This window comes from Luteococcus sp. (assembly GCF_043424415.1).
GTDB lineage: Bacteria > Actinomycetota > Actinomycetes > Propionibacteriales > Propionibacteriaceae > Luteococcus.
Genome location: NZ_JBHWOO010000055.1, coordinates 1 through 57,671, shown reverse-complemented (window position 1 = coordinate 57,671; position 57,671 = coordinate 1). Strand labels below are relative to the sequence as shown.

Genomic DNA, 57,671 nt, shown 5'->3' with positions numbered 1-57,671 from the left:
CACCACTTACACAAACCATCTGACACGCCCTGTCTCAGAGCGCCCCTCCCCGCACGGCTGAGAGCAATGATCAGAACCTGTGGATGGTCCTCGGCCCGGTGACGTGAAAGGACGCACCTTCCCGAGGAAGATCTGGAATCCATAGCTCACTGATCAGGACCGGCGTTAGCGCGTCGGTTCGGGAAGGCGCGTCCATGTTCAAGGGGCTCTTCACAATCCAGGGTGTAGATCCGGTCTGAATCCGCCTGCTTCGAGCAGTGATCTGGCGATGTAGTGGGTGAGGTTGCGGAAGCCCAGGGCGGTGCCGCGGAGGTGTTCGAGGCGGCCGTTGATGGCTTCCGTGGGGCCGTTGCTGGAGCCTGGGTGGTCGAAGAACGCCAGGATGTCATCACGGCGCTTGGCCAGTGTCCTGCCGAGCTTGGCTACCTCGATCAGGCTGCTGGGGACTGCGGAGCCGAGAGCGTCGATGAGCCGTGCCATCGCCGTCTTGCCTTGGGCGCGGCTGGTGGTTCGGTAGGCGGCGATCATGGCTTGGTAGACACCCCAGGTGGCTTCGACTTCGATGTGCTGGTCATCGGCGAACAGGGCGTCGAGTCGGGTCTGCTGCTTGTCAGTGAGCAGGTTGGCGCCAGTGTGGAGCGTTCTCCTGGCCTGGTAGAGCGGGTGGTGTTTGCGGCCTCGGCTGCCGTGCAGTGAGATCTGGACGCGACGTCGGCAGGTGTCGAGGGCGTCGCCCGCCAGCCGAATCACGTGGAACGGATCCATTACCGTCACCGCCGTGGGGACCTCTTCCGTGGCGGCGGTCTTGAAGCCGGTGAAACCGTCCATCGCCACGATCTTCACTCCGTCTCGCCAGGTCTGGGGTTGTTCCGCGAGCCAGGTCTTGAAGGCCTGCTTGGATCGGCCCTCGACCATCGCCAACAGTCTCGACGGCCCGGTCCCGGTGCTGACCGGGGTCAGGTCGATGACCACGGTGACGTACTTGTCCCCGCGTCGGGTATGACGCCAGTTGGGTCGGCCTGGGGCGCGGTGTCGGGATTGCTCCCGGTCCGTTTCCCCAGGCCGCCCGCCGAACCGGACGTGCGATTCTCACCGCATCCGGCTCTCCATGAGAGAGGGCTGGTTCAGCTGGTGGTGACAGCTGGCCGGTCCCAGGGGGTAGGAATGTGGTAGCCGCGGTAGCGGTACCTGGTCACCGGGACGCTGGCGGCGCCGGTGAACCTCTTCCCGTTGTGAGCGAGGCGCCAGGTTCCGGGCAGGCAGTACCTGCGGCGGAGTTCCGGCCATCCGAGTCGGCGGTGCTTCTTGCGTAGCCATGCCGTGATCCGCTCCCACGTGTAGGAGTCGATCGCGGCGAAGGTCGCTTTGGCCACCGCATACCGGAAGTAGTTCGCCCATCCCCGCAGCACCCGCCCGAGATAGTCCATGAGGTATCCCGGGTCCTGGTGCAGGGTGTTCCTGTAGGTCATGGTCTTCACCCGCTGTCTGATCGAGGCGATCGCCTTCTTCGCGGGCAGGGTGTAGACGTACCACTTGTTGCTGCCTCGTCTCCGCATCCGTCGGATGTGGAAACCGAGGAAGTCGAACCCGTGGTCGATGTGGACCACGCGGGTCTTCTCCGGAGACAGACGCAACCCCATCGGGGCCAGCACGTCTGCCACCTCGTGACGCAACTGCTCGGCGTGTTCCTGCTGACCCTTCACGACGATGACGAAGTCATCGGCGTAACGGATCAGCCGATAAGACGCTTTGCCGTGGTCACGGCGCCAGGCCCGCTTTCCGGCCGTGCCCATCTCATGGTCCCAGCGGCGAGCGAACTCGTCATCGAGGACTGATAGGGCAATGTTGGCCAGCAGCGGGGACAAGATCCCGCCCTGTGGGGTGCCGGTGATCGTCCCCTCGGTCGTGCCCACCGTGGTGAGCACTCCCGCTTTCAGGAACGCCTTGACCAGCGCGAGCACCCGCTTGTCACCGATCCTGCACCGGAGCCGGTCCATCAAGGCGGTGTGGTCGATCATGTCGAAACACGCCTCAATGTCGGCCTCCAGCACCCACTCATACGATTTGCTCGCGAAGTGGTGGATCTCGGCGACCGCGTCCTGCGCGCGCCGGTTAGGTCTGAACCCATAAGAGCACGACTTGAAGTCGGCCTCGAAAATGGGTTCCAGCACCAGCTTCAAAGCAGCCTGCACCACCCGGTCGGTCACGGTCGGGATGCCCAACTTGCGCAGCTTTCCGCTGGCCTTGGGGATCATCACCTGCCGCACCGGCACCGGCCTGAACTCTCCAGCCCTCAACTGGGCCCGAAGGTCACGCAGGAACTCCTCCACCCCGACCCCGGAACTGATCCGTGCCACGGTGACACGGTCCACCCCGGGAGTCTTGGATCCCTTGTTCCCGGCGACGCGTTCCCACGCCATCGTCAAGAACGCCGGATCACACACAAGGTTCCACAGGTCATCGAACCGGCGACCACGATCGGTGACCGCCCAACCATGCAGCTTGGTCTGCATCCTCCGTACCGCCAGATAGGACCGAGCATCGCTGGGCCACCCGGCGGCGCCGACATTCACCGGCGCGTCTTCGGACATTACATTCACCTTCCTCTGCTTTCTCTCACTGCCGCCCTTCCCCATGTGACCGGCTTTCCCGGCCTCGGAGTACTACGACGGCTCCGCCCCACCCGCACCCTTCGGCTGGCAACGCACCTATCCCCAGACATGGGGAGCGCGATGCGGATGGTTCCCACGTTCGCTGTTGTTCGGTCGACAGGCGAGGTGTCCGGCTTTACCCCTGCGGCATCGTCGTGGCTACGCCGTAGACCTTCACCACGACCTGCCGGACCCGACACATACCACCGTTCCGACAGTTCCCCACCCGCCACGACCGTCAACGACGGCCCCGACAAGCGGTTACGCACCGCTAACCAGCCCAGATCCACCGGGTTAGAGCTGGGCGACGATCAAGAGGCTTTACGACACCGGTTCCTCTCGTACACCTTCCCGTCTTGCTCACCAGACACGGCCCATCCGGTAGTACTGGACCGTCCTGACTTTGTCACGGCTGCTCCCACCCACCCCAGGCGTTCCCCCAGGACAGGCTGCCGTCAGCTTCACTTGGCCGCTACGACGGCCAACCAATGCAGGTCTCCCACCTCCATCCGATACAACAGCGCCTCGTGGCGCACCACGTGCTCATCAACACCGACGACCGTCACCTTGTCGAGTCGGCCGGGCTTGTCGATGAGGAGTCGTTGGCCTTCAGCCAGGACAGCATCATTGGCGGTGTTCCACGCGACTCCCAGTGCGGCCGCGATGCGGGTCATGGACAGGTGGTTGACCACCAGCGCTTCCAGCGCCCACCGCAACGCGCCGTTCGACAAGCAGGAGCGCGGCTGCGCCGCGCCGGTGATGTTCTGGCGCCACACGTGGCCGCATTCGGTGCAGTGGTAGCGGCGCAGGCGAACGTGGAGGGTGGTGGGGCGCCACCCGAACGGGACATGCGCAAGTTCACGGACGACGCTGTCACGTGGTGTTCCGTGGCAGCCGCAACGATGACACCAGTCATCCGGCTGGACCGGCCGGCAGGCTAGCACCGCCTTGGCAGGGGTGACGTGTTGCCCGGTCACGGCCAGGCCGAGGTCGTCGATGCGGCAGAACGTGGTCACGTCAGGCGCGGTGAAGGTAGCGTGGTCCATGTCGAGGTCTTCTGGATGGCGAGCGTGAGAAATTCCATCATCAGGGGACCTCGATCCCTGTCACCAGCCCCTCGGCGACCACCGGCCTACACCCTCATCTGTGAAGAGCCCCTTTTGGGCCCGGGCCACCACGTCGATGGACTGGTAGGTGGAGAAGACCACCGTCATCTGCTTGCCACGCCGTCCGCCGACGGCCATCTGCTCGGCCAGTCGGGCAGAGTCGGTGGTGGGCACCGGGATGTCATGGACGGAGATGTCTTCGGCCTGCTTCGAGGCCTTCGTGTCGGAGCACACCACGAACGGGCGGATGTCTGTTTGGGACTGGGCCATCCACTCCCGCAGGGTCTGCGACACCAGCGAGATCGACGGTGCCAGGAAGAGCACCTTGAGGTGGCCGCCGTTGTCCGCGGCTCGCTGTTCGGCCAGTTTCAGGCTGGTGAAGGTCTTGCCCGTGCCGCAGGCGCTGATCCACTTGCCCCGGTCGTGGGTCTGGAAGCCTTCCTGGATCTTGCCTATCGCTTCCTTCTGGTGCGGCCGCAGCCCATAGCGGACTGCCTTGCGCGGCTCGAACTCCAGTGAGCCGCGGCCGTGCTGCATCCAGTCGATGGGCGACTCGGCAATGTCAGTTAGGCCGATGCGCTGCACCGGTACGGACTGGTTGATCAGCGCGGTCTCGGCGTGGTGGGACCACCGGTCGGTGGTGGAGATGATGATGCGGTTGTCGAAGCTGATGCCGTCCCACGACTTGCCCGACGCGGTGAAGAAGGAGTCGATGTCGCTCTTCTGTAGTGAGTGCTTTGGGTCGTAGAACTTGCACTGGATCGCGGTCCAGGTGCCGGTCTCGCGGTTGCGGGCGACCAGATCGATGCCCGAGTCATGGGTGGACTCGTTGTGTGACCACTGCGGCCAGGTGCACACCTCGTCGTACTGCGCAGCCAGCACGGGGTCAGTGCGAAAGTAGGCCAACATCAGGTTCTCGAACTTCGTGCCCCGTTCAACTGTGGTGGGAGCCTGCCGGAACAGCTTGACGACGTCGTGGATGGTTTCCCGGGTAGCCATGCCGGGCAGTCTTGCCTATGCGCCCGGTGGTTGCACGTCGTCACGGGTGTGTCGCACAGGGCTGACGCCCCTCATTCAGCATTCTCGGCACCTGCGAGCTAAAGCCCCAGCGCGGTGACGGCGTTGTCGTCCCACACGCTCGATAGACGGGTGTAGGTCCGCACGGAGGCCAGCGATTGGTGGCGGGTCTGGTGCGCGATCTGGGATGCGGTGGCGCCGCGGCTGTGGGCGTAGGTGACGAACCCGGCGCGCAGGGAGTGCGCGGAGTACGGCACCCGCCGCGCGAGGGCGGTGGCACCGGCGTTGTCCAGGTCGACGGGCTGGCCGGTGGGGGAGAGCCCTGCGCGGCGCACGGCATCGACAACGACTCGGTTGACGCCGCTGTCCGAGAGGTACGTGCCGGGGGTATTGCCCTTGGTGACCCGCCGCAGCAGGGGCCCGGTGGTGATGCCGGCGAGCTGGCACCAGGTCTCGACTGCGCGCACGGGGCAGCGCTCGGGGTTGGCCAGGCGGGGCAGTGCCACCAGGTCGTCGCGGGTGCCGGTCTGGTTGGTCTTGGAGAAGGGCAGCTCGATCACCAGGCCGCGAGCGTCGTCGTGGAGCCACTCGACCTGCAGGGCGGCCAGCTCGGAGCGGCGCAGCGCGCCGAAGAAGCCGACCAGGAGCAGGCAGCGGTCGCGGGCGCCAACCAGGGAGGTTTCGTTGTCGCGGGTGGTCCAGGTGGTGAGGGTTGGGCAGGCGTCGAGGACGTCCCACAGCATGGGCGGCATAAGCGGTGGGGCCTGGTCGACCTGGGCCTGGCGGCCGCCGGTTCGGGCGATGTCACGTTGGATCCCTTCCCACACCATCGCGACCCGGGCGGAGCTGGTGGGGTCGTCCAGGCCGACGAGGCGGTGGACGTAGCGCAGCGCGGACAGTTTGCGGCCGATGGTGCCGCGCTTCGCCCCGGCCTCGGCCAGCGACGAGATGAACCGGGCGACGTGGCCGGGGGGAGCAGGCTGGTATTCGACGATCTGCGACAGGAAGTCCCAGGCGTGGCGATAGGCACGCGCATCCGAGCGGAAGGCCAATACCTTGTCACGGTCAGCCTTGAGCTTGGCGTTGTCCAGGGCCACCTTCCACTTGTTGACGACCTTGGCCAGCTCAGGCTGGAGCGACTCACCATCGCTGGCCGAGAGGTAGGTCTCGGCGATGTCATGCATCTGCTGCTCGGTGTAGAAGCCAGCCAGGTCGAGCCGGTCGGCCAACGTGTACAGGGCGTTCGGGTCGGTCTCCTGGGCGATGTATGCATCGGTGTAGTAGTCGGCGAACGCCTTCTGGATCACGGCTGGGTCGTTCACGAAGTCCAGCACGATGGGCAGCGGCTTGTCTGGTGCCGTGCGGTTCAACCGTGACAGGGTCTGCACAGCCGCAATGCCAGACAACTTCTTGTCGACGTACATGGCGCACACCAGCGGCTCGTCGTAGCCGGTCTGATACTTGTCCGCGACGATCAGCACGCGGGCCTCGTCGTCCTCATGGAAGTGCTGAGGCAGACCGGTGGCTGCCTACTGGTGGATGCTGCCCCGAGGGGCCCACCACGTGCCGCATCTGGGCCCGGCGTTCTTCTCCAAGTGGCTGTACTTCTGTGACTACCCCACCATTCCCGACCCCCCCGGTGGCAGGCCGGCCGTGGGCGTTGATCCTCGACCAACGCGTCCAACGCGCCCTGCGACTGCCGGGGCTGGGGTCACACCGCCACTACGCCACCTATCTCGACCTCGCCCATCAAGCCGCCGCACAGCTCAACACCACCCCGCACGCCATCGAACACGCCCTGTTCACTCTCGGAGGCGTCCCCCTCAGCGCACAACAGGGGCGGCCGTGACCGATTCGGCGGCTGTTGCGCCGTTGGACTGGCGCGCCCTGGACCCGCGCGAGGTGCTCGACGTCACCCAGGAAGAGTTGCCGCTGTCGGAGTCGGAAGCCCGCTATGCGGCCGCGTCGCGGGCGCCGTCGACGTTGCGCGGGTACCGCACCGACTGGTCCGAGTGGTGCGCCTGGTGCGAGCAGCACCAGGTCGCGCCTCTACCTGCTGCGCCACGTCCTCAACCACGCCACCCAAACCGCCCAGATCGGGCACGTCACCCCACACCAGCTGCGTCACACCTACGCCACCGCCCTGGTCAACGCCGGCGTCTCGCTCCAAGCACTCATGGTCATCCTCGGGCACTCCTCGGCCGAGATGAGCCTGCGCTACGGGCGCCTGTTCGACTCCACTGTCCGTGACGAATACGAACGGGCCCTCGACCTGGCCAAACAACACATCGGCGCCATGCCCCCAACCGCTAGCGACGACCTCGACGACGGCGTCGACTGGCGCACCACCCCCACCATCAAGACCGCCCTGGCCGGCGGCTACTGCCTACGCGCACCAGCCCAAGGAGCCTGCAGCTACGCCAACATCTGCGAGCACTGCACCAGCTTCCACACCACCCGCACCTACCTACCCGTCCTCCAAGCCCAACGAGACGACGCCAGAGCCCTCGCCGACGACACCCAACAACGCGGATGGGACCCCGAAACCGAACGCCACCTCCGCCTGATCAACCGCCTCAACACCCTCATCGACCACATCGCCTGAACACAGCGCTGAAACAGGCCCCGACCAGCCCTGATTAGCCGGATAATGCCGGTGACAACGCGGCGATGGAGTCGTTCTTCGCGCTGTTGCAGAAGAACGTCCTGAACCGGGGGGAGTGCCCAGCCCGGCTCGCTCTCGACGCTCAGGGCCAGGGTTCTTGGCGATCCGGTCCCACGATGGCCCACCTCAGAGCCTTGAACACCCCGGCCCGGGACCACAGGAATTGCCAAGACGCTATGGGATTTCCCTTCGTGACATCATACACTCGCGTTGCGGGTGGCAGTTGGTGCGTCGCGTTGGTGCACGAGCACACCCCATCCAAACCCAGTCGGGAGGAGGCCGTTCAATGTCTCTTGCTGTCGTGTCCGAATCGTTGCCGCATCTCCGTTGCGGGGGGCCCGTCACATGTGCGCGGTAGAAGCGAATGACCCTGGTACGTTGCCTCTCGCTCCGCCAGCTCGGGACGCCAACGACCTGCTGGCGAAGAACGAACTCCTGTCGGCACTGACCGGCGCCGTGGCTGAGATCATCGGGACCCCAGCTGAACAGATCGCGGTCGATATCTCCCTCATGCAGCTGGGGATGACCTCGCAGCAGATGTTGCGCGTGCGCTCAAGGGTCGAGGAGATCACGGGAAGACAGCTGCCGGCCACGATCTGCTGGCAGTACCCGACCCTCGAGGCACTGACGGGCTACCTGCTTTCTGCGCAGGAGCCAAACGAGTCTCACCACCTGAGTCTGACCGAGCCGATTCCGGTGCCAGAAGACGTCGCGGTCGATGACCTCCTGACCATGTCGGACTCCGAGTTCGAGGCCTTCCTCAACTCGCTCTCGCAGGGGGGCACACACGGTGACTGACGTTCATGTGGATCGTCTCCAACGAACCCTCGAGGCGGTCATGCAGAGCCACACCGAGCTGAAGGCTCGTCTGCAGAACCTCCAAAGCGGTCCAGTCGCAGTCGTCGGGATGGCATGCCGCTTCCCTGGCGGAGTGCGGACCCCTCAAGACCTCTGGGATCTGATGGTGGCCGGCCAGACGGTCATCGACGAAGTGCCTGAAGACCGCTGGGACCTGGAGCAGTTCTACTCGTCGACACCCCAGCTCCCCGGCAAGACCGCGAGTCGATTCGGCGGTTTCCTCGATGACGTCGACATCTTCGACCACGAGTTCTTCGGGATCTCTCGCCGAGAGGCCGAAGCCATGGATCCCCAGCACCGGCTCTTCCTTGAGACGTCCTGGGAGGCGCTGGAACTGGCTGGCTGCACGATGCAGTCCCTGGCGGGGTCCCAAACCGGCGTCTGCGCAACGCTGTCAGGTGCTGATCATGCAGGCCTGGCGGTGGGCGACATCATGTCGATCAATGCCTACACCGGCATCGGATCCGCGCACAGCATCGGCGCTGGACGCCTGTCCTACCTTCTTGACCTGCACGGACCCTGCATGGTTCTCGATGCAGCCTGCGCTTCTTCGCTGGTCAGCGTGCACGAAGCCTGCGGTTGGCTTCGAAGGCGAGAGGCTGACATGGTCATCTGTGGCGCAGCCAGCACCATGCTCACTCCCGTGGGCGATATTACCCTCTCGCAGTTGAGCCAGTCCTTCGCCTCCGACGGAGAGACCAAGAGTTTCGCCGCGGACGCGGACGGATTCGTGCGCAGCGAGGGCGTCGGTGTCCTTGTCCTGAAGCGGCTCGAAGACGCGGAGCAGGCCGGAGACAACATCCTGGCCGTCGTGCGGGGTTCCGGCGTCAACCACGACGGCCGCAGCGCCGGTCTCACCGCACCCAATGGGGCGATGCAGGCAGCCGTGATGCACGAGGCACTCCGCTGCAGCGGTGTCGATCCGAACGACGTCGCGCTGATTGAGACACATGGCACCGGCACCGTGGTGGGTGACCCGATCGAGGTCGAGGCGCTGCGACAGGTGTATGGCCGGACCTCGGGCCTGCCCCTGTACCTCGGTGCAGTCAAGACGAATTTGGGGCACGCGGAGGCTGCCGCTGGTATGGCCGGCCTCATCAAGGCGGTGCTCTGTCTTCAGCGCGGCGCGATCCCGCCCAACCGTGGCCAGCGCAAGGCGAGTCCGCTGCTGCCGCTCGAGGGTACCTCCATGCAGATCCCGAACGAGCTCATCCCGTGGCCCGCAGCAGCCAGCCGTCGGATCGCCGCAGTCAGCTCATTCGGGCTGAACGGAACGAACGCTCACCTGATCCTGGAAGCACCTGCTCCTCGAGCGAGCGCTGGCCAGGAGGACCTGGCGCGTCCACGCCTGTTTGCTGTAACCGCCCGGACGCCGAAGGCGCTCCGCAAACTCGCGCGCCGCTTCCAGGACCAGCTGAGAGAGGGATCGGCTTCCTACACCGATTTTGCATTCACTGCTTCATCGCGCACGCCCTGGGAACAGCGTACCGTGGTACTTGCCAGGACTAACGACGAGGCGGCCCAGCTCCTCGACGACGTGATTCGCGGCAGGGCCAGTTCGCCCGCAGTGTGGCAGGCGACTTCGGTGGCGCGTCCCCGAGCCGTGGCCTTCCTCTTTCCTGGAACCGGCGCTCACTACGCAGGCATGGGAAGTGCACTGGCCGCTGCGAGCCCGGTCTTCGCCGAGCACATGAATACCTTCGATGCGATGATGCGCGATCTGGCCGGGGTCTCGCTCACGCAGATCATGTGGCCCCAGAACGATCACTCCCGTCTGGGCGAGCCTCAGTTCGCGTCCCCCGCCCTCTATGCGCTCCAGATGTCACTCGCAGCGACCTGGCAGTCGTGGGGGATCATCCCCGACGCGGTTCTGGGGCACAGTGTGGGCGAGTACGCCGCGATGGCAACCGCTGGCGTCATTTCTCCAGATTCTGGCTTCGAGCTGGTCGTGCGCCGAGCAGCCCTGATGGCCGAGCTGCCACCAGGTGGAGCGATGATCGGTGTGAACGCTGCCCTGGAGACACTGCAAGAGATCATCGCCGACCTGCCGACTGGAGAGATCTCGGTGGCTGGTGTCAACGGTCCAGCCAACATCACGCTGTCCGGCACCGCACAAGCCGTTGAGGAAGCCCGTCAGCGTTGCGAGGCCCAGGGGATGCATGTGATGCAGATCGATTCCGACCGCGCTGGACACAGCCCGCTGGTGGAGCCAGTTCTACCCGCGCTCGCCGCCCTCCAGGCGTCACACGATCTGCAGCCCACGCGGCTGCCACTCGTCCTGGGCGCGACCGGCAGCATCCTCGCGTCGGGGACTGCCCTTCCTTCTGGCTACCTGGCGACCCAGACTCGCGAGGCAGTGCGCTTCGCGGACGGGGTGAAGACCCTGGCAACCATCGGTTGCGGCACCTTCGTCGAGATCGGGCCCGGGGCCGACGCCCTCGGCATGGCGCTCGACTCGCTGGATGCCGAGGCTAAGCCACTCATGGTCCCGTCGTTGCGACGGCGTCGCCCCGAAGACGAGGCCATACTCGCCGCCGTCGCTCGCCTGTTCGTGCACGGCCACGATCCTCGCTGGGAAGGAGTCTTCGACGGCAGCGGTGCCCGCAAGGTGCCAGCCCCGACATATCCTTTCGACCGCATCGAACTGGGCCGTCGCCGGCTGACTGCGCAGCCAGATCAGCCGCGTTCCTCGCCGGAACCGGCGGTCGCAGATCGGTCCGCCGCAGACCCCCTCATGCAGGGGCCGCTCCAGGGCACGGCTGGACAGCAGATCATCATGCGGCAGGAACTACTCGACAGCCCCGAGGACCTCAGGAGGGACAAGCTGCTGGACAGCTTAAAGATGCGTCTGCGGCATTCCTTGGGCTTCTCCTCTGCGATACCCGTCGATGTCCCGCTGACCTTCCTGGGCCTCGACTCGCTCATGGCGATCGAGCTGCGCAATGAGATCTCCTCCAACCTCGGTGTGGAGATCGACATGACCGAGTTCCTCCGCGGGACGACGCTAGAGGACATCGCAAGCTCGCTGGTTGTGCAGGTTGACACGGAGCGCGCAGCGGGACCCGTCCCTGACGAGCCAGAGATCAGCCCGCTGACGTCCGTCGACGAGGACCTGCTGACTGAACTGCTCGCTCAGGTGGAGAACGAGGGACAGTCTCCGACACCGGAAGCCAACGCATGACCGATCTGAACGAGCGGCTCGCGAGGCTGAGCCCTGAGCAACGGCGCCGTCTCGAGCAGCTGCTCCAGGAGCAAACTCCTGCCACCAAGCGGCTGCCTCTGGCGGTCTCGCAAGAAGGCATGTGGTTCATGGAGCAACTACATCCCCGCAGCCGTGCCTACTGGGGGGTGACCGCGATCGTCCTCGACGCGGTCGTCGACGAGCGCCTTATACAGGAGGCGCTGGATCGCGTGACTGCAGACGAAGAAGTGCTCCGCACAACCTTCGGGCAAGATCCGGCGCGCCCAGTCCAGATCATCCACCGTGACGCCAAGACGACCCTGCAGATTCTCGAGCTCGACGGTGAGGCGACGACAGCCAAGGTTGCTCGGCTCGCGGACAGCCTGCTCGGCCAACCCCCGCCTGACATCGATTCGGCCGTCCCCTTTCGCGTCGGTCTGGCCCGCTCGGAACGCCGCACCGTCCTGGTGTTCGCCGGGCACCACCTCCTCGTCGACCGCATCTCGGCCAGGCTTCTGGTCTCGCGGTTATCGGACACTTACCTCGCGTTGCGGGACGGCCTCGACGTGCAGAGCCATTCCAGCGTGCACTACGGCGACTTCGCTGTGTGGCAGCAGAAGCAGCGAGAGGGTGAAGCCTGGCAGGACCAGCTGGACTGGTGGCGTGAGGCCCTGAAGGGGGTCGACCCCGTCCTTGAACTGCCGACCGATCGAGTCCGTCCTCAGGTCGCCAGGCTTCGCGGCGCTCAACACCCCATCACTATCCCCGCGGACGTCATGGACGCCCTTTCTGCTGCGGGCCGAGCACACGGCGGGACCACCTACATGACTCTGCTGGCTGCCTACGCCTTGGTCATGGGACGGCTTTCGCGGCAGCGTGACTTCGCCATCGCCGCCCCGAGCTCAGTCCGCAGCCGGCCAGAGCTTCAGGACGTGCTCGGCTACTTTATCAACGTCGTTCCTATCCCTGTTCATCTATATCCCGAGGCCACGTTTGCCGAGCTCGTCGGCCAGGTTCGGGATGCCTGCGTGGGTGCGCACGCCCACGCTGACGTGCCCTTCGACCTGGTCGTGGGCATGCTCGGACTGGAGCGCGATCTGAGCCGCCAGGCGCTGTGTCAGGTCAGTCTGACCTACGGTCCTGAGCCCGTGATGCCCGAGCTGTTCGGAGCCCCTGCCCATCGGATCGAGCTCGTCAACGAAGGCGCTCGCTTCGACGTGGAGCTGCAGGCCTTCCACGACGGCGGCGCGCTGACCGGATACCTGGAGTATGACTGCGGCGCGTACTCCCCTGAGGCCATCGCGCGTCTCGCCAGTGCCCTGTCCCAGACCATCGCGAGCGTCGCGGCCGACGACCAGCAGGCCGTGGGAGCGGTGCCGCTACTGAGCGAGTCGGAGCGCAACAGGATCCTGACCGGTTTCAATAACACCAAAGAAACCTGGCCGGTAAGTCATGGTTGGGTCCACGAGCAGTTCCACGCACAGGCCCGGGCCACCCCGGACGCACCGGCGCTCACCTTCGGGGCTACCACCCTCACTTATGCCGAGCTCGACAGGGCCACCGAGGTGCTGGCGCAACGACTGGTCGGCCGCGGCGTGGGTCCCGGCTCCCTGGTGGGCGTCGCGCTACCGCGCTCGGTGGAGCTGCTGGTCGCCGTTCTGGCGGTTGTCCGAGCTGGCGGAGCCTACGTCCCGATCGATCCGGACTATCCACGGACGCGCGTCTCCGAGATACTCGAGGACGCTGGGATGGACCTCGTCATCACCCACGATGCCCTCCTCGAGTCCTTTTGTGGCCACCCGGTGGAGTTTTGGACGGTGGACGCTGGCCAGCTCCTGGCGCAGCTGCCTGGACCCACCCGGGTCCGCACTCCCGTCTCGGGTGAGGACCCGGTCTACGTGATCTACACCTCTGGCTCGACGGGCCGTCCCAAGGGTGTTGTCAATGTTCATGCCGGACTTCGAAATCGCCTGGAGTGGATGCAGCAGCAGTTCCGCATCGGTGCTGGCGAGGTCGTGCTGCACAAGACTCCCATCACATTCGACGTGTCGGTCTGGGAACTGTTCTGGCCTTTCATGACCGGGGCGCATCTGGTCGTCGCCGAGCCGGATGCCCATCGCGATCCCGCAGCCTTGGCCGCTACCATCCAGCGATGGGGGGTCACTACAATCCACTTCGTTCCCTCGATGCTGCGCGCCATGATGAGTCAGCGGGTGGAGGAGCTCAGCTCTCTGAAGCATGTGGTATGCAGCGGAGAGGCCCTCCCCGCAGACCTACGGCAGGAGTGGTGCCGACGATCCTCTGCCGATCTACACAACCTCTATGGACCGACGGAAGCATCCATCGACGTCACGCACTGGAGGTGCAGCGCCGAAGACGTGGGGCCTACACCCATCGGCCGGCCAATCTCGAACACGTCGATCTACGTCCTTGACGACCAGCTCCAGCCCGTCCCAGTTGGCGTCACCGGCGAGCTGTGGATTGGTGGCCGCAACGTGGCCCAGGGCTATCTCGGCCGCCCCGCGCTCACTGCAGAACGCTTCGTGCCCGATCCCTTCAGTGAGGACCCTGCCGCTCGGATGTACCGTACCGGCGATCTCGCGCGATTCGACGACGACGGGGTGCTCTACTTCCTCGGCAGAATCGACCAGCAGATCAAGCTGCGCGGCCAGCGGTTGGAACTCGGTGAGATCGAGCACCACCTATGCCAGCAGGCCGAAATCGCTGAGGCAGTCGTCATTCCATGGAGGAGGGCCGCCAATGACGTGCGGCTGGTTGCCTACGTGGTACCCCATCGAGATGCTCAGATCGACGCCGCGCTCGTGATCGCGGCGCTGAAGAGTGCCCTGCCCGAGTACATGGTTCCGCGCTATGTCGAGATCTTGGACGCCTTGCCGCTAACCGCGAACGGCAAGGTGGACCGCCGACGTCTGCCAGCGCCCTCGGAGACCGAGATCACCGCAACGGCCTATGTCGCCCCTGCCTCCGAGTTCGAGGTGACAATCGCCACGATCTGGGCTGACGTCCTCGGGGTGGACAGCGTGGGCCGGGACGACAACTTTTTCGATCGGGGCGGTCACTCCCTCCTGCTGGCAGAGGTCCAGCGCAGGCTCGCGGATCAAGGTCACGCGGTCTCGCTGGTGGACCTGTTCCAGCGCCCCACCGTCTCCTCCCTTGCCCAGTACCTCGCCGGCGGGGCCGCCGCCACCACTTCCGTCGCGACGCAGACTCACGATCGAGCTGAGAAGCGTCGCGAGCTTGCCCATCGTCGTCGTGGTGCATCCCAGCGCCGCCAGTCCACTCCTGAGAGGGACCACCGTGAACACTGACCCGTCCCACCACATCGCCATCATTGGCATGGCAGCGCACCTGCCTGGAGCTGCTTCCGTCGACGAGTACTGGACGAATCTGCGGGACGGGCGCTCAGGGCTCACCCGGTTCACCACGGACGAGCTGCTTGCCGACGGAGGGAACCCCGAGGACCTCGCCGCCGAGGGCTTTGTGCCGGTGAAGGGCTACCTCGCAGGTGCCGACGCCTTCGACGCGCACTTCTTCGGGTATTCTCCGCGTGAGGCCGATGTCATCGACCCTCAGCAGCGAGTCTTTCTTGAGTGCGCGTGGGAGGCGCTTGAGGACGCGGGGATTGTTCCGAGCCGCTTCGAGGGTCGCATCGGCGTCTTCGGAGCCGCAGGCACCAACACCTACCTCTTGAACAACCTGCTCACTAACCACGACCTCTTGGACTCCTTTGGTCGGTATCAGGTACTCCAGGCCAGCGACAAGGACTTTCTCGCCACCCGCACCGCCTACAAGCTGGGCCTGACCGGTCCCGCCGTCACCGTGCAAACCGCCTGCTCCAGCGCGCTCACCGCAGTGCACTTTGCGTGCCAGAGCCTGCTCGACGGCGAGTGCGACGTCGCCCTTGCCGGTGCGGCGGCGGTCACCGCCCCACTTCGAGACGGATACCCCTACCAGGAGGGGTCGATCACTTCCCCCGACGGGCACTGCCGCGCGTTCGACAAAGATGCGGCGGGTACGGTGCCCGGCAACGGCGTGGGTCTCGTCGTGCTGCGGCGCATGGAAGAGGTCGACGCGCAGACCCACGTGCGGGCCGTGATCCGCGGGAGCGCCCTCAACAACGACGGCGACGACAAGGTCGGGTACACCGCCCCCAGCGTGTCCGGGCAGCAGGCGGTGATCATGGAGGCGCTCGATATCGCCGAGGTAGACGCGCGCAGCATCGGCTACGTGGAAGCGCACGGCACGGGTACCCGTCTGGGCGACCCCATCGAGGTCGCTGCCCTTACCCAGGCGTTCAGAGCGGGCACCGACGACGAGGGCTTCTGCGGACTCGGCTCTGCGAAGTCGAGCGTGGGGCACCTCGACGCTGCCGCGGGCATTCCGGGCCTCATCAAGACCGTCCTGATGCTCGAGCACGGGGAAATGGTTCCCACACTGGACTTCTCCGAGCCGAATCCCGAGCTGTCCCTGGTCGGCAGTCCGTTCACGATCATCGACTCCACTCGCCCGTGGGACACCTCGGGCGGCCCGCGTCGGGCTGGCGTCTCGTCCTTCGGCATCGGAGGAACAAATGTTCATCTGGTGCTCGAGGAGGCCCCTCAGCGGCCAGCCGACAAGGCCACCGCCGACGATGATGCGCCGTTCTGTCTGGCACTGTCGGGGCGCACTCCTGTGGCGGTTTTGGAGGCGGCGAACAGCCTGGCCGATCACTTAGAGGCCCACACTGAACTGGCGTTGGCAACCGTGGCCAGCTCGCTCCTGCGCGGGCGCACATGGTTGGAGCGCCGCGTCGCTGTCTCGGCCACGGGCAGGGACGGTGCACTACTCGCGCTTCGTCGGTTGAGCGTCGACGACGTCATCACTGCAGACAAGCGCGCCAAGGTCGCCTTCGTCTTCCCCGGTCAAGGGGCCCAATATCCGGGGATGGCGGCCGATTTCTACGCGCACGACGCAGACTTCGCCGCTCGACTGGATCGCTGCGGCGAACTTTTCCGAGTACAGCTGGGAGTCGATCTGCTGGAACTGGTCCTGCATGATGGCGAGGAGCGCGCCGAACTGCTGGGACAGACGCAGTACACACAGCCAGCCCTGTTCATGATCGAGTACTGCCTCGCGACGTGGTTGATCGATCACGGCGTCGTCCCCAAGGCCATGATCGGCCACAGCATCGGAGAGTATGTCGCCGCCTGCGTGGGCGGGGTACTCAGTCTCGATGACGCTGTGCTGCTGGTCGCAGCCCGCGGCCGGATCGTCTCGGAGATGAGGGCCGGTGCGATGCTCTCTGTCCAACTCGGCGAGGCCGACGTTGCGCCGTACCTCGGTGAGGGCATCGAGATCGCGGCGGTGAACTCGACCGGTTTCTGCAGTCTGTCGGGCTCGCACGACTCGATCGCGGCACTGGCTGAGCGAATGCGTGCAGATGGCATCGTGTGCTCCCCACTCAAGACGTCTCATGGGTTCCATTCCGCCAGCATGGACCCCGCCATCGAGCGTTTGGCACAGGTGGCTACTGGCGTGGATCTGCACGCGCCGTCGATAACTCTTTACTCAAACGTGACGGGACAGGTTCTCACCTCAGAGCAGGCAACGGATCCTGTCTACTGGGGTCAGCACCTCCGACGGACGGTGCGCTTCTCGAATGCTGTGGATGCGCTCCTCGCAGACCCAGCTACGGTGTTCGTGGAGGTCGGACCTGGTCGTTCACTCTCGACGCTGATCAGCTACCACGCGTCTTGGACCCCGTCCCGTGTGGCCGTGTCCACCCTCCCGCAGCCACGGCGCGTCGGCACGGACCGTGTCCAGATGGCGACCGCCCTGGGGACGCTGTGGGCGGCTGGCGTCGTCGACGACGAGAACCTTCTTGTTCCCAACGCGACAGAGCACGTCGCTCTCCCGGCGTATCCCTTCCAGCGGGAACGTCACTGGATTGATCCCGTCGCCGCCGCCAAGCAACCTGAGAGGCGACGCCCCACAGGCCCGTCGCTGCTCGTTCCGACCTGGCACCGGCTGGCATCATCCGGGTCAGAGGCGGCACACCGAACATGGCTCCTTCTCGTCTCGGACGAGCGCCAGGCCGATACGCTGCGGTCCCTGCTTCCTGCAGAGGACCCGATCTCGACAGTGATCCCCACTCAGGACACTGCGTGGGCCGAGGTGCTCGCCACGGTCGAGCCGAGCGAGCCATCCTCAGCAGCGCTGCACATCGTTGCCGCAACCGGCACCCGCGACGGCCGGGAGGCCTACCAGCACCTGCTGGCCCTCGGCCAGCACCTCGCGCTGGTGCCCCCAAGCGAGGGCACCGCGCTCACCGTCATCGTGCGCGGCGCTCACGAGGTTCTGGGCACTGAGGAGGTCCATGCCGACGCAGCCCTGCCGGCGGCACTGTGCGCGGTCTTGAGCCAGGAGATCGAAGGTCTCTCCACGCGGGTGGTCGATCTGGACAGCACCCTCGCGGACCTGCCGGAGGCCGTGGCGGACGTGCTGCATGAGACTCTCGCAATGGGCGTGGACCAGGACGTAGCGATCCGAGGCGCCCATGCGTGGATCCGGAGCTTCGAGACCCTTCCCGACGTTGCGGGGGAGTCCCGTCTGGTAGACGGTGGCCTCTATGTCGTCACCGGCGGCCTGGGCGGGGTCGGCAGTGCGATCGCACGCAGGATCGCCGAACGCACCCAAGGAAGCACAATCGTGCTGCTACAGCGCTCGGAGATGCCACCTCGCGATGACCACGACGCGACCCTGGCCACGCGCGCAAGCGAGGACCTGGTGCGCCGCAAGATCGAACTGGTGAGGGAGCTCGAGGAACTAGGAGCGCGCATCGAGGTTCGTACCGTCGACATCACCGATGCCGACACCGTGCGAAAGGTCGTGGCGGAACTCGCGAGCCGCGGTCACCGTCTCGACATGGTGGTGCACGCCGCAGGACTGCCTGGCGCCGGGCTGCTGGCTTCGAAGAATCTCGACGACGTCACCGCCATCCTCGGCCCGAAGGTCGAGGGGACGGAGGCTCTGGCGCAGGCTCTTCACGGCCACGACGTCGGCCCATTCCTGCTCTGCTCGTCGGTCAACTCAATCCTCGGCGGATTTGGCCAGAGCGACTATGCCGCTGCCAATGCCTACCTCGATGCGCGTGCTTCCTCGCTGCGCAGCGAGGGCCTCAGCGCCACCTCAATCGGCTGGAGCAGGTGGGAGGGAGTGGGCATGGCAGCCCACACTGACCACTCCGTCGGCGGAGATATCGGGCACCCCATGCTCAGGCGCGTCTCCGCCGCCCCCGAGCGGGAAACCTTTACCTGCACCATCTCGACAGCCCAGAGCTGGTTCGTGGACGATCACAGGCTCCTGGGCAGCGGTCTTGTGCCGGGCACCGCGTATATCGAGCTGGTCCGCGGCGCTCTGGCAGGCCGTGCCCAAGGACGCACCATGGTCTTGTCGGACATCCTCTTCCTATCCCCGGCGTTCGTGCCCGACGGGCAGGAGCGCACCCTGAGTGTTGTCATCGAGACTGCGCCCGAAGGTGAGTTCTTTACCGTTCGCAGCCAGAACCCAGCCGACCACACCTGGCAGGACAATGCGACTGGAAGGGTGACCTGGGAGGCCCCTTCCGAGGTCGCTCCGCAGGACCTCGACGCACTTCGACGGGCCCATCCCGTTCGCGAGGACTTCCATGACGAGCAGTCGGTCTTCGATCGCGCCCAGGCCGAGCAGTGGACAGAAGGGCCCTTGAAGTTTGCGATCGGGCCGCGCTGGCACGTGCTCCGTCGGCTTGAACTCGCCGAGGGGCACACCTTCGCCACGCTCGCCCTCGACGACGAGTTTCGTGACGACGTCACACTCTTCCCCCTGCACCCAGCGCTCCTGGACATCGCCGTGGGCGTGTTCCGGATGGATGCCAAGGACCCCAACTACCTGCCGTTGAGCTACCGCACACTGCGCTACCGCCATCCGCTCACCAGCGAGGTCGTTGTCCACACCCGTCCAAAGGGGGCCGTGACCCAGGACGGAGCCGAAACCCTGTCAACGGACCTGGAGATTCTCGATCCTCATGGTCGTGTCCTGGTGGAGATCGAGGGTTACACCGTCCGGGTCGTCAGGGACATCGCGGCGCTGCAGGAGCACATTGCCGGTGAGCTGGAGCGAGTGGTCTCCGCCGAAGACGTGCGCCCCACCGACTCTCAGCTCGACATGCTCATGGTTGGCCACACCGAGCAGGACATGCTGGAAGCCTTTGAGAGGCTGCTCTCGCTGCGAGTACTCCCGCCCCACGTCCTGGTCGTAGACGACGACTTCGAGGACCGTCGAGAGTTGGCCTCCCGACTGACACCATCGATGCTGCAGGAGCAGATCTCCGGCCCCACAACGAAGCATCCGCGCCCACCACTGGCGACGGAGTTCGCCGCGCCTCGCACCCCCTTGGAGGCGTCAGTGGCGGCCATCTGGGCGGATCTGCTTGGCATTGAGGATGTGGGCGTGAATGACGACTTCTTTGAACTAGGGGGGCACTCGCTGGCTGCCGTGCAGATCGTCACGCGCATCAAGCAGCGCCTCGCAATGGAGATGGACATCGCTAATTTTTACGAGTCCCCGACTGTTGCGCGCATGGCCGAGCTGCTCCATCCCTCCGGCGACGGTGCGGCGCCCCAGCGCGAGGAGATCAAGGCCGTCTCCCGCACGGAGGAGGTCGATCTTGAGGCGATCGAGCAGATGGACGAGGGAGAGCTAGACGCCTACCTCTCGCTTCTGGCCGCTGATGGCAACGTCTAAGGAGATCAGAACATGAGCAGCGATCCCTCCAGCCTGACGGTCGAGGAGAAGCGAGCCCTGCTGGCGCAGCGACTACGGCAGCGGCCGAGGCGACTCTTCCCCACCTCGATCCAGCAGCAGCGGATCTGGTTCCTCGATCAGCTCAAGGGAGGAGATACCTCCTACAACCTGTCTCGAGCTCTCCGCGTGACCGGCGACTTCGACCCGGAGTGCTGGCGCATGGCGGTGGAAGGCATCGTCACGCGTCACGAGGCCTTGCGCACCACTTTCGAGGCCAGCGACGGGGTGCCCCTGCAGGTCGTCCACGAGAGTCTGACACCTGAGGTCGAACTGGTTGACGCTCCGGAGCTACTCGACGACGATGCGCTCATCGCGGTGGCCTCGCAGGAGTTCGCGCGTCCCTTTGACCTGTCCCGCGGTCCTCTCCTGCGCATGCGCTGCTTGCGTCTGACCGCACAGGAGCACGTTCTGCTCATCACGGTGCATCACATCGTTGCCGACCTGTGGTCGACGGCCTTGATGGTGCAGGAGTTGCTGGAGACATACCGTTGCCTGCGACTGGGCGACAATCCGGTTCTGACCCCGCCAAGGCTTCAGTACGTCGATTACTCCCAGTGGCAGGCCACGAAGATGGCCGAGGGTGCATTCGAGGGCGACCTGGAGTACTGGAGCACTGCGCTTGCGGGCATCCCAGCCGCGCTAGAGCTCCCCACCGATCGTCCTCGCACCGCGGTCCAGACCAATCGCGGTGGCTCGGTCCCGTTCGCTCTGGACAAGGCCCAGATGTCTGCCTTGCGCGCGATGGCCAAGACCTACGGAGTCACGCCTTTTATGGCTCTGTTGGCAGCCTTCGCCACTCTCATGCACCGCTACAGCGGCGCTGATGATGTTGTGGTGGGTGTGCCGGCCGCCAACCGGGACCGTCCTGAGATTGCCGGGACGATCGGCTACTTTGTCAACATGCTGGCCATGCGGTTCCAGTTCGACGAGACGACGACCTACGCCGATGCCCTGGTTCAGGCCCGTCAGTCCGCCCTGGGCGCGTTCGGTCACCAGGACCTACCGTTCGAGCGGCTGGTCGAAGACCTGGCCCCGGTTCGAGACGCCTCCCGCACTCCCGTCTTCCAGGTGTCCTTCATCTACCAGAACATTCCCATGCCAAAGCTCGAGGCCGCCGGAGCCGCCTTCCACGATGTGGAAGTGGCTAGCCGTGCCGCGCGCTTCGACATCGAACTCCAGGTCTTCGACGAGGAGGCTCTCTCCGGCCGCTTCGAGTACAACGCGGATCTGTTCGACCATGAGACGATCGCCCTTCTAGGCGACCATCTCGCCACATTCGTCGCCCACGCAGTGGCCGACCCCACCGCACTAGTCGATGCGGTTCCGCTGGCCGACCACACGGCTGAGACTGCCCTGCGCGCATGGGAGATCGGGCCGGAGCGTTCGTGGCCAGATGGCCTGCTGACGCATGAGCGCATCGCCTCGGTGGCCGCCCAGAATCCCGACCGGCCCGCCATCGTGTGCGGCGCTGAGAAGCTCACCTACGGGGAGCTCGCCGAGCAGTCCGCGCGAGCGGCCACTGTGCTTGCTGCGCGAGGAGTTCGCCGGGGCGATCGCGTCGCCGTGTGCATGCAGCGGGGTCCGGCTCTCATCGCCGCGCTGCTCGCGGTGATGCAGGTAGGAGCCGCGTATGTTCCGATGGACCCGGAGTTCCCGGCCGCGCGCATCACCTTCATGCTGCAGGATGCGGCACCGGCGGTCGTCATCTCGGAGAGAGTTGTCACCGAGCAGCTCGGCCTGCACGCGTTCAAGGGCCTGCTGCTGTGGGAGGACCTCGCCCAGGAGGTGACTACGGCGCCGGCCCCGGTCGTGACCGTGGCCCCTTCCGACGCCGTGTACGTCATCTACACCTCAGGCTCGACCGGCCAGCCCAAGGGGGTAGAGATCCCACATCGTGCGCTGGACAACTTCCTACGCTCGATGCAGGAGCGTCCTGGCCTGAGCGATGACGACGTGCTATTGGCCGTCACCACCATCTCCTTCGACATCGCGGGCCTGGAAGTCTTCTTGCCGCTGGTCTCGGGCGCCCGCATCATTCTCGCCACCCGCAACGAGGCCATCGACGGCACCAGCCTGCGTCAGCTCATTAACGAGCACCAGGTGACGGCCATGCAGGCCACGCCACTGAGCTGGCAGATGCTGCTCGAGGCCGGCTGGGCGCCTGAGCGGCCGTTCAAGGCCCTGGTAGGCGGCGAGGCGCTCTCGGTCACACTCGCCACGAGCCTGCTCGACTTGGGTGTGGACCTGTGGAACATGTATGGCCCTACCGAGACGACGATCTGGTCGTCCGTGGCGCATGTTGGTCGCGACCTCATCCACCTTGGCGAGCCCATAGCCAACACCTCGCTGCGTGTGCTGGACCAGGAGTTGCGTCGCCTCCCTGTCGGAGTACCAGGGGAGCTGTGGATCGGCGGAGACGGGGTCGCGAACGGTTATGTCGACCGTCCCGAGCTCACCGCTGAGCGATTCGTGGCCGACCCGTTCCTCGACGGTGGCCGCCTCTACCGCACCGGCGACCTGGTCCGCCGTCGTCACGACGGTCGCCTGGAGTTCCTTGGTCGCACGGACCACCAGGTCAAGATCCACGGCCATCGCATCGAGCTGGGCGAGATCGAGAGGGTGTTGGAGTCTCACCGGGAGGTGGGACGCGCGGTCGTGATCGTGCGCGACGACGATTCTTCCGGCGATCGTCTGGTGGCCTACCTCTCACCTACTGACGAGACGAGCTCCAACGGCACGCAGGAGTGGACCCACGAGGTCGAGCGCTGGCGTGAGGTTTGGGACACCACCTACCTGCAGGCCTCGGAGTCCGACAGCGTTGTTGATGACAACCTCGCCGGCTGGCGCAGCGCTCTCACTGGGGAGGCCATCGAGCGAGAGGTCATGGCTCGCTGGGCGGACGAGACCGCATCAACGATCATGGAACTGCATCCGTCCCGGGTCCTCGAGATTGGCGGTGGCACGGGCCTGATCCTGAGCCGGGTCGCACCGCAGGTCGAGCGTTACTGGGCGATCGACACATCGGCCACGGCCGTGGCGAGCCTGCAGGCTCGAGCGGAGGCGCTGGGGGTCGTCGATTCGGTCCGGGTAGAGCGACTGGCGGCGCACCAAGTTGACCAACTCCCGCCGCAGCAGTTTGACCTGGTCGTCATCAACTCTGTTGCCCAGTACTTCCCGGACGAGCGCTACCTGCGGGCCGTCATCGACGCTGCTCTGGCACGCCTGCTTCCCGGCGGGGTCCTGTTCATGGGAGACGTCAGAAGTCTGCCCTTGCTATCCACCTTCCACGCCGACGCCGCGCTGCGGCGAACCGAGCCCTCCGTCGCGGCCAGTGCCCTGGTCCAGATCACGGACCGGGCCGTGACCGAAGACTCCGAGCTCGTCATCGACCCGCACCTATTCACGCAATTGGCGGACGAGCGGGACGACGTGGCTGCCGTGCATGTCCTGGCGAAGCGCTCGGCCGACCAGACGGATATGACTCGATACCGGTACGACGTGACAATTCACTGTGGCGAGGTGACGCCTGTAGCTGCCAAGACGTACGCCTGGGAGGCAGCCGCTGGCGGGCTCAACAGCGTTCGGGAGTGGCTCGCAGGCACCGATGACTGCGTGGTGGTCCTCGATATCCCGAACCGTCGTGTAGCTCAGGTGAGCGCCACGCTGGCGGCAGCTGAGAAGGCCGGAGGTGCCACCCTCGCTGAGGTGCTGCGCGAGGTGAGTGAGATGTCGGTCCCGGATCCGAGCGAGATTGTCCGGGCCGTGGAGGATGCGGGGTTCGCTGCTCATCTGGAGATGCGAGCACACGGTGCAGACGGCAACTTCTCGCTCGTCGCCCGTCGCCGCGGAGTCGATGGCGAACCGCTGTGCGGCTTCCCGACTCTGCCCGACGGCCCGCGCCCCGCCAGGCTGGTGAACGCCGTGGCGCGTCGTCGACTCGCGATGGCTCTCCCGGACATCCGCGGCGGCCTGTGGGAGACACTGCCGGCGTACATGGTGCCCAGCGCATTCGTGATACAGGACCCATTCCCGATGACGCCCAATGGCAAGATCGACCGGGGCGCCCTGCCACCGCCCGGCCACATCGCCCAGACCGAGTTCGTCCCACCCCGGACGCCCCTCGAGGCTGTGATCGCGGGGATCTGGTGCGACGTGCTCGGTATCGAGCGCGTCGGAGTGACCGACAACTTCTTCGATCTGGGCGGCCACTCGCTGCTCAGTACGAGAGTCATGGTGAGGATGCGTGAGACCTTCGACATTGACGTGCCCCTGCACCGGCTGTTTACCGAGCCCACCGTCGAAGGTCTCGCGGCGGCTGTCTTGGATACCGCGCCCGACCCATCTCTGGTAGAGCGCACCGCAGAGCTGGTTGTCGAGCTCAGCGCGATGTCCGACGAGGAGATCGCGGCCCAGCTGGGCGGTGCGGAGGACTGATGGGAGCCCCGACGTCGGTCAATCTCTCCGCTCAGCGGCGGGCGCTGCTCAGCAAGCGCCTAGCAGCCGAAGGGCTCCAGGGCCCGACCTCTGTCGGTATCCGCCGTCGGGAGAATCCGGCAGTCCCCGTCCCCTTGACCTCGGCACAGCGACAGATGTGGTTGGCCGACCAGCTCTCCGAGGGCACCAACCCATTTGTAATCACCGGCGGCCTCCGCGTCCGGGGCGCCTTCGACCCTCAGGCGTTCGAGATGGCCTGTGAGCACGTCGTGCGGCGGCACGAGTCCTTGCGCACGGTCTTCTCGCTCGTGGACGGCGAACCTGTCCAGATCGTGAAGCCCGACCTGCCCCCTTCACTTCGTCGCATGTCGGTGCCGGGACTGCCTGTCATGGAGCGTGAGCGAACTGCCAGCGAACGGCTCGCCGCTTTGGCCGCTGAGCCCTTCAACCTGCAGTCCGGCTCGCTCCTTCGCATCGAGATTTTGACCTTCGCCCACGATGAGCGGGCCATCCTCCTCGCTCTGCACCATGTGGTGGGCGATCTGTGGTCCGTCAGCGTGCTGATGCGGGAGATCCTCACCGCCTACGACAGCCTGCGACAAGGCCATGTCTGCACGCTCCCTGACCTGACCCTGCAGTTCCCCGATCTCGCCGCCCACCTTTCCGTCCCTGACCCCCACCGGGAAGCCGACCTAGCATGGTGGGAGCAGAACCTGGCGGGAGTGCCATCCGAACTGCCTCTCATCACAGACGCACCTCGTCCAGCCCGACCGAGCCACCGAGCCGGATCCAACACGCTGAGCCTCGACGCATCGCTGGTGGACGGGGTGCGCAAGCTGGCCCGGGCTCGGCACATGACCCCATTCATGGTCTATGGGGCAGCCTTCCACGCGCTCCTCGCCAGGGTCTCTGGTGAGTGCGATGTGTGCGTGGGCACTCCCGTGATGGGACGTGGCAACTCCGAACTGGAGCAGCTGATCGGCTGTCTGATGAACTCAGTCGCACTTCGGTGCCGGGTGGACCGGGACGCCACGTTTACAGATCACCTTGCCACCTTCCGCCGCGTGTGCTTCGACGCCTTTGCCCACCAGGACGTCCCCATCGAAGACGTAATCACGCGGGTGGCTCCCGCTCAGCACTCAGGCGCACCGGCTCTGTTCCGAGCCATGATCACCTACCAGAACGTGCCGCTGCCCCGTTGGGAGTCCCACGAGGTACGCATCGAGCCCGTGGTATCGGCCGAGACGTTGATCAAGTACGACCTGCAGCTGGATCTTCGCGAGGACCAGGGGCAGGTTACAGGTCAACTTCTGCATGCACGCGATCTCTTCAATGACGCGTCAGCGCGGCGACTGGCGTACCACTACATCCGCATCCTGCGTGCGTTCGTCGCTGACCCGTCGCTGCGGCTCTCCGACGTGCCACTCTGCGACGTGCACGAGCGAGAGGAGGTTCTCGGACTCGCCACAGGAGAGCGGCTCGAGCTGGTGGGTGAGGCCACGCTCTCGGAGGACATCGCCCGCGTGGCGGTCGAGCACCCGTCCTGGGTGGCCATCGTCGAGAAGGACCGGCAGACAACCTACGGCGAGCTGGACAGCCGCGCCACGAAGACGGCACGGCAACTAGTCACAGCTGGAGTCCGACCGGGCGACGTCGTGGCGCTGTCACTGCCGCTGAGCGCTGAGCTGCTGGTGAGCATGCTGGCCACCTGGAAAGCGGGCGCTGCCTATCTGGTCATGGACCCGTCATGGCCCTCAGTACGCGTCAACATGCTCCTGGAGGACTGCCGCGCCGCCTTGGTGGTCTCGGACGAGCAGGCCCGCCCTGATGTCGGTGGAGACTGTCAGTGGATCACTCTTTCGACGCTTGCCGACGCTGCAAACACGGGCACCGAGCTGCCAGGTGCGGCACCTGACGGCGTGGGATATGTGCTCTACACCTCTGGCTCGACCGGCAAACCCAAGGGCGTGGAGGTGACGCATGCCAACATTAAGACCTACGTGTCGTCCGTCCCTTCGACCCTCGGTATGGGTTCTCCGCAGGCTCGGTACCTTGTTCTGCAGCCACCAGTGACCGACTTTGTGGGCACCATCCTCTTTTCGAGCTTGGGGACAGGGGGCGAGCTGCACCTGGTGGACAAGGACACAGCCGTCGACGCGGACGCCGTCTCGGAGCTGATCCGCTTAAGGGAGATCGACTACGTCAAGATTGTCCCCACTCACCTGGGCGCGCTGATGCGTGTGGTCGGTGCCGACGCACTGATGCCGCGTCGCTCGCTGGTGCTCGGAGGAGAGGCGGCACCGCGGTCACAGGTGGCCGAGTTGCTGGCTGCTGCCGGCGACACGGCGGTGCACAACCATTACGGTCCTACGGAGACAACGATTGGCGTGGTCACCTGCGACCTCCGCGACTACCGAGACGGTGCATTCCTCCCCTTGGGTCGCCCTGTGCCTGGTTCGCGCTGCTATGTCGTGAGACAAGGTGAGTTGGCCCCACCCGGCGTAGCAGGTGAGCTGTGGGTGGCCGGGGGGCAGGTGTCAGTCGGCTACGTGAACGAGCCTGAGCTCACCCTCAGCCGTTTCCTCGATGATCCTTTTGTGTCGGACGCTTCGCGCGTCTACCGCACCGGAGACAAGGTCTGCTGGACGGAGTCGGGCGAGCTGCGTTTCCTGGGACGTGAAGACGGCCAGGTCAAGATCCACGGTTACCGGGTGGAACTGGTCGAGGTAGAGGCCGCCCTCCTGTCGCATCCCGCAGTCACGAACGCTGTTGTCGTGGCTGGCAGCGACGGGGCCGGGGTGACGCAGCTGGACGCGTACATCGTCACGAGTGCTGGAACGGTCGACGGTGATGAGGTCCGGCGTTGGGTGGGACAGCGGCTCCCCAGGCACTGCGTCCCGAGCACCGTCACGGTGCTGGGCGCTCTGCCCATGACCGCCAACGGCAAGGTGGACAGGCGGGCGCTACCCTCGCCAAGCTCCCCGGACACGATGGCAGGCCTCGGACGCCCCCCGGCCCCCGGACTGGAGACGACGATCGCCGCCGCCTTCACCGACGTACTGGATCGCCCGGTGGTGAACGCCACTGACAGCTTCTTCGAGCTCGGTGGGGACTCGCTGCGAGCCATCCAGGTGGTTTCTGCTGCGCGCAAGTCAGGCATCACTCTCACCACCCGCGACATTTTCGTGCACGAGTCCGTTTCGGCAATCGCAGCCTCTGTCGGGAGCCGTGCCGCCGCCGTGACGTCCGTTCACGATGACGGAGCGGGCGACTGTGCACCGAGCCCCATGCTGCGACGTCTGCGGCGCCGCGGAGGAGAGATCTCCGGATACAGCCACCGCGTCCTGGTGACACTGCCGCAGGGAACGACAGCGACGCAGGTCGCTGCTGCACTCGATGGTCTGGTGAATCATCACAGGATCCTGGCTGCCACCCTTGATCCGCAGACATGGACCCTTCACGTCCCAGAAGGAAAGATCCTCCCGCCACCCGTCGAAGTCGCCAGCACCAGCGTGGCCGATCTGTCCGAAGACCTGCTCCACGCCGTCACCGCTGCCGTAGAGAGGCTGGATCCCTGGCGCGGGCACAACCTGGAAACACGACTGTTTGAGCGCGACGGCGCGCTGCCCATGCTGCTGCTCGTGATCCATCACGTCGTGGTGGACGGCATGTCGTGGCAAGTGATCCTCGAAGACCTGCGCACCTCACTCGAGCAGGTGGCTACCGGGCAGCCGATCTCACTTCCGCCCGTGCCGACTTCGGCCCGCTCGTGGTCGGAGACAGTCAGTGAAGACGCGGGCAGCCCCCAGCGCAAGGCCGAGATCGAGGACTGGCAGACGCTCACCCGCGGCGCGACTCCCCTGCGCGCGCCAAGTGTGTTCGCAACGGGCACATCGGTCGGCGAAAGCACCTTGCTTCTTGACGTGGAAACGTCGCGACGGCTGCTGGAGGAGATCTGCCCAGGGCTTGGCGCCAGCGCTCATGAGGTCCTGCTCAGCGCCGTCGCCCTAGCCGCCCGGGACAACCTCGGGATCCAGAGCACCGGGCCGCTGCTAGTTGAGGTCGAGTCGCATGGCCGTCACTTGGGGCACGTGGACGCCAGCCGGACGGTCGGTTGGTTGACCAGCGTGTATCCGGTTAGCGTCGATCTGGGAGCCAGCCCGGCCACCGACGACGAGATGCGCACTCTGCTGCGGCGAGCCGTCATCTCGCAGCGCCGTTATCCCCACGACGGGCTGGGCTACGGCGCACTCCGCTATCTTGCCGAGGGCTCGCCGCTGGGGGACCTGCCTGAGGCATACCTGGTATTCAACTACCTTGGGCAGCAGACCGCGGGGCTTGAGGATCTTGCGTGGCAGCCCGTCACCCGACTCCAGAGGGAGCTCATGGGTGAGGGGACGGCCGCTCGATCGCTGCTCCTCACCCGTCCACTGCAGGTGAACGTGGTCTCGTTGCAGACCGACGCGGGTTCTCGGCTCCAGGTGCAGGTCATGTGGGACCACAGCTCGTGGACGACGCCGGAGGTTGAGGCCTTCGAGCACGAACTGGTCCGGTGCCTTGAGACAATAGCCCGTGCTGGCGTTGACGCGGCTCAGGAGCCCCTGCCTTCCCGGCAGGTCGCCACAATCCGCCCGAGCGTCCGCAGCGACCGCATGCCAGTCACCCACCAGCAGCTGAACAAAATCACTGAACCCGTTGGGGCGGACGCGGTCCACCACAACGTGGTCGCCACCGTCGTCCTCGAACCGGAGGGAGCCTCGGCGGACCGAGAACTCGACGTCGACGCGCTCCAGCGGGCGCTCGACAATGTGCGCGAGAAGCACGAGGTGTTCCGGACCTGCTTGATCCACGAAGGCGACGAATGGTTTCAGCGGGTGGAGCCAGCCAGCCCCTGGCCCCTAGAGGTCCACGACCTGCGTGGGGGGACCGAAGAGCTCGTTGAGGCCGCAGTGGAGGAGGTTGTCGCCCGGTTGGAGAGCACGCCCATGCCGGTCGCTAAGGGCAGCCCCATGTACACCGTCCTACTGCGCACGGGGGATCGGCGGTGGGTCCTGTCGCAGGCCTTCCACCACGCCAGCGTTGATCCCTGGGGATTTGCGCAGTATGTGGAAGACCTCGCCGACTATTACGTGGCGGAGCGCGACGGCACTCCTGCCCGGCGCGACTTCGCGAGTCTTCAGCTGGCCGACCTGGCCGCATGGCAGCAGCGTGAGAACGAGCTCGGCCCTGGCCGGGTCCACGCCGATTACTGGCGTTCGCTCTTCAGTGACCTGCCGCCGGCGCCCACGTTGCGGCCGCTAGGACGTGAACCGCGTCCCGCTGTGGCCACGATCACCGGCTTCTCCTTGTGCCCGGAGGAGAATGAGCAGCTCAAGGCAGCGGCCGCGGCCGCGTCGGTGAGCACATTCGTCTATCTCCTCACCGTTTTCCAGGTGCTCCAAGCGGTGGCGACCGCAACCGACGACGTGCTGGTCACTGTGCCACTAGCTGGGCGAGACGAGCCGGAGACGCACACCATGGTCGGATATCTGGTCAACGAGGTCTCGATCCGCACCCGAATAGCCGAGCGGGCCACCTTCGGCGACGTGATGGCTCAGGTTCGGCTCAGCCTGCTGGACGCCCGAGAGCATCAGCAGGCCCCCCTGCGCCAGCTCGCGGCTACGAGTGACGGCCGGTGGGACCCGATGCGCACCATGTTCAACGTGGTGGATTTCGGATCTGTGCGTCTGAACCTGGGCGGCTGGGTCGGAACGCCGTGGCGGCCAGTTGGAGCCGCCGAGCAGCTCATTCCCGAGATGCACGGCTCGATCAGTCCGGCCAATCTCGACCTGTACCTGGTGCTGCACGAACGGGACGGCGAGCTGCGAGGACTGTGGATGCACGCGCCGAACCGGTTCAACGAGCATGCCTTCGCCGACATGGTGGCGGCTTGGCCAGTGCTGCTTCACGCCGTGCTGGCCAGACCGGATCTACCCTTGTCAGAGGTGCCAACGCTGCTGGCAGACCGCCTCCCGCGGCCGTCTGATCCTGACCCCCGTCAGAATCGAGGAGAAGCGTGAGTAAGAGCTGGATGTTCTCGTCGCGACCGCGCGCTGGTGATCGGATTCGCATCTTCGCCCTCCCGTACGCGGGCGGGACGGCCAGCGCATATCGCGCCTGGCTGCAGATGCCGGGAGTGCAGACATCCTGCGTCGAGTACCCGGGCCACGGCATTCGTATGGCGGAGCCTGTCACGGACGACATGGGGACGCTGGTGACGGGCCTGGCTGACCGGATGGTCGACGAGATCGAGGGAGACTACGCACTCTTCGGTCACAGCATGGGCGCGATCGTCGCCTTTGAGCTCGCTCATGCCCTGCAGAGCCGGGGCGTTCGCTCACCGCTGGCCCTGTTCGTCTCGGGGTCTCAGCCCCCCAGGAACAACGGAGGCGACGGCGGCTTCCAGCTCACGGACCGGGGCATTCTGGAACGTCTGGCCCGACTGGGCGCCACGCCGCTGGAACTCCTCAGCAACCCCGAGATGCGAGAGCACATCATCACGACGATGAGGGCTGACGGCAGGGCGCTGGAGAACTACGCGCCGACGGATGAAAGCCCTCTCGACCTACCCCTGGTTGCCTTCGGTGGAGATGCGGACCCCCTCGTTCCTGTGGAGACCCTGCAGGGGTGGGCGCGCTTCACCACACGCCCCCTCCGGACCGACGTGAGGGCGGGCGACCACTTCTACCTGAGTCAGCACATGAGCGAGATATTCACCGTGATGGTGCGCACCGCCGCCATCGAGCTGGGCCAGCGTCGTCGGATCGTTGAAACGAGAAACTGACCATGAAACCGGACACTGCGCTGATCACGGGAGCGACGCGCGGCATCGGCCGTGCCGTCGCGATTCGCCTGGCGCGCGATGGGTATGACATCGGCTACTGCTACGCCCGAGACGATGAGGCGGCCGCTGGCCTGGACAGGGAGATTCATGCTTTAGGTCGGAAGTCCTGCGGGTTCACCGCCGATGTGGCCGATCGTGACGCGGTGCGGGAACTGGTCGAGACCGTGGAGGACGCGCTAGGTCCCGTGACTGCCGTCGTGGCGTCGGCAGCCACGCTGCGAGACAAGCCGGTCGCGCTGATGAAGGCCGAGGACTGGGATCGTGTGCTGCGCGTGGACCTGGGAGGTGTCCACCATGTCTGCCAAGCAGCGCTGGACACGATGATGCGACGACGTCGCGGCAGCATCGTCACGATGTCGTCGCTTGCTGGTCTGCGCGGGAACGCCGGCCAGGCCAACTACGCCGCTGCGAAGGCCGGCATCATCGGGTACACGAAGAGCCTGGCTCAGGAAACGGGCCGCTACGGGATCCGTGCGAACGTCGTCGCACCGGGTTTCATCGCGACAGACCTCGTGGAGGGTCTGCCTCAGCACCTGCTCGACCAGGTGCGAGAGCGAACCGCGCTCCGGCGCCTCGGCACCCCCGGCGAGATTGCCGACGTCATCGCTTTCCTGCTCTCGGACCAGGCGTCATTCATGACGGGCGAAGTGCTCACCGTCGACGGCGGGATGCAGTGAGCCGACGATGACCGATTCCTCCCACACCAGCGTGTCCCCAGTAGCCCCCGCTCCTGACGGTCTACCCACAAGGAACGTTCTCGCCTTCATCGCTATCGCTCAGCTTGTCATATCCCTCGACATCATGTTGGTGAGCATCGCTCTCCCCACGGTTCAGGTTGAGCTGGGCATGGCCGACAATCAACGCCAGTGGGTGATGGCCGGGTACTCCATGACCTATGGGGCGCTCGTGCTGGTCGGTGGACGGCTGTGCGACTTGATGGGGCAGCGCCGCGCGTTCATTCTCGGACTTGTCGCTTTTGGGCTCGCGTCCTTGCTAGCGGCCACCGCGAGGTCCTCGGATGCTCTGATCGCCGCTCGCGTGGCGCAGGGCGTCTCGGGAGCCATTCTCTCTCCGGCTGCGCTCTCAATCGTCAACATCCTGTTTGTCGAGCCTCGGGCGCGTGCACGAGCGCTCGGCATCTACAGCGCGGTCGGGTCCAGCGGCATGCTGCTCGGCTTCGTGCTCGGCGGAACCATCACCCAGTACCTTGGCTGGCGCTGGGTCTTTTACCTGACGGTGGCCGCCGTTGCCATCGCGCTCACCGGGGCGCTGAACGTCGTCCCGCAGATCCCGCGCCACGGAGAGAAGCACTTCGACCTGCCTGGCGCAGTCCTGTCTGCGGGCCTGCTCACGGCGATCGTCGTGCTGGCTTCACAGGTGCAGACCCGCGGACTCACTGATACCGTCGTGCTCGCGCTCGCTGCCGGTCTCCTGGTACTGGCCGCCCTGGTCTGGGTGGAGAGGCGAGCTGCTGTTCCTCTTCTGCCGCCGGAGCTGTTTGCGGCCCGCCACCGGGTGGGCGCCTATATCGCCAATCTGAGCGGGGTGATGGGGATGTTCGGCCTGATGCTCCTGCTCACCTATTATCTGCAGGAGCTGAGGCATCTCGGGCCCATTCGCGCGGGCGTGGGCTTCCTCCCGCTCGTCTTTTTCCTAGCCATCGGAGCCACACAGATCGCCGGTCGCTTCGAGAAGGCCCCCGCAGGTCCAACCATTGCTGGCGGCTACGGGTTGGCGACTGTCGCCGTCCTCGTCATGACTCGTCTCCAGGGCACGTCCGCGGACAACCTTCTGCTCCTGAGCGCTGCGGCACTGCTAGGCCTCGGGCTCGGCATGGCCTTCACGACTTGCACAGCGCAGGCAACGGGTGGGGTGGACCCGGCCTACGCCGGAGTCGCCTCGGCAATGCTCGGCGTCGTGCAGATGATCGGCGCTGCCCTGGGTTCTGTGGTGCTCAACGGCGTCAGCGTCACCGCTACCCGCGCCTACCTGGCGCGCCACCCTGGTGTCCCCGCCACCAGCCACGAGGCGGTTCTAGCAGGTTATGTCCACGCCCAGTACTGGGCAGCCGGACTGCTGGTGGTCGGCATCATCTCTTCACTTCTGCTCATCCGCTCCGGATGGAAACCGCCCTCGGTACACCCGGAGACACCAGGCGCAATTGCCTCGTCCGCGGACGCTCTTAAGAGTCCTTGAGGCCCACCAAGAAGGAGAATCATGACTTCACCAACCAGCCGCGTGCCGGCCAGCAAGACAGAGGACTTGGTGATCGACGCCAAGGGCCTGGTCAAGACCTTTGGTAAGACGAGAGCCCTCGACGGGTTTGACCTGTCGGTGCGCCAAGGCGAGGTGCACGGCTTCCTGGGACCGAATGGAGCGGGCAAGTCCACTACCATCCGGGCGCTTCTTGGTCAACTGCGTCTGAGCGACGGACGGGCCTCCATCTTCGGTCAGGACTGCTGGCGGCAGGCGGTGGAGATCCATCGCAGGCTCGCTTACGTCCCAGGAGATGTAGCGCTTTGGGACAGCCTCTCGGGCGGAGAGTGCATTGACATACTGATCCGCCTGCAGGGGGGAGCTGATCAGAAGCGCCGTAACGAGCTCATCGAGAAGTTCGACCTGGACCCCACGAAGCGGACCCGGACCTACTCCAAGGGCAACCGCCAGAAGGTGGCCCTGGTCGCGGCGCTGAGCAAGAATGCCGACCTGCTGCTGCTGGACGAGCCCACCTCCGGTCTGGACCCGCTTATGGAGGACGTTTTCCAGCAGTGCATCCTGGAGGCCAGGAATCAAGGAAGCACGGTGCTTTTGTCCAGCCACATCCTCTCTGAGGTCGAGAGGCTGTGCGACCGCGTCACCATCATCCGCCGCGGGGTCTGCGTCGCCACTGGCTCGCTCGCAGACCTGCGCTCCTCGACGAGCACCATGGTCGCCGCCATCACGGAGCGCCAGCCGGAGGGCTTGAAGGAGCTCCGCAGCCTCTCGGGGCTGGACGAGAGTCAGCAGGACGACGGGCACCACGTGCGTTTCCACATCGGCCAGGATGACCTGGGAGGCGCCATGGCCACGCTCACCCCAGCTGGGGTACGGACGCTGACCGTCGAGCCTCCCAGCCTGAACGACCTCTTCCTCTCCGCCTACGAGGACGACGGTGAGATGCCCACGAGCATGTCCAGCGGAAAGGGTCGGGCATGAAGGGCACCTGGCGCATCCTGCGCCTGATCTGGCGCACCTCGCTGGTGAGCATCCTGGGAGCCGTCGTCACACTTACCACGCTGCTCACTGCGACGGCACTGTCGGTCAACCGGCTCTACCCCGATGATCGCACCCGCAAGAGCTACGAGGTGATCGTCAATAGCTCACCCGCCACCGTCATCTTCCAGGGACGTGGCTACGATATCGGCACCGGCGGCGGGATCCTCGCCCAGCAGATGGCGATCCTGACGCTCACGCTCTTTCCTATGGTCATGGTCTGGACCGGTGTCCGGTTCACCCGCGGCATGGAAGACAAGAACTACTTCGACGTCATCACCTCCGGCACTGTCGGGCGAGTGGCCCCCGTTGCGGCTGGCTTGCTGGCCTCCCTCTCCGTGGCAGTGACAACAGCGCTGGCGTGCTTCATCGCCTTGGCCGTGCTGGACTATGACAAGGTTGGATCGGCTCGCTACGCGATCCTTCTCGCCTGCGCGATGATGGCCGCGGCCGCGGCCGGCACCACAAGCAGTCAGATCTTCCGCCACAGCCGCGAGGCTCTGTTGACTGGTTTCGCCATCGTGCTGGCCTTCTTCCTGCTGCGCGCCTGGATCGACCTGAAGAACTACTCCCAGGTATGGAGCAACCCGGCCTCGTGGCTCGCGGAGGCCCGTCCCTTCTCTTCCAGCCCGGTCTGGTGGCCTCTCCTCTCCTACCTCGCCCTGCTGCTGGTGCTCACGGGCGTGACTCTCTTCCTCGCTACCCGGCGAGACCTCGGTGGTGGCATCATCGCGCCACTCGAGGGTCCAGCGGCCGCCTCGCCGCTGCTGAGTAACCCCGTGGCGCTGCTGGTCCGGCTCACCTACCGCACCGCCCTGGCCGTAGCCGTGGGAGGCGGCGTCGTGGCATTCGTCTTCGGCCTGTTCGCAAAGCAGATGTCCGGCCAGGGACAACTTGACGCCCGACTTGTGCTCATCATTCAGCTCGATGTCCTGTTCGCCTCGGCCGCCGGCGTCCTCGCTGCCTCGACCATGGCAGAGGAGGAACGATCGGGGCGTGTCGGTCGAGTCTTGGCCGAGCCAGTCGGCCGTACCAGCTGGAGCCTCACCGGTTTGGGTGTGTCGCTCGCCTGGTCCCTGGCTGTGTTGCTGGTGTGTGCCGCCCTCACCGGCGCTGGCTTGTCGCTGTCCTACCGTGACTGGTCTCGCCTTGCTCAGTCTCTGAGCGACGCGGGGGCATATGTCGCCCCAGTCGTCTTCCTCACGTGTCTCGCGATGCTGCTTGGTGCGCTGCGCCCCCGTCTGGTCCTGTCCACCTGGCTGCTGGTCGCCTGGGCCGCGATCGTCACCCTGCGTGCCGACATGCTGCGACTGGGCTCGGCCGCGCGCCACTTCTCACCGCTGGAGTGGATGGGCCACGTCCCGCTCGCAGCGTGGGATACCCGTGCTGCCGCCGTCATGGCCGTTCTCAGTCTGCTGATGGCCGCGGCAGCACTGCTGATCTTCCGACGCCGCAGCCTCGTCGCTGGGTAGCCACCTTCCATCGTCACCCGATTGTCACAAGCCTTGGAGATCGTCATGAATTCACGCCCCGACCCGTCGATCGCTGTCGTCGGCATGTCATGCCGCTACGCCGGCGCCCAAAGCCCGCAGGAACTGTGGGAGCTCTTGATGCGCCGCGAATGCACCACCACGCCAGTGCCGGGAGATCGTTGGGATACCACCCAGCCTCTGGACCCTGACCTCGATGTTCTTGGTGTGGGGAGTTTCCTGCCCGACGTGACAGGCTTCGACGCGACCTTCTTCCGGATGTCTCCGCGTGAAGCTGACAACGTCGACCCCCAGCAGCGGCTCGCTCTGGAACTGGCGTGGCAGGCGCTCGAGGATGCTGGCATCGTGGCGAAGTCCCTGCGGGACAGCCGCGTCGGGGTGTACTTCGGCGCGGGTGGGATCGACTACGAGCACATCGGGTGGGATGTTGGGGCCCCCGTCAACCAGCACACGGCTCCAGGCCTCGCCCTGGACATGATGGCCGAGCGAATCTCCTACTTCATGGGTCTACGGGGCCCCAGCCTCACGGTGCAGACGGGGTGCTCCTCGGGCCTGGTCGCGCTGCACCTCGCCTGCCAGGCGCTCGCCGCAAGGGAGATCGAGGCGGCGATCGTGGGCGGCATCAATCTGATCCTCGATCCCTGGGGGTTCCGCAACCTTGGCCACTTCGGCGCCTTGTCCGCAGACGGTGTCTGCCGCCCGTACAGCGCCCTGGCCAACGGCTTCGTACGCGGTGAGGGCGGTGGGGTGGTGCTGCTCAAGCGGGCCGATGAGGTCGCACCCGGCGAGCCCTGCCACGGCCTCATCGTCGCAACAGGAGTGAACAATGACGGTGGCGGCGACTCCATCGCCGCCCCCAGCCCAGAGGGCCAGGCTGCCCTGTACCGCACCATCTACTCCGCGCACCCGGAGCTCCTTGATCGCCTCTGCTACGTCGAGGGCCACGGAACCGGTACAAAGGTGGGCGATCCGGCGGAGCTGAAGGCTCTGGGTGCTGAAGTGGCGACCCGGCGCTCTGAAAGCTCCCCGCTCCCGGTGGGTTCGCTCAAGGGCAACATCGGTCATCTTGAGGCTGGTTCCGGTATTGCGGGGTTGGTGAAGTGCCTAGCTTCCCTGGAGCGCGGTCAGGTGCCACCGACACTCACGACAGCGGAGCTCAATCCTGCAATCGACTTCGCCGCCCTGAACGTGCGCGTCCTGCAGGAGCCCTTCGAGCTGCCCACGAACGAACCGGCCTACCTGGGAATCAACAGTTTTGGCTGGGGTGGTACCAACGCCCACGTCGTGGTGCGTTCTGCGGACAGGGCGCGCGTCATCAGTGCTGCGCCGACCTCGACTGGCCCAATAGTTCTTCCTATCTCCGCCCACTGCGACGAGGCGCTGCGGACCCGCGCGAGGGACCTGGCTGAGACTGTCGCGAGCCGTCCTGACGATCTCGCCAGGATCGCCTCGACCCTGGCCTGGCACCGTGACGCCTTACTCGACAGAACGACGGTGATCGCCACGTCGGCATCCGACGCAGCGGACAAGCTGACAGCATTCGCCGAGGCCCAGGATGACATCGCTGACGTCATGACGGGTCGCGCAGCCGAGGTAGGTCGCACCTGCTTCGTATTCCCTGGGCAGGGCTCCCAGTGGCGTGGAATGGGCGTCGACCTCATGAGCGAAAGCGCCGTCTTTGCCCAGACGATGGACGAGTGTGCTGCTGCCCTCCTGCCCGAAGTTGACTGGGACCTGCGGGAGGCGCTAAGAGGCCAGATCGAGCTGGACTGGGAGGCGCCAGAGGTCGTGCAGCCGATCTTGTGGGCGATGGCGCTGGGCATCTTCCGGCTGTGGCGACAGGCGGGCATCTGCCCAGACGTTGTCGTCGGCCACAGCCAGGGTGAGATCGCAGCGGCGACCGCTGCCGGCATCCTCACCGTCGAGGACGGTGCAAAGGTGGTCGCACGCCGCGCCAAGATTCTCAAGTGTCTGACCGGCAAGGGCCACATGCTGTTCGTGGGTGCTAGCGCCGAAGAGACCCAGAAGCAGCTAGTCGGCTTCGAGTCGAGCATCTCCGTTGCAGTCATCAATAGTCCCACGAGCTGCGTCGTCTCTGGCGAGAAGGACTCGGTCCTAGTGCTCAAGGAGCTGCTCGATATCGACGGGATTTACTGCAAGCTGGTCAAGGTGAACTACGCCTCCCACAGCCCACAGGTGGATGCGGTCGTCGACGACATCACTGCAGCGCTGGCCGACATCTCGCCGCGACCGGCTCAGATCCCGATGGTTTCGACCGTGACGGCTACGCCGGTCTCTGGCCCGGAACTCGACGGTGCCTACTGGACCGCGAACCTGCGCAGCCCGGTCCGTTTCGGCGAAACCATGGCAGCGCAGATGCGCAACGGCGTGACCCATGTGATCGAGGTCTCGTCTCATCCGCTGCTACGCCAGCCGCTCGAGGAGGTAGCGGAGACTCAGGAGCAGAGCGCCGTCATCCTGACCAGCATGGAGCGCGAGGCGGGCCAGCTGCGCGACGTGCTCGCCGCCCACTGCCAGGCGTGGACGCGTGGTCTGCCGGCGCTGGGACTCGTGCAGGACCTCGGTGCCACGTCACTCCCCGTCTATCCGTGGCGCCGAGAGCATCGCTGGTTGCACGGTTCCGGCCGGGTTAACACGACTGACGCTCCCATGCTGCCATCGCGCACAGAGCAAGGGACCTGGGTGGGCCGACCCCAGCTGACTGAGGCCGCCATGCCTTGGGTCCGAGATCACCAGGTGACGGGCACGGTCGTCATGCCAGGCACAGGAATCATCGACATCGCGTTGCGGGGCAGCATCGAGCGCATGGAGCAGCGCCACACCATGCTTCGACAGATCGAGTTCCTGTCTGACCTCACCTTCGGTGAGGAACCGATCGTCGCCGAGGTGGCGTGGCGCGAGGAGGATGCCGGTTGCGCCGCATTTGAGCTCTCCGAATACGACGCACTGAGCGGAGCCTGGGGAACCGTGAGCCGCTGCCGTCTCTCCAACGAGGGACCGGAGGAGCTCATTGACTTCCCGGAGTGGATGACCGAGCTCGCTCCGATGGAGCCAGCCGAGGTGTACCAGCGCGCCGCAGATCGCGGCATCGAGTACGGGCCGACCTTCCGTGCCATCCAGAAGCTGTGGCACGTGGGCTCGGAGTCGCTGGCACTTTGCACCGTACCGCCAGATACTCCGCTGCAAGCCTTCGCTCACCGGCTCCACCCTGCCCTCATGGACTCGACGCTGCAGGCGGCACTCCCGGCTGTCACTCACGACGGACCTGTGGTTCCTGTAGCCATCGATGCCCTGTACCTCTCGCCTGAGATCGGGCTCCACCCCATCACAACGGTGTTCTCCTACGCCCGCGTCGAGGGTGATCTCATCGACATCGACATCTACGACGAGAACCGCCAGGTAATCAGCCAGGTCCGCGGGCTGCGGATGCAGGTGCTCGACGGCGGCAGTTCCACGACGCTCGACAAGGCTTTCCGCATATCGTGGGAAGCAACGCCCCTGCCCGAGACCACGGTGGAGGACGAGGTCGCCGTCGTGGACACCCCCGCTTCGGCGGCTCGCGCAGCCGCGCTTCGCGATGCTTTGTCAGCGCAGGGAACCAGCGTCGTCGATGCGTCGGCAGCGTCGATCGTCGTGTTTATCGCGCCAGATCGCGAGGCCGGAGTCGAGAGTCAGCGCGACGCTCTGACTCGACTTGCCGAGGTTGTCCGCGCCGCTTCCACACAGGCGCCTGCTCCGCACCTGGTGGTCATCACGGCAGACGCGCAGGCGGATGCGGAGCCTGACGCTGGCGCCGCGCTGTTCTGGGGATTCTCCCGAGTGATCCGCAACGAGTACTCGGAGCTCTCCGTTCGGATCGTTGACGTCGCGGCCGGTGCAGACGGAATCAGTCAGGTCGTGGCAGAGATCATGCACGGTGGTCCAGAGGACGAGGTCCGCTGGGTCGACGACGAGCGTCAGGCCGCGGTGATCTGCGACGCCCACCTGGTGGACCAGGCCGAGCACCCCGGCTGGCAGGACTGGGCGACCCGGCGTGAGCCGTTCCAACTCGTGACCGACCGCGTCGGTAGGTGGGACGGACTGAAGTTCCGCACCATGCGCCGTCGGGCGCTGGCACCCCACGAGGTGGAGGTGGAGATGCAGGCTTCCGCGCTCAACTTCGCTGACGTTCTCAAGGCCATGGGCCGCTACCCCGGCGAGGACAGGAAGGTTCTGGCTCTGGGGCTGGATGCAGCCGGTGTCGTGGCCCGCGTCGGAGCGGAGGTTACGCCGTCCCTCGTGGGCAGGCGAGTGATCACCTGCGCGGGTGAAGGAGCGTTCTCTTCCCATCTCATCGTGCCGGTTGAGCATGTGCACCAGATCCCGGAGGGAATGAGCTTCGAGGAGGCGGCGTCGCTACCCATGGTCATGGTCACGGCCTGGGAGTCACTGGTACGCGTGGGGCAGCTGTCAGAGGGAGAGACAGTGTTGATCCACTCCGCCGCAGGAGGACTTGGGCTGGCGGCGATTGAGATCGCCTTTTCCCGTGGCGCCACCGTCATCGCCACAGCGAGCACCCCCGAGAAGCGAGAGTACCTGCGCAGTCGAGGGGTGGGGTACGTCTTCCAGTCCCGCAACCTGGAGTGGGTCGAGCCGGTTCGCGAGCTGACCGGCGGTCGCGGAGTTGACGTGATCCTCAATTCGCTGACTGGTCGCGCCATCGATGAGGGCATGGCACTTCTGGCTGACGGCGGACGCTTTGTGGAGGTCGGCAAGAAGGACATCTACTCCGACCGTTCCATCAGCATGGGCCTCCTGCGCCGCGGTGTTGGCCTAGCCTCCGTCGATGTAGCCCGCCTCATGTACGAGCGCCCCGTGACCTTCGCCAAGGTTTTGGCCGAGTCCTGGGAGCAGGTTCAGGCGGGCCGGATCCGTCCTCCCGCGCTGGTTCTGCGCTCCTACGCCGAGACGCCCCGGGCTCTCCGCGAAATGTCTGCCGGATCTCACGTGGGCAAGTTCGTCATCTCTGATCCGGCAACGGTGAACGTCCTGGAGCCCAACCCCCTGCACGAGGGCCGACTGCGGGCCGATGGCTGCTACGTCATCTCCGGCGGACTGGGAGCCCTGGCGCTCTCGCTCGGCCGCGAGATGGCCCAGCGGGGGGCAGGACACATCGCCCTTCTGGCAAGGAGAGGGCCGACTCCGGACGAGCAGTCGCGCATCGATGAGATCACCGCCGCGGGGGCAACTGTCTACCTTCGGCAGGCGGACATCACCGACGAGGCAGCGGTGCGCCGCGCATGGCAGGGGCTTCCGCCTGTGCGTGGCATTGTGCACACGGCCGGCATCCTAGAGGACGCAACCATTCAGAACGTCACCCCTCAGCAGATCGCGCGTGTGCTCGATCCGAAGGTTCTCGGCGCGGAGGTACTGGACCGAGTCAGCCAGGATGAGCCGCTGGAGATGTTCGTCCTCTTCTCCTCCGCAGCCGGCATGCTGGGCAACCCTGGGCAGGGTGCCTATGCGGCGGCCAACACCTATCTGGACGCCCTCGCACGACGTCGCCGCAGCAGAGGTTTTGCGGCCCTGAGCGTCGCCTGGGGCGCCTTTGACAAGATCGGTCTGGCCGCAGCCGATGCCATTCGTGGTGCGCGTCTGTCATCCTTCGGCATGCTGAGCTTCGAGCCAACGGAAGGATGGGAGGCGCTGTTCTCCTTCCTCGAAAAGGGGGAGTCAGAGGTCGCCTTTGCCCCGCTGGACCGGGAGCAATTCTTCATCTCCTACCCGCAGCGCGCACAGCTGCACACGATGTCCTCTCTCGCGGACTTCGGCGGCCATAGCGGAGGCTCCGGTGGGCGCGTCGCGGAGAAACTGCTTGCCCTCGGCGAGGACGAGCGCGTGGCTGCGGCAGCTGAAGAGGTCAGGCGTCTGGTGGGGCAGGTTCTACAACTTGACCCCGCTCAGGCTGGCGATGACATTCCCTTCAAATCTCTCGGACTGGACTCGCTGATGGGCATCGAATTGCGCAACCGGCTCGAGAGCGCCTTCGGCATGCCCTTGCCTGCCACCCTGCTCTGGACCTACTCGACCACCAAGAAGCTGGCCGAGGAGTTGGTCGCGCGAGTGACCGCAGCCCATGAGGCTGAGACCGTCGAGGCGGTCAACGCATGAGCGGGGCGGAAACCGCGGCTGATCCGGCAGCGGTCGCCATGCAGCGGACGCTGAAGGTGATCCAGGCGCTCAAGGAGCGGATCCGTGTGCTCGAGGCGCCAGCTACTGCTGACATCGTCGGCCTCTCGTGGCGCCTGCCTGGCCACGACGACAGCGGTCTTCCGCTGACCTCGGGGAGAGCTCTGTGGGAGTTCTTCGCAGCGGGCCGGGATGCGTTCGGGCCACTTCCCGAGGAGCGGATGGGGCCCTTCGCCAGCGTGTGGAACGAACTTCCCGATCGGGGCGCCTATCTGCACGACGTGTTCGCCTTCGACCCGACCGCCTTCGAGTGCACGCCGGAGCAGGCGGTCGGGATGGACCCACGCCATCGGCAGCTCCTCATGGTCTGCCGGGAGGCGATGGCTCGTGCCGGGTTGCCTCAGGACGGGCAGAACAGTGAAGCAGCTGGCCTCTTCGTGGCGGGTCTTGAGGACGACTACCAACAGTGGTGCCCTGGAGACATCGACTTCGCCTGGGCCAGCGGCAACGGCAGCTCCATCGCCATGGCACGACTCGCATACTCGCTCGGGATCAGCGGACCGGCCTACTGCGTGGATGCGGCCTGCGCCTCGTCGCTCGTGGCCCTCCATACGGCGAGGTTGGCCCTGACACGCCATGAGATCGACGTGGCGGTGGTGGCCGCGGTTAACATCGTGCTGTCACCCAGGGCTCACATTGAGCACCGGATCGCTGGCACTCTGTCAGAACAGGGGAACACGGCCTCCTACTCGGCCAGCGCAGACGGATTCGTGCGGGGCGATGCATGCGTCGCCCTGGTTCTGCGACGGGAGGGGGAGTCGACAGAAGGTGTGATGGGCACGATCCTGGGGGCAGCCGTGAACAACAACGGCCGTGCCACTGGACTGGGAGCTCCCAACATCCTTGTCGAAGCGAACCTGATCCGCGCAGCCCTCGCCGACGCTGCCGTCTCATCGAAAGAACTGTCTCTGATCGAAGGACATGGGACAGGCACCCAGATCGGCGACGCGGTGGAGGTCGAGACTTACACGATGGCCCTGGCCGACCGTGACCAGCCCGTGTGGCTCGGCTCGGCAAAGTCCAATCTTGGCCATGCTGAAAGTGCCGCCGGATTGGTAGGGGTGGTCAAGGCGCTGCTCAGCATGCGTCATCGCGAGGTGGCACCCTTGGCGGGATTTACCCATCCCAACGACATGATCGATGTGGACCGCTGCGGAGTGAGGTTCCCCGCCAGGGTTGAGCATCTGCCCTCAGTCAAAGGGCTGACAGCACTGGTCACCAGTTTCGGCGCCGTCGGAACGAACGCAGCAATTGTCCTTCGCGAGGGCGCTGGGCTGGAAGCCATCGACGCAAATGTCGTAGGTCCCTGGAAGCTGGCGGACTACCGGCCCTAGATGGTTCGGGTGACGGGGAATTTTCACACCATCTAGCCCTCGTCAGGCCCCGCCGCCGTCAGGCCGCGTCAGGCCGGAGGTGGCAGAGCACCTCGCCAGCCTCGACGATGGCCCCCTTCTGAAGGAGAAACTCGGTCACCACGCCCGCCTGCTCCGCCACGATCTCCACCGTGGACTTTGCGGTCTCCGCCTCGGCGAGTGCATCTCCTCGCTCCACATGTGCGCCCGCGTCAACGAAGACGGCGGTCAGCAGGGCCTCGTCCAGGCCTTGCCCAAAGTGTGGAATCAGGACGTCGACAGCGTTGCTCATCGTGTCATCTCCTCAATTGCGTCAATGATGCTTCGAACCGACAGCAGGTAGTCGTCGGCCTTGTCCGCTGGTGGGTATGCGACGGAGGGCGGGGCCAGCCGATGCGGTGCCCCGCGAAGGTCGGGGAAGCACATCTCGGCGGCACTGGCCGCGACCTCGGCACCGATGCCGTATTCCATGCTGCTCTCATGGACCACGAGCAGCGCTCCGGTCTTGCGGATCGATTCCGCAACCGTCGCCATGTCCAGTGGCGAGAGCCACCGCAGGTCCACCACTTCGACAGAAACCCTGTCAGCAACCTCGCAGGCGGCACGCAACACGTCATTGGTGATGGCTCCGTAGCAGGCAACGGTGAGGTCAGAGCCCGTCCGGACGACGCGGGCAGCAGTGGCCGAGGAGCGGGGGTTATCCTCGCGCGCCTCCACGCGCGTCCTGTGGTAAAGCCGGATTGGCTCGTAGATGACGGTGGGGCCACCCGTGGCTACCGCGTGGCGCAGAACCTCCTCATAGTCCTGGCCGGTCGAGGGGCAAGCCACAGCCAGGCCGGCGACTCGCGCGAAAAGCGCCTCATTGCACTCGGAATGATGTTCGACGGCCCTGGTCCCCGCGCCGCTCGGAATGCGGATGACGACATTGGCGTCGGCTCGACCCTCCCACCGCTGCGCCATCCGAGTGGCCTGTGTGATGATTTGGCTCGCCGCCGGATAGGTGAATCCGTCGAACTGGATCTCACAGATAGGTCGCATCCCGGCCAGGGACATGCCGATGGCCTGTCCCACAATGGCGGCCTCCGACAAGATGGAGTTGCGCACCCGGGCGGCCCCGAAGCGCTGCGTCAACCCAGAGGTGACACGAAACACCCCTCCCAGCTCGCCGATGTCCTGTCCGAGCAGGACCACCTGCGGATCCGCATCCATCAGCGATGCCAGGGCGGCGTTGATTCCGGACGCGAGCGTCGCCCCATTGGTGGGTGTGATCGCTGTCATCGCGAGAACTCCTCAACCATCTGGGCACGCAGCAGCGCCGCTTCCCCGGCCACCTCGTCGAGCCAGGCGGCGTCGACCACACACTCGCCCAGGAGCCGGTCCCGGTAAGCCGGGACGGGATCTTTGTCTGCCGCCGCCGCTATCTGCTCGATGCTGCGGTATCGGTGCTGGTCGTCGCTGGAGGCGTGCCCGTGGACGCGGACGACGTGGGCTTCTAACAAGTAGGGTCCTCGGCCCGACTGAACGTGGGCGAATGCGCGGCGCGCAGCTAGCAGACTTGCTTCGGGGTCCAGACCGTCGACGCTTGCGGACGCGATTCCGAAGCCTCGCGCGCGGTCCTCCATAGAGGCTGCCATCTGCTCGTGTGTGGGTTTGGACAGAGCCCACCCGTTGTTCATCACCAGGAAGATCACGGGCGCATGCTCAACCGCGGCAAGGTTCAGCGCCTCGGAAGCCTCCCCCTCGCTCGTGGCACCATCGCCCAGACAGATCACCACGGTCGTCGGATCGCCGAGGAGCCGTCGGCCCAGTGCGTATCCGACGCCGTGGTGACACTGCGCAGCCAGGACCAGTGTGTAGGGAAAGAAGCGGTGCTTGACCGCGTCCCAGCCGCTGAAGTTCCGCCCGGCCCACACGCCGCACACGTCCGTTGGACAGATCCCGCGGGTGAACGCGAGAGCGTGCTCACGAAAGCTGGGAACGATCGTGGCCTTTTCGAATGCGAGTGCAGCAGCTACCTGGATCGGCTCTTGCCCGCGGCACGACAGCCACAGATCCAGCCTCGACATCGCTGCCAGGGCTATTGCCTCGTCGTCGAGTGCGCGGCTGAGCAGCATCGAGCGCAGGAGCGCCTGACGATCCCCATCGGTGAGTCTCTCAACAGGTGTGGACATCATCACAGACACGTCTTTCCCTTCCTGGAACCGGGTGACCCATAGCGAGGAGCCGCAGCATGGAAGGCCGTCACGATCAGGGCATCGTCGGCGTACCACCGACCACTCAGCTGCATCAATCGCGGTGCCGTCATCGACGATCCCTCTATGTGACGGGCGTCCAGGACGCCGTCGGGTCGGACCGTGACCTGGAGAGCGAGAAAGTCGATGGGGGCGGGGGACAAGAAGTAGAGGGCCTTGTATGCAGCCTCTTTCGCGCTGAAAAGGAGCTTGTCCGCGCACACTTGGGTAAGCGGTGGCAGCTGCTGGATCTCTGGAGCTGAGGCGATCATCTCCAGCAGGCCACTGGCGAGCGGTTCGTTGGGTTCAGCATCGATACCGAGGCATCGCGTCGTACTGGTAGAAGCGAGAGCAGCCCCAGCGAAGCCCACGCAGTGAGTCATGCTGCCGACGACGCCGGCTGGCCAGACAGGAGCGCCGTGGCTGTCGTGGAGGACTGGGACAGCGGGCTCCCCGAGCCGAGCCAAACAGGTGCGGGCACAGGCACGTACGGCCGCGAACTCGCGCCGCCGGCGGGAGACTGCGCGATGGACCAGACGGGCCTCACTGGGGAAGAGTGCCGTTTCGCCGACGAACGTGCCCCGGATCTCTGACGAGGCGACCGAGGCAGGCAGGACGGCCGCGAGCAGCGCCCCGCTCACGCTAGCTCGTTGCGATAGAGGGTGAAGTAGTCGGGAAGCCCCTGCTCCACGGATGTCCGGGCCATTCTGCCGATTTCGTCGAAATTGACGACGGAGATGGCATGGCTAGGGGGCACCAAGTTGCCAGCCTCAAACCAGTCTCGCATCGCTGCGGAGGAATGCCGGTGCCACACATGCGTGTGCAGGTGCACATGGCGTTGGATGCACTCACTCCCACGCAGGTGGGACACTCGCATCCCCGCTTTCCACCCGCACGTGGCCAGCACACCTTCGCGGGCCAGAGCCCCGAGGGTCACGGGATAGAGCGCCTCTCCAATATTGTCCAGGACGATCGCCGCGCCGCTGCCATCGCTCAGTTCGGCGACAGCAGCGAGGAAGGCGCGGCGGGACTCCTGGTGGCGCGCGTGCGCGCCCGGTTGAGACGAGGTGCGACGGGGCACGTTCAGATGGGGGAAGGCACGACGGTCTACCGGGGTTATCCCCAGTGATGTGATCAGCTCAAGCCGTACGTCGGAGCTGGCAGTCATGGCTGTGCGATAGCCGTGCTGCTGGGCGATCTGCAGGAAGATCAGGGCAACGCCGCCGCCCCACGCAAAGATCAGTTCCTGGGACGGGTCGTGGTCTGGGGCCTGCAGCTGCAAGATGGTCTGGGCCCTCCGCCACAGGTCCAGGGCGGTGAACAACCTGCCGTAGGTGGCCCACTGCTCCAGGGTGTGCCGTGTTCCGGGCGGGATGGGCAGCAGCAGTTCGGCGGGGAGGTGTGTTTCTCGGGCCAGGAGACCCAGCGTTCCCGGACAGTCGTAGGCGTGCACCAGTTCTGCGAAACCATGCCGGTCGGTGACCCCGAATGGCATCAGCATGCAGACATCCCCGGGAGCCAGGTTGCTGCGTTCACAGCCCGGGCCAAGTTCGTCGACGCGCACCACTCCCAGATTTCCCAGCACGATCTCGTCCTCCTCACGGGTGGAACAGACATCGATCGGTGATCGCGTGACCGCGTGGTCGATATTCGCTTCCCACGCCCCCAGGAGCGGCGTGGCCACGACCTCGCCGCTCCTGAGCGGCGGAAGCTCGTACTGGGTTCTCACTAGAGCATCGGCGGGATGAGCCAGAGGGCCAGTGAGGAAACCTGACCTCAGGACCCAGGCGTCAGTGGGGGTCATCGCGGCACTGCCCTGTCGGCCGCAGCACCACTCTGATCCACCGTCGCGGCCTCCGCGAGGTGGACCTCGTAGTTTGTACTCGCCGATCCCCACGTCTCACCGGCGCCGTAAGACAACGCGGCGAGTCTGCCCTGCGGGGGAATCTCCCCATCGCAGAGCGCTAGGTACATGGCGAGCGGAATGGACGCCGAGGACGTGTTTCCCATCATCGCGATCCGGTCGATGAAAGGGATGTTGACCCCAGCGCCCCGTTGAGTAGCCGTGAGAATGCGACCATTCGCCTGATGCGGGATGATCGCTGTGGGCCGCGGAGTGTCCTGAGCGGCCGCTTGGGCGAGCTCCTGCATGCGAGTGACGGCGTGATCGAAGACCTCCATGCCGTCGAGTTCGATCCCGCTGCCACGATCTCTCATCAGGTCAGCGCATGAGCCATCGGTGCCGCTGCGCGAGATGACAGGCGAGAAGTGTTCGCGGGACTCGATGAGCACTGCTGCTGCGCCATCGCCGAACAGGAAAGCTGACTTCCGGTCGGCGCGATTGGTGACCCGCGACATCGCCTCGACCGTGCAGACGATGCATGAGTCGGACTGGCCTGCGTCCACCAGGGAAGCCGCGGTCACGAGTGCGGCAACGAAACCTGAGCACGCGCTATTCATATCGAAGACCAAGGTGTCGGTGGGCAGCCCGGCTGCCGAGGCGACGAGAGCAGCCAGCGGGGGTACCCGCTGGGAACTGCTAGTACTGACGACGATGAGAGTGCAGCGACCAGGGCTGGCGCCCGCCATTACCTGATTGCACACCCTGCCTGCCGGAACATGCAGTTCGACGTCTTCTGGCCACCAGTGGCGAGACGAGATCCCGGACCGTCTCTCGATCCACTCGCGGGTGAGATCGATGGCGCCAAAGTCGGCGCTGCTGACTGGGGCCCCGGTGAGATCCGCTGCAATCGCGACGATTCCGGCAGGCATGGTCTAGCGGGTCAGAGCCGCGAAGTAGGAGACGAACCCATTCAAAGTCTCTAGGGCCATGACCTCCTGCTTGTCGGCCTTGACCTGAAACTCTCGCTCGAGCATTTGAATTATCTCCAGCCGGTCCAAGGAGTCGAGGTCCAAGTCGACCAGGGGCCGGTCCAGGTCAACCTCCGTCATGGGCAGGTCGTTCTCTCGGCAGTGCTCGAGAATGAGATTTCGGGCCTGCTCGGTCATGATGGTCATGAGATCTCCTATGACGCTCTGGCGGTACAGACGACGGTGTGGAGGCTGCGGGTCTCGCCCGAGGCACGTGATCCCGCACCGACGACGACGAACACAGCGAGACTATCAGCGGGAAGATCAACCAGGATTGATCAAGTGCCGCTTTTTCGGCTACTCGTAGTTGAGCGTGGTGGGTCGTTGATGCAAGGGCTCGTGGCCTTGCGCTGGGATGGGTGTTGCGAAGCATCCTCCCGGACAAGGACCACGAGCTGTGATCGAGCCTACGTGCTCGCGGCGTGACGCTGCGAGCGTGATCTTCAACCTGCCCGACTACCACGTGATCGACGCGGTCGACCTGCCCTCGGGCGGTCGGCGCGTGATCGTGCATGCCGACACTGTGGCCGATGGCTGCCCTGACTGCGGGGTGATGTCGGCCCGGGTCCATGCCTGGTGTCGGCAACGCGTGAAGGACATCCCGCACGCTGGCAGCATCGAGGTCATCGTCGTGAAGCCGCGGCTGGTGTGTGCGGAGGGGGCGTGCTCGCGGCGGACGTGCACCCAAGCCACAGCAGAGTTGCCGGTGCGGGCTCGGTGCACGAGTCGGCTACGGCGGGGCCTGTTGGAGGCCGTGATCGATCACGGCCGGCCCGTCGCCGCTGTGGCCGCCAGCTTCGGGGTCGCCTGGTGGACTGCTCAGAAGACGGTGAACAGCGCGATCGACACGCTGCCCGATACCGATGCTCTGCACGTCACCCAGCTCGGGGTCGATGAGCATCGCTACCGGAAGGTGCGCTGGTACCGGGACCCCGACACTGGCGGCTGGTCCCGGGTCGAGCCATGGATGACCACGAGCGTGAACACCCGCTGCGGTCAGGTCCTCGGCGTCGTCGATGGCCGTGACAGCGCCGCTGTCGAAGGCTGGTTGACCGCCCGTAGCCAGGTCTGGCGGGACCGCGTCACAGTGGTGGCGATCGACCCCTCGGCCGCGTTCAAGAAGGCCATCACCGGCTGCCTGCCGAACGCGAAGATCGCGGTCGACCCTTTCCACCTGGTCCAGCTGGGAAACCAGTGCGTGACCCGGGTACGGCAACGCCTCGCCCACGAGGTGCACCAGCGGCGTGGCCGGAAGGTCGACCCGGCCTGGGCGCACCGGATGCTGCTGCTACGTGGCTACGACACGCTCAGCCCACGCGGACGGGCACGCCTGGAACAGGTGCTCGCCGCCGACGACCCGACCGGCGAACTGGGCGCCGCCTGGGGCGTCAAGGAAGCCCTCAGGCTGATCCTGGCCAGCCACACCATCGAGGAAGCCCGCGCCGCGAAGACCCGCTTCGACGCCTGGGTGGTCGCAGCCGACACCGACGAGACCGACCGGTTCGGAGCGACCATCACCGCCTGGTGGCCCGCCATCGAAGTGACCATCGCCACCGGCGTGACGAACGCCCGCACCGAAGCAGCGAATACCGCCATCAAGCACATCAAGCGGACCGGGCGCGGCTACCGGAACAACACCCACTACCAAACCCGTATCCTGCTACACAGCGCCCACCGGGCGCGGCAACACCGCTTGACCAGCCAAGGGACCACGCTCAACTACGAATAGCCATTTTGGGTGTGCTGGGGCGCGTCCCGGGCCGCTGCCCCCCGGGACGGCTGAGGTGGGTGTGTGGTGCGGGGTCAGGCCTCGGGGTCGAGAACCTGGAGCAGGTCAGCGGCGCTGGTGAACGTCTCGACCACGGCGTCGAGGTCGGCAATGTCGCTACCGACCTGGACGATCAGGCGACGCTGGAGCTTCGCGGCGGTCTTGAGCGCGACAGGGGCCGTGGAGCGGGCCGGGGCGTCGCAGTAGACGAGCGCGTCAGCCAGTGCGGCGACCACGCGCATGGTCTGGGCGTAGTCGTCGCGGGTGGCCACCACATCGAAGGGCCGGTGACTGACCAGCGCGCCCGACTCGGCGATCCGGGCACTCAGGGCGGCCGCGCCGGAGAAGACCGCGCGGCCCGACGTGGCGGCGACGATGCGGCCGCCGTGGTCGAGTGCGGCCTCTAGTGTGTGCCCCTGGGCGCCGAGCGCCAGGCCTGTGATCAGGGTCTTGGCGTTGTCGGCGAGGCAGCGGCCGATCTTGTCGGCGAGGGCGCGGTTCTCGTCGGTGGACAAGCGGGGCCCGGCGAAGGCGACCGCGTCGCGGCCCTGGGATGCGGCCTCAAGGTGGGCGGGTCCGCTGACCCAGAGGCCGATGGGGGCCTCGGTGCCGAGCTGGTCGAGGCTGGCGGGCCACTCCGAGTCGCCGGGGATGATGAAGCGCCACCCGTTGGCCTCGGCCTTGGCAGGGATGCGGCTGGGATCGAGTCGCAGGGCCGTGATGCGTGGTCCGTAATCCACGTCGGAGTGGCAGGCATCCGCCCACACCTCGGCAGGGTCGTCGACGTCGAGGCGCATCCGCAGGAAGCCGTCGGCCCCGGAGATGACGTGGCTGAACGCGGCGCGGGTGAGGTGGGCATCGTCCCAAACGGTGGCCTGGGCGGGTGCGGTGGGGGTGGTCATGGCTGGTGTCCTCTCGGATCGGGGACGACTGGTGAGGCCGTCGGGCTGGGCTGCCACCACAGACGCTACGGCCTTGCCTCGACAGTTCTCACCCTACCGGCACCCCATGCCGGGCGGCACGGTGAAATTCGCGACGACAAGGGGTTATGGCGTTGTAGAGGTGGCGATAAGGGGGGTTATCAGGGGTGTGATGTGTTGTGGTGGTGCTCAGCGTGGGTGGGCAGAAGGCCGGACTGATGGAGGTTGGCCAGGAGGCGCAGTTGGGAACGCACAGCGGTCGCGAGGGTGAAGACGACCACATTGGTGGCGGCAAGGTGCTTTTCGGTGTCGAGTCGGTGCAGCAGCTCGGCGGGGTCATTGCCGCCGGTGTTGACCAGGAACGTGCCGTAGCGGGCGATGAGCTGGTCTTCGGTCATGGGATGGCTCCTGTTTCGTGTGGTTGCCCTCCAACGCCGTCGCGGGCGGAATTGGTGACCGCCTGGGGGCGCTCCCGGCGGTCGTGGCCGGGAGCGCCGTGGTGATCAGTGGCGGTTCTCCTGTCGGGTGGCGATGTCGGGGTGGCTGTCGAGCTCGTTGAGATCGATCGCGGTGGTGGCTGCGGTGTGGTTGTCGTGGACGGTGAAGACGTGGGCGATGGATCCGGTGCGGGTGATCATGTCCAGGGCGTGGCGGGCGACGTCTTCGACGGTGGCGTGGGTGTCGTCGATGTCGACGGTCCAGGTGACCAGGTAGCGCTGGGGGGACAGGTTGTGGACGGGGTTGGGGTCGGCCTTGGCGCTCAGGGCCTTCTTCCATCCTTTGCTGGTCTCGACGCTGGGCAGGTGTCCCGTGGTCGCGGTGTTGAGGATGTGGGCGATGTCTTCCCACAGGTCGGCGTCCCAGTCGTGCAGGGCCATGGCAGTGGCGATGTCGAGGGCGGCGCGGGCCAGGCGGGGGGCGCTGGTGGGGTGGTGGGTGAGGTAGTCGAGCAGATCAGCCATGAGAGACCTCCACGCGTGCGGTGAGGGTGGCCAGCCAGGTCTCGCGGTCAGCGTGCAGGGGCTTCTCGCACTCGGTTCCGTGCTCGTGGATCATCCCGCACACGCCGCCTAGGGCGATGTTCTCTGCGGCAATGGTGCCGTGGGTGGGGCAGAAGGTGTCAGCCATCGTGGGCCTTTCTGGTGGGGCAGGCTGGTGAGGCCCGCATGTCGTGGTCGACGTGGTCGACGTTACGCAGCCAGGTGTCCTGTCTGCGCATCCCGAGCACCCCATGCCGAGCGCCCCAGGGGCCACCCCACGGTGCCGCCGGCTGGTTGCGGGAGGGCTCGTGATGGGGGCTTGGTTCAAGCGGTGTAGGTCTCGGTGACGGGGTAGTTCACGCGGTTGGCGGGCTTGGTGCCGCAGATGGCGCAGGGACTGTCGCCGGGGCAGCGCAGCAGTCCGGGTTCGGAGTCCCAGCCGGGTTCCCAACCGGGCAGCTGGTTTGCCATGACCTTGTCGTTGCACGTGGCGCAGGCCAGCCATTCGCGATCGTGGTCGTCGTCGAGGTCGGGGACGGTGGCGCGGGTGAGGGGCTCAGCCATGGTGGTCCCTTGCTGGTTGTGGCGGGCTGGTGAGGCCTGCGGGGCGGGTACCGGAGGCGGGGCGGGGCTCGATCGTCCGAGGAGTCGTCAGATGGTGGTGTGGCTGAAGTGGTCGTGTACGGCGTCGCCGAGATCCTCAAAGCCGATGCAGTCCTCACAGGCACCGATGGTGAACAGCTCCGGGGTCGAGTGCCACGCTTCGGCAGTGAAGCGCTCCCGGGTGGGTGCAGACATGCGGCGCTGGGTGGAGACGCCGCGACAGTTCCACTGGGTGATGCCGGTGGCGTGGTAGGCGTCGTCCATGCCGTCGAACCTGCTGGACTCGTACTGCTGGGTGATCTCGCGCACCTGCTCCCAGCGGGGCCCGTCGGTCCATTCCACCGAGATCCAGCCGTGGGCGCTGCCGCGTTCCATGGTGACGCTGAAGCGGACGCCGGGGAAGGTGCGGCGCAGGTGGCGGCGCAGGGCGGCGGCGGTCTGCTTGACGCTCGCGCTCTCGGCGGCGGGTGCGGTGAGGGTCTCGGTCATGGCAGGAGCCTTCCTGTTCGGGCGGGCTGGTGAGGCCTGCATGTCGCTCTCGACAAGACACACGCTACGGCGCGGCCGTCATCCTGGCTCCCCACGAGGAACCCCATGCCAGGCGGGCCAGGGCATCGGTTCCGGACAGCACCCGAGGCGCTCCCGGTCTGGTGGCCGGGAGCGCCTCGGGTGTGTCAGGACAGGGCGGGCAGGAGCAGGACGGCGAGGACGGCGGCGGTGCCGAGCTGGAGGGCTTCGCGGCGGTGTCCGGGGGTAGTGCGAATGGCGGCGATGGCGAGGAGCACGACGACGGCTCGCTGGGCCAATGAGATGGGATCGACGCCGGTGATCGCCCAGGTCCCGAGCAGCCAGACGAGGCAGACGAGCACGGTGGTGGAGCGGCGGGGCGCGGCGGAGGTCTTGAGCTGGGCGCGGTGGGCGGTGGACCGGGTCAGGCGAAGCAGGATCAGGCTGGCAGCGATGGCGAGGACAGGAAGCACGGCGAGTGGTCCTTTCGGTAGGTGTGGGGGGTGGGGGTCGCTGCCCCATTGCAGCGACCCCGCGTCGGGTCTCGGGCCTAGTTCCCCGGGCCGGCGTACTCTGCCGTCGAGCAGCCGCACCGGCAGGTGGCGGTGCCGTCGGTGACGACCACGAGGCCGTGGACGGGCGTCTTGGTCAGCTCGCCGAACAGGTCCAGCCACAGGGCGCACATGTTCTGTGCGACGGGGCGGGACTCGCCGTAGACGAAGCCGATCATCTGGGTGACGGGCTCGTCGATCAGGTCGCGAGCTGCGAACATGGCGCGCACCCCGCTGTCCCTCACGTTGGCGACCGGGACGGAGATTGCCCCGCGGGGCCCCTGTTCGTCGATCAGGACGATCAGCATCAGGCCATCGGGGTGGGTGCCGTCGTCGAGGTAGGCGGTTGCCGGGGCGGCCAGATCGGCGACGGTGCAGGTGGCGGTGGACATGAGGGTGTTCTCCTTCGCAGTGGACGGCTGGTGAGGCCGTCTGGCAGGGGGCGTGTTCCCCGCTGCCATGAACCACGCTAGGGCCGGGAGCGCTTTTCGGTATCCCCACCAGCACCCCATGCCAGGCGGCACGGCCAGCCTCCGGGTGCGGGGGCGCTCCCGGCCGTCCGCGGAGCGACGACTTTTGAGGACAAGCACCTGCAGCCGGACGCCCCGGGTGGGGGTCCGGCCTTGCAGGCTGTCAGGCGTGGGTGTGGTGCTGAAGGCGCGGGTCGAGGGAGGCTTCCAGTGCGCTGCACTCGATGGTGAGGTTGGCGAGCTGGTCGACGGCGCGCAGGAAGGGCGCGCCCAGGTTCGAGCGTTGCAGCCGTTCTGTCGCCTCGGCTACCCGTTGTTGGGCGGTGGTCAGGGCTTCGTCGAGGTCGTCGGGGTCAGTGACCACGGCCCACTGGTGCAGCAGCCAGAGCTGAGCGTGGAGGACCTCGGGATCGTCGCCGCCGATTTTGCGTACGGTTTGGGCGAGGTCACGGGCTGTGATGAAGGCTTCGTCTGCGGTGGGACCGAGCCAGCGGGAGTCGGGGCCGTTGCTGTCGGCGACCAGCCGCCACGACGTTGTCTCGTGCGAGGACATGGGGTCGTGACCGTAGACCACGCCGATCACTCGCACACCGCCGGGGCCCGTCGGGGGCTGCTCGAATGCCTGTGCGGTGTAGCGGACACGCCAGTTGGACAGGGCTTGGTTGTAGGGCGCGATGGCGCTGGTGGCGACGGGGGTCATCGCTCCCCCGTCGAGCAGCTGGAGGCGCTGGCGAAACGCGGTGGTGGTCTGGGAGCGTGCCCAGCTCTGGAGCGCCGCGACGGCGTCCAAGTGCTGGGCGACGTCGCGGCCGGTGATCTCCTTCACTGCGGCCAGAGAGTGGGTGGTGTCGTCGACGAGGCCGATGAGGTCCTTGCCGTGGCGGGTGGCGCGCAGGGCTTGGTCTGCGAGGGCTGTGGCGGTCTTGCTCATGGAAGGCCGCCTTGGCCGAGCTCGCGATGGTCTTCCCCGAACGCTTCAACCCCTACCTGTAATACGAAATTCGAAGACCGTCACTTACACAGACAACTTGACAAGCTCGAGTGCTGCTGTCCTGCCTGGCGCTGCTGCTGCACGACCACGCCCAACGAGCCACCCAGCTGCGCTCGGGCACCGAACTGGTCACCGCGACCCGCACCGTCGAGGTGTGGCGCCACGGCAGCGCCCCCGAGGTCCTGGAGGTGCCCGACCATGACAGCCTCGTCGAGATCGTGCGTACCCTCGGCGTCCAGGCCGGCTGGCGCGGTCCCCAGGACGTGACCATCCCCAAGGGGTCGGTGCTGGACCGCATCATGCACATCGCCGCCGCCGAAGCCGACACCGCTGACGCTGATGCCTGAGCTGACACTGGCCATCCGCTTCCCCCTGGGCAGCTATCACGCCCACACCGCAGCAGGGGACCCGGAATGGCCGCCGCACCCCAGCCGGGTCGCCGCAGCCCTGCTGAACGCCGCCCACACCACCGGCCGCCACATCGCGCTGGCCGAGCGCGTCTACACCTGGTCGGCGCCTGCCGTGTGGACCCCGCCTGCCGCGGCCCGTGACATCGACGTCAGCCGCTGGGTTCCGGTCGACTCTCCGGTCAACCTCGCGTCGAAGCGCGGCAACCCCGCCGGGAAGAAGAGCATCACCAGCAAGATCCCAAGCCCCCGGAGCGAGGCACCACCATCGCTGCCCCCGCCACCATGTGGCTCCACCACGACCACACCGACCTCGCACCAGACGACCTGCCGGCCCTGGACGAACTACTCGGGGCAGTGACCTACCTGGGCCGGCCCACCACTCCCGTCGTCATCGATCGGCTCGCTGTCTTCAGGCCACCCACCGATACCGGGGTCTTGTGGGAGCCCGACCCCGGCGGCGACGTCGTGCTGCGCATCGCTACCCCCCGCACCCTGCAGCTGCTCGACCAGCGCCATGCCCAACGCCAAGCCGTGCCCGACCCCGGCTACCAGCCCCGCATGGCCAAGCAGGACACCGCCCGATACCGGCACACCCGCTGCGGGCAGCACACCCCACCGGTCACCTACCCGAGCCGCGGGACACTGCTGCAGGTCGCGGCCACCATGACCTGGCTACCCCTTCCTGGTGCCTTGGCCGACGACGTCACCACCATTGCTGCGCTCCTGCCTGACGGACACGTACCCTGCCCGCCTACTGGCAACGACAGGACCGTGGCCTGGTCACCGACCGCCTCGCCGGTGCCCTGGTGCACCCGGCCCTCATCGAACCGGTCACCGTCATCACCAACCAGATGGTCACCACCAGCCGCCCACGCCCAGTCCCGACAACAGCAGCACGCACTGACCAGCTGGCGGCTGCCTGCGCCACGGCCACGGCCTGGACTACCCCCGCCCCCGTCATCGCCGACCCCGAGGTTCTGATCGTCCAACTGCAGCACCTCGCTGAGCTCCACGGCGCGGCCTTGGTCGAGGCCCAAACCCACGACACCTCACGGCTGGCAGGCGCCCCAGCAACCGACACCAACCCCCAACTGACCCACGCCAGCATCCTGTTCGACCGGCCCGTCACCGGACCCCTCCACCTCGAGCACACCCTCCTGCTCCCCATCACCACCACCTGACATCAGCCCCGTGCGGGCGAGAGTTTCGCGGTCGCGATGTACCGGGCGGTGCCATCGGAGAGGAATAGTCAAGACCTGTGGATTGATGTGTCAGGCGGCGTGAGCGTGGCCTCCTGGTTCGTCGGGTCGTTCGACGAGCTTGCCGTTGCTGAACTCCGCGCCGGCACGGACGAGCGCAACGAGGTGGGGTGCGTTGACGGCGCGCC

38 protein-coding genes and 3 pseudogenes are annotated in these 57,671 nt (G+C 66.1%); 20 read left to right on the top strand and 21 right to left on the bottom strand.

The annotated features are described in order from the left end of the window. Positions 1-210 precede the first annotated feature (210 nt). The 5 genes and pseudogenes from ACHFFZ_RS03095 to ACHFFZ_RS03075 form a co-directional block, all read right to left on the bottom strand. Positions 211-1,008 (bottom strand): annotated as a pseudogene (locus ACHFFZ_RS03095) (ISL3 family transposase); the annotation flags it as partial. A 116-nt stretch (positions 1,009-1,124) separates the two neighbouring features. Then, positions 1,125-2,636 carry a group II intron reverse transcriptase/maturase gene (gene ltrA, locus ACHFFZ_RS03090; protein ID WP_394275196.1) on the bottom strand — a complete coding sequence of 504 codons (1,512 nt, stop codon included), beginning with the start codon at positions 2,634-2,636 and terminating at the stop codon, positions 1,125-1,127. A 542-nt stretch (positions 2,637-3,178) separates the two neighbouring features. After that, positions 3,179-3,697: pseudogene (locus ACHFFZ_RS03085) on the bottom strand (ISL3 family transposase); the annotation flags it as partial. Between the two features lie 60 nt (positions 3,698-3,757). Next, entirely contained in the window at positions 3,758-4,756 is a 999-nt protein-coding gene (locus tag ACHFFZ_RS03080; protein WP_394275195.1) for a DEAD/DEAH box helicase family protein, read from the bottom strand. Between the two features lie 98 nt (positions 4,757-4,854). Further along, the gene (locus ACHFFZ_RS03075; RefSeq protein ID WP_394275220.1) at positions 4,855-6,291 is read right to left on the bottom strand and encodes a hypothetical protein; all 1,437 of its coding nucleotides are present in this window, start codon (positions 6,289-6,291) and stop codon (positions 4,855-4,857) included. Positions 6,292-6,313: 22 nt separating this feature from the next. On the opposite strand from ACHFFZ_RS03075, the pseudogene ACHFFZ_RS03070 reads away from it, so the two are divergent. The 16 genes and pseudogenes from ACHFFZ_RS03070 to ACHFFZ_RS02995 all read left to right on the top strand — a co-directional run. Further along, positions 6,314-6,364, top strand: a pseudogene (locus ACHFFZ_RS03070) (hypothetical protein); the annotation flags it as partial. A gap of 49 nt (positions 6,365-6,413) precedes the next feature. After that, complete coding sequence (locus tag ACHFFZ_RS03065) at positions 6,414-6,623, top strand: hypothetical protein (protein WP_394275194.1); 210 nt, start codon at positions 6,414-6,416, stop codon at positions 6,621-6,623. 105 nt (positions 6,624-6,728) lie between these two features. Next, positions 6,729-7,379, top strand: coding sequence for a tyrosine-type recombinase/integrase (locus tag ACHFFZ_RS03060; RefSeq protein WP_394275193.1), 651 nt, complete (start codon positions 6,729-6,731; stop codon positions 7,377-7,379). 405 nt (positions 7,380-7,784) lie between these two features. Continuing rightward, entirely contained in the window at positions 7,785-8,237 is a 453-nt protein-coding gene (locus tag ACHFFZ_RS03055; protein WP_394275192.1) for an acyl carrier protein, read from the top strand. Positions 8,238-8,277: 40 nt separating this feature from the next. Further along, complete coding sequence (locus ACHFFZ_RS03050) at positions 8,278-11,478, top strand: type I polyketide synthase (RefSeq protein ID WP_394275191.1); 3,201 nt, start codon at positions 8,278-8,280, stop codon at positions 11,476-11,478. After that, a complete protein-coding gene (locus tag ACHFFZ_RS03045) occupies positions 11,475-14,807 on the top strand; it encodes an amino acid adenylation domain-containing protein (RefSeq protein ID WP_394275190.1) in 3,333 nt (1,110 codons plus the stop codon). Before ACHFFZ_RS03050 ends, ACHFFZ_RS03045 begins: the two co-directional genes overlap by 4 nt. After that, positions 14,797-20,262, top strand: coding sequence for an SDR family NAD(P)-dependent oxidoreductase (locus tag ACHFFZ_RS03040; protein ID WP_394275189.1), 5,466 nt, complete (start codon positions 14,797-14,799; stop codon positions 20,260-20,262). Before ACHFFZ_RS03045 ends, ACHFFZ_RS03040 begins: the two co-directional genes overlap by 11 nt. A gap of 12 nt (positions 20,263-20,274) precedes the next feature. After that, positions 20,275-24,756, top strand: coding sequence for an amino acid adenylation domain-containing protein (locus ACHFFZ_RS03035; protein ID WP_394275188.1), 4,482 nt, complete (start codon positions 20,275-20,277; stop codon positions 24,754-24,756). Next, positions 24,756-30,815 carry an amino acid adenylation domain-containing protein gene (locus tag ACHFFZ_RS03030; protein WP_394275187.1) on the top strand — a complete coding sequence of 2,020 codons (6,060 nt, stop codon included), beginning with the start codon at positions 24,756-24,758 and terminating at the stop codon, positions 30,813-30,815. Before ACHFFZ_RS03035 ends, ACHFFZ_RS03030 begins: the two co-directional genes overlap by 1 nt. Then, on the top strand, positions 30,812-31,579 hold the full coding sequence (locus ACHFFZ_RS03025) for a thioesterase II family protein (RefSeq protein ID WP_394275186.1): 768 nt from the start codon (positions 30,812-30,814) through the stop codon (positions 31,577-31,579). The genes ACHFFZ_RS03030 and ACHFFZ_RS03025 overlap by 4 nt, the downstream gene beginning before the upstream one ends. Positions 31,580-31,581: 2 nt before the next feature. After that, the gene (gene fabG, locus ACHFFZ_RS03020) at positions 31,582-32,316 is read left to right on the top strand and encodes a 3-oxoacyl-ACP reductase FabG (RefSeq protein WP_394275185.1); all 735 of its coding nucleotides are present in this window, start codon (positions 31,582-31,584) and stop codon (positions 32,314-32,316) included. 7 nt (positions 32,317-32,323) lie between these two features. Next, entirely contained in the window at positions 32,324-33,835 is a 1,512-nt protein-coding gene (locus ACHFFZ_RS03015; RefSeq protein WP_394275184.1) for an MFS transporter, read from the top strand. A 21-nt stretch (positions 33,836-33,856) separates the two neighbouring features. Then, a complete protein-coding gene (locus tag ACHFFZ_RS03010; RefSeq protein WP_394275183.1) occupies positions 33,857-34,834 on the top strand; it encodes an ATP-binding cassette domain-containing protein in 978 nt (325 codons plus the stop codon). Continuing rightward, complete coding sequence (locus tag ACHFFZ_RS03005; RefSeq protein WP_394275182.1) at positions 34,831-36,363, top strand: hypothetical protein; 1,533 nt, start codon at positions 34,831-34,833, stop codon at positions 36,361-36,363. Before ACHFFZ_RS03010 ends, ACHFFZ_RS03005 begins: the two co-directional genes overlap by 4 nt. A 45-nt stretch (positions 36,364-36,408) precedes the next feature. Next, entirely contained in the window at positions 36,409-42,552 is a 6,144-nt protein-coding gene (locus ACHFFZ_RS03000) for an SDR family NAD(P)-dependent oxidoreductase (RefSeq protein WP_394275181.1), read from the top strand. Next, positions 42,549-43,964: a polyketide synthase gene (locus ACHFFZ_RS02995; protein ID WP_394275180.1), complete on the top strand. Its 1,416-nt coding sequence runs from the start codon at positions 42,549-42,551 to the stop codon at positions 43,962-43,964. The genes ACHFFZ_RS03000 and ACHFFZ_RS02995 overlap by 4 nt, the downstream gene beginning before the upstream one ends. 58 nt (positions 43,965-44,022) lie before the next feature. On the opposite strand, the gene ACHFFZ_RS02990 is transcribed toward ACHFFZ_RS02995, so the two are convergent. The 7 genes from ACHFFZ_RS02990 to ACHFFZ_RS02960 all read right to left on the bottom strand — a co-directional run bounded on the left by ACHFFZ_RS02990 (position 44,023) and on the right by ACHFFZ_RS02960 (position 49,231). Beyond that, complete coding sequence (locus tag ACHFFZ_RS02990; RefSeq protein ID WP_394275179.1) at positions 44,023-44,274, bottom strand: lipoyl domain-containing protein; 252 nt, start codon at positions 44,272-44,274, stop codon at positions 44,023-44,025. Beyond that, positions 44,271-45,260, bottom strand: a complete 990-nt coding sequence (locus ACHFFZ_RS02985) for an alpha-ketoacid dehydrogenase subunit beta (RefSeq protein ID WP_394275178.1) — start codon at positions 45,258-45,260, stop codon at positions 44,271-44,273. Before ACHFFZ_RS02985 ends, ACHFFZ_RS02990 begins: the two co-directional genes overlap by 4 nt. After that, positions 45,257-46,156 carry a thiamine pyrophosphate-dependent dehydrogenase E1 component subunit alpha gene (locus ACHFFZ_RS02980; RefSeq protein WP_394275219.1) on the bottom strand — a complete coding sequence of 300 codons (900 nt, stop codon included), beginning with the start codon at positions 46,154-46,156 and terminating at the stop codon, positions 45,257-45,259. The genes ACHFFZ_RS02985 and ACHFFZ_RS02980 overlap by 4 nt, the downstream gene beginning before the upstream one ends. Continuing rightward, positions 46,156-46,854 carry a 4'-phosphopantetheinyl transferase gene (locus tag ACHFFZ_RS02975; RefSeq protein ID WP_394275177.1) on the bottom strand — a complete coding sequence of 233 codons (699 nt, stop codon included), beginning with the start codon at positions 46,852-46,854 and terminating at the stop codon, positions 46,156-46,158. Before ACHFFZ_RS02975 ends, ACHFFZ_RS02980 begins: the two co-directional genes overlap by 1 nt. Beyond that, positions 46,851-47,897, bottom strand: coding sequence for a hypothetical protein (locus ACHFFZ_RS02970; protein ID WP_394275176.1), 1,047 nt, complete (start codon positions 47,895-47,897; stop codon positions 46,851-46,853). Before ACHFFZ_RS02970 ends, ACHFFZ_RS02975 begins: the two co-directional genes overlap by 4 nt. 116 nt (positions 47,898-48,013) lie before the next feature. Beyond that, positions 48,014-48,985, bottom strand: a complete 972-nt coding sequence (locus ACHFFZ_RS02965) for a 3-oxoacyl-ACP synthase III family protein (RefSeq protein ID WP_394275175.1) — start codon at positions 48,983-48,985, stop codon at positions 48,014-48,016. Between the two features lie 3 nt (positions 48,986-48,988). Then, entirely contained in the window at positions 48,989-49,231 is a 243-nt protein-coding gene (locus tag ACHFFZ_RS02960; RefSeq protein ID WP_394275174.1) for a phosphopantetheine-binding protein, read from the bottom strand. A gap of 289 nt (positions 49,232-49,520) precedes the next feature. Here ACHFFZ_RS02960 and ACHFFZ_RS02955 point away from each other — a divergent pair, with 289 nt between their 5' ends. After that, the gene (locus ACHFFZ_RS02955; protein WP_394275173.1) at positions 49,521-50,813 is read left to right on the top strand and encodes an ISL3 family transposase; all 1,293 of its coding nucleotides are present in this window, start codon (positions 49,521-49,523) and stop codon (positions 50,811-50,813) included. Between the two features lie 74 nt (positions 50,814-50,887). Here the strand turns inward: ACHFFZ_RS02955 and ACHFFZ_RS02950 are convergent, their stop codons facing one another. The 9 genes from ACHFFZ_RS02950 to ACHFFZ_RS02910 form a co-directional block, all read right to left on the bottom strand. Then, positions 50,888-51,754 (bottom strand): DNA-processing protein DprA, encoded by an 867-nt coding sequence (locus ACHFFZ_RS02950; protein ID WP_394275172.1) that lies wholly within the window; start codon positions 51,752-51,754, stop codon positions 50,888-50,890. Between the two features lie 179 nt (positions 51,755-51,933). Continuing rightward, positions 51,934-52,170 carry a hypothetical protein gene (locus ACHFFZ_RS02945; protein WP_394275171.1) on the bottom strand — a complete coding sequence of 79 codons (237 nt, stop codon included), beginning with the start codon at positions 52,168-52,170 and terminating at the stop codon, positions 51,934-51,936. A 105-nt stretch (positions 52,171-52,275) separates the two neighbouring features. Continuing rightward, on the bottom strand, positions 52,276-52,734 hold the full coding sequence (locus ACHFFZ_RS02940; protein ID WP_394275170.1) for a hypothetical protein: 459 nt from the start codon (positions 52,732-52,734) through the stop codon (positions 52,276-52,278). Further along, positions 52,727-52,900, bottom strand: coding sequence for a hypothetical protein (locus ACHFFZ_RS02935; RefSeq protein WP_394275169.1), 174 nt, complete (start codon positions 52,898-52,900; stop codon positions 52,727-52,729). Before ACHFFZ_RS02935 ends, ACHFFZ_RS02940 begins: the two co-directional genes overlap by 8 nt. Before the next feature lie 176 nt (positions 52,901-53,076). Beyond that, on the bottom strand, positions 53,077-53,316 hold the full coding sequence (locus tag ACHFFZ_RS02930) for a hypothetical protein (RefSeq protein ID WP_394275168.1): 240 nt from the start codon (positions 53,314-53,316) through the stop codon (positions 53,077-53,079). 87 nt (positions 53,317-53,403) lie between these two features. Further along, positions 53,404-53,844, bottom strand: coding sequence for an LPD29 domain-containing protein (locus tag ACHFFZ_RS02925; protein WP_394275167.1), 441 nt, complete (start codon positions 53,842-53,844; stop codon positions 53,404-53,406). 185 nt (positions 53,845-54,029) lie between these two features. Next, complete coding sequence (locus tag ACHFFZ_RS02920; protein ID WP_394275166.1) at positions 54,030-54,335, bottom strand: hypothetical protein; 306 nt, start codon at positions 54,333-54,335, stop codon at positions 54,030-54,032. A gap of 77 nt (positions 54,336-54,412) precedes the next feature. After that, positions 54,413-54,805: a hypothetical protein gene (locus tag ACHFFZ_RS02915; protein WP_394275165.1), complete on the bottom strand. Its 393-nt coding sequence runs from the start codon at positions 54,803-54,805 to the stop codon at positions 54,413-54,415. A 241-nt stretch (positions 54,806-55,046) separates the two neighbouring features. Further along, positions 55,047-55,814 (bottom strand): hypothetical protein, encoded by a 768-nt coding sequence (locus tag ACHFFZ_RS02910; RefSeq protein ID WP_394275164.1) that lies wholly within the window; start codon positions 55,812-55,814, stop codon positions 55,047-55,049. Positions 55,815-55,924: 110 nt separating this feature from the next. Between ACHFFZ_RS02910 and ACHFFZ_RS02905 the strand changes: the two genes are divergently transcribed. The 3 genes from ACHFFZ_RS02905 (at position 55,925) to ACHFFZ_RS02895 (ending at position 57,465) form a co-directional block, all read left to right on the top strand. Beyond that, positions 55,925-56,221 (top strand): hypothetical protein, encoded by a 297-nt coding sequence (locus tag ACHFFZ_RS02905; protein WP_394275163.1) that lies wholly within the window; start codon positions 55,925-55,927, stop codon positions 56,219-56,221. Further along, positions 56,214-56,642, top strand: a complete 429-nt coding sequence (gene csb2 / locus ACHFFZ_RS02900) for a type I-U CRISPR-associated protein Csb2 (protein ID WP_394275162.1) — start codon at positions 56,214-56,216, stop codon at positions 56,640-56,642. Before ACHFFZ_RS02905 ends, csb2 begins: the two co-directional genes overlap by 8 nt. A gap of 448 nt (positions 56,643-57,090) precedes the next feature. Next, positions 57,091-57,465, top strand: a complete 375-nt coding sequence (locus ACHFFZ_RS02895) for a hypothetical protein (protein WP_394275161.1) — start codon at positions 57,091-57,093, stop codon at positions 57,463-57,465. Positions 57,466-57,671: the final 206 nt, after the last annotated feature.

Excerpts from the sequence above, each read along its gene's own strand:
- ltrA (WP_394275196.1), bottom strand. The coding sequence starts at position 2,636 with ATGGGGAAGGGCGGCAGTGAGAGAAAGCAGAGGAAGGTGAATGTAATG.
- ACHFFZ_RS03080 (WP_394275195.1), bottom strand. The coding sequence starts at position 4,756 with ATGGCTACCCGGGAAACCATCCACGACGTCGTCAAGCTGTTCCGGCAG.
- ACHFFZ_RS03060 (WP_394275193.1), top strand. The coding sequence starts at position 6,729 with ATGCGGCCGCGTCGCGGGCGCCGTCGACGTTGCGCGGGTACCGCACCG.
- ACHFFZ_RS03055 (WP_394275192.1), top strand. The coding sequence starts at position 7,785 with ATGTGCGCGGTAGAAGCGAATGACCCTGGTACGTTGCCTCTCGCTCCG.
- ACHFFZ_RS03050 (WP_394275191.1), top strand. The coding sequence starts at position 8,278 with ATGCAGAGCCACACCGAGCTGAAGGCTCGTCTGCAGAACCTCCAAAGC.
- ACHFFZ_RS03045 (WP_394275190.1), top strand. The coding sequence starts at position 11,475 with ATGACCGATCTGAACGAGCGGCTCGCGAGGCTGAGCCCTGAGCAACGG.
- ACHFFZ_RS03035 (WP_394275188.1), top strand. The coding sequence starts at position 20,275 with ATGAGCAGCGATCCCTCCAGCCTGACGGTCGAGGAGAAGCGAGCCCTG.
- ACHFFZ_RS03030 (WP_394275187.1), top strand. The coding sequence starts at position 24,756 with ATGGGAGCCCCGACGTCGGTCAATCTCTCCGCTCAGCGGCGGGCGCTG.
- fabG (WP_394275185.1), top strand. The coding sequence starts at position 31,582 with ATGAAACCGGACACTGCGCTGATCACGGGAGCGACGCGCGGCATCGGC.
- ACHFFZ_RS03015 (WP_394275184.1), top strand. The coding sequence starts at position 32,324 with ATGACCGATTCCTCCCACACCAGCGTGTCCCCAGTAGCCCCCGCTCCT.
- ACHFFZ_RS03010 (WP_394275183.1), top strand. The coding sequence starts at position 33,857 with ATGACTTCACCAACCAGCCGCGTGCCGGCCAGCAAGACAGAGGACTTG.
- ACHFFZ_RS03005 (WP_394275182.1), top strand. The coding sequence starts at position 34,831 with ATGAAGGGCACCTGGCGCATCCTGCGCCTGATCTGGCGCACCTCGCTG.
- ACHFFZ_RS03000 (WP_394275181.1), top strand. The coding sequence starts at position 36,409 with ATGAATTCACGCCCCGACCCGTCGATCGCTGTCGTCGGCATGTCATGC.
- ACHFFZ_RS02995 (WP_394275180.1), top strand. The coding sequence starts at position 42,549 with ATGAGCGGGGCGGAAACCGCGGCTGATCCGGCAGCGGTCGCCATGCAG.
- ACHFFZ_RS02990 (WP_394275179.1), bottom strand. The coding sequence starts at position 44,274 with ATGAGCAACGCTGTCGACGTCCTGATTCCACACTTTGGGCAAGGCCTG.
- ACHFFZ_RS02985 (WP_394275178.1), bottom strand. The coding sequence starts at position 45,260 with ATGACAGCGATCACACCCACCAATGGGGCGACGCTCGCGTCCGGAATC.
- ACHFFZ_RS02980 (WP_394275219.1), bottom strand. The coding sequence starts at position 46,156 with ATGATGTCCACACCTGTTGAGAGACTCACCGATGGGGATCGTCAGGCG.
- ACHFFZ_RS02965 (WP_394275175.1), bottom strand. The coding sequence starts at position 48,985 with ATGCCTGCCGGAATCGTCGCGATTGCAGCGGATCTCACCGGGGCCCCA.
- ACHFFZ_RS02960 (WP_394275174.1), bottom strand. The coding sequence starts at position 49,231 with ATGACCATCATGACCGAGCAGGCCCGAAATCTCATTCTCGAGCACTGC.
- ACHFFZ_RS02950 (WP_394275172.1), bottom strand. The coding sequence starts at position 51,754 with ATGACCACCCCCACCGCACCCGCCCAGGCCACCGTTTGGGACGATGCC.
- ACHFFZ_RS02945 (WP_394275171.1), bottom strand. The coding sequence starts at position 52,170 with ATGACCGAAGACCAGCTCATCGCCCGCTACGGCACGTTCCTGGTCAAC.
- ACHFFZ_RS02940 (WP_394275170.1), bottom strand. The coding sequence starts at position 52,734 with ATGGCTGATCTGCTCGACTACCTCACCCACCACCCCACCAGCGCCCCC.
- ACHFFZ_RS02935 (WP_394275169.1), bottom strand. The coding sequence starts at position 52,900 with ATGGCTGACACCTTCTGCCCCACCCACGGCACCATTGCCGCAGAGAAC.
- ACHFFZ_RS02930 (WP_394275168.1), bottom strand. The coding sequence starts at position 53,316 with ATGGCTGAGCCCCTCACCCGCGCCACCGTCCCCGACCTCGACGACGAC.
- ACHFFZ_RS02925 (WP_394275167.1), bottom strand. The coding sequence starts at position 53,844 with ATGACCGAGACCCTCACCGCACCCGCCGCCGAGAGCGCGAGCGTCAAG.
- ACHFFZ_RS02915 (WP_394275165.1), bottom strand. The coding sequence starts at position 54,805 with ATGTCCACCGCCACCTGCACCGTCGCCGATCTGGCCGCCCCGGCAACC.
- ACHFFZ_RS02910 (WP_394275164.1), bottom strand. The coding sequence starts at position 55,814 with ATGAGCAAGACCGCCACAGCCCTCGCAGACCAAGCCCTGCGCGCCACC.
- csb2 (WP_394275162.1), top strand. The coding sequence starts at position 56,214 with ATGCCTGAGCTGACACTGGCCATCCGCTTCCCCCTGGGCAGCTATCAC.